A 57,671-nucleotide genomic window follows, 5' to 3' on the forward strand; every position below is an offset into this window, starting at 1 on the left:
CATCAGTGGGACGCGATACATCGCGAACCGTAACGGGAGGCGGCACACTCATGAGCCAGTGGACGGTCAGCGAGCCTGACAGGATCACCATCGACGAACCGGTCACCGCCCTGCACGTGCGGATCATCGACGGCACCGTGAACGTGGTCGCCGCCGAGGGTCCCGCGCGGCTGGAGGTCACCGAGCTGGACGGCGAGCCGCTGCACGTCACCCTTGAGGACGGCGTGCTGACGGTCACCTACAAGGACCTGAGCTGGGGCGAGTTCACCGAGACGGTGAAGTCGGTCCAGTCCGTCAAGCACTTCTTCGCCTCGCTACGGCGCAAGCGCCGGGCCGTGGTCTCGCTGGCCGTCCCGGCCGGCTCCGACGTGCGGATCGGCACCATCGCGGCGCACGCCACCGTCTCCGGCGTCTCGGGCCACGTCGCCGTGCACGGCGCCAGCGGCGGCACCACCCTGGTCGGCCTCTCCGGCCGTACCGAGGCCAACTCCGTCTCGGGGGACGTCGACGTGCAGTCCGTCTCCGGTGACCTCAAGGTCAAGACCGTCTCCGGCGGGATCACCGTGGTGGCCGGCACCGCCGACCGGCTCTCCGCCAACTCGGTGAGCGGCGCCGTCACCCTCGACCTCGACGTGGAGACCCCCTCCGAGATCAAGGTGAACACGGTCAGCGGCGCGGTGGGCGTGCGGCTGCCCTCGCTGGCCGACGCGAAGGTCGAGGCGGGCACCAACAGCGGCGACGTCTCCAGTACCTTCGAGCAGCTCAAGGTGAACGGCACCTGGGGCGCCAGGAAGCTCTCCGGCCAGCTCGGTGACGGCAAGGGCAGCCTCCAGGTCACCACCGTGTCCGGCGCCGTCACGGTGCTGCGCCGCCCCGAGACCGAGGACGACGGCCCGATCGTGGTCAAGGAGCTCCCGGCCGGGCCCGACCTCACCAAGGAGTCCTGAGATGACCCCCGTCTTCGGCCACGGCCGGCTCCGGCTCTACCTGCTCAAGCTGCTGGACGAGTCCCCGCGGCACGGCTACGAGGTGATCCGCCTGCTGGAGGAGCGGTTCGAGGGCCTGTACGCGCCCTCGGCCGGCACCGTCTACCCGCGGCTCGCCAAGCTGGAGAAGGAGGGCCTGGTCAGCCACAGCACCGAGGGCGGACGCAAGGTCTACCGGCTCACCGACGCGGGCCGCGCCGAGCTGGCCTCCCGCCAGGGCGAGATCGCCGAGCTGGAGGTCGAGATCCGGGATTCGGTGGCCCAGCTGGCCGGTGCCATCCGTGAGGACGTCCGGGACAGCGCCAAGGACCTGCGCGAGGAGCTCTGGGGTGCGGCCCGGCAGGCACCCCGGGCGGAGCCCTCGGCCGGCGGGGACCCGTGGGCCGGACCGTGGGGCGACAAGGACGCCTGGCAGCGCGCCAAGGAGGAGTTCGCCCAGTTCAAGACGCATGCCAAGGAGCAGGCCAAGCGCGCCAAGGAGCAGGAGAAGGCCGCCAAGGCCAAGGCGAAGGCCGCCGAGGAGGAGGCCCGCCGGCTGCGCGAGCAGTCCCGGGCCGCGCGCACCGCCGCCCAGCAGGAGGCGCTGCGGATCAAGCGGCGGGTCGAGCAGCAGGTCCGCGAGCACGCCGCGCGCGGCGACTGGCCGACCGGGCTGGCCGAGGGTCTCTCCGAACTGACGAAGGGCCTGGCCGGGCTGGCGGACGCCGCCAGGTGGGGCCACCCGACCACGTCCGCGCCGGCCGACGACGAGGAGATCCGGGTCACCCGGATCGACCTCGACAAGGACGGCCCCGCGGCGGACGGGCGACCGGCCGCCGACCTCCCCGCCTGGACGGCGACCGACCCCGCGGGCGAGCCCGCCCGGGAGCTGGAGCGCCTGCTCGACCGCTTCCGCGACCAGGTCAGGGACGCCGCCCGGGACGGCGGTGTGACGGCCGAACAGCTGGCCGGCTCCCGCTCCGCCCTCGCGGCGGCGGCCGAGCGGCTGCGCCGGCTGCTGGGCTGACCATGCCCACGGCGGTGGGCCCGGTACCCCACCAGGGGTACCGGGCCCGCCGCCGTGGGGGCGCCGCGCCGCCTAGGGCGTCAGCACGATCTTGCCGAACACCTCACCCCTGGCCAGCCGCTCGAACCCGTCCCGGGCCCCGGCCAGCGGCAGCACCGAGTCGATCACCGGGCGGACGCCGCCGTTGGCGCAGAGCGCCAGCAGCCCGGCCAGCTCCTCCTTGGTGCCCATGGTCGAACCGACCACCTTGAGCTCCAGGAAGAAGATCCGGTTGAGTTCGGCTGCCTTCGGGCTGGCGCCCGAGGTGGCGCCGGAGATGACGATCGTCCCGCCCGGGCGCAGGGACTTGACGGAGTGGGACCAGGTGGCCGCGCCGACCGTCTCCATCACCGCGTCCACCCGCTCGGGCAGCCGGGCACCGCTCTCGAACGCGGCGTCGGCCCCGAGGCCGAGCGCCCGCTCGCGCTTGGCCCCGTCCCGGCCGGTGACCCAGACCCGCAGGCCGGCGGCCTTGCCGAGCACCACCAGCGCCGTCGAGACGCCGCCGCCGGCGCCCTGCACCAGGACGGTGTCGCCGGGCTTCACCCCGGCGTTGGTGAACAGCATCCGGTAGGCCGTCAGCCAGGCGGTGGGCAGGCAGGCCGCCTCGGCGAAGGAGAGCTCCGCGGGCTTGGGCAGCAGGTTCCAGGTCGGCACGGCCACCTTCTGGGCGAACGTGCCCTGGTAGCGCTCCGTCAGGATGGAGCGCGGCTCGGCCGGACCCACGCCGTGGCCGCTCTGGCCGATCACGGAGTGCAGGACCACCTCGTTGCCGTCCTCGTCGACGCCGGCCGCGTCGCAGCCGAGGATCATCGGCAGCCGCTCGGCGGGCAGGCCGACCCCGCGCAGGGACCAGAGGTCGTGGTGGTTGAGCGTGGCGGCCCGGACGGTCACCACGCTCCAGCCGGGTCGGGCCACCGGCTCGGCCAGCTCGCCGACCTCCAGCCCGCTCAGGGGGTCGTCGGCGTCGATACGTGCAGCGTAGGCAGCGAACATGTCACGGACCCTAGCGGCGGCGGCCGGGGCCCGGAACCACGCGACGGTGTGACCCTTGCCGCGTGTTCCGGGCCCGCGAGTACTGCTAGGCCGTGTCCGGCACGGCCCGGGGCTAGCGCCGCGCGACACCCTCGCGGCGGGCCGCCTCGGCCACGGCCTTGGTGACGGCCGGGGCCACCCGCTCGTCGAACGGCGAGGGGATGACCCTCTGCGGCGTCAGCTCCTCGGCCACGACTCCCGCCAGGGCCTCGGCGGCGGCCAGCTTCATGCCCTCGGTGATCCGGGTGGCGCGGACCTGCAGCGCTCCCGCGAAGATGCCGGGGAAGGCCAGCACGTTGTTGATCTGGTTCGGGAAGTCGCTGCGGCCGGTGGCCACCACGGCCGCGTACCGGTGCGCGACCTCGGGGTGGATCTCCGGGTTCGGGTTGGCCATCGCGAAGATGAAGCAGCCCTTCGCCATGGTGGCGACGGCCTCCTCCGGCACGGTGCCGCCGGAGACGCCGATGAAGACGTCCGCGCCGTTCAGCGCGTCGGCCAGCGAGCCCTTGAGCCCGGCCCGGTTGGTGACCGCGGCGATCTCGGCCTTGACGTCGGTGAGGTCCTCCCGGCCCTGGTGCACCACGCCGCGACGGTCGCAGACCGACACGTCGCCGATGCCGGCCGCCACCAGCATCTTGGCGATCGCGATGCCGGCCGCGCCGGCGCCGGAGATGACGGCCCGCAGGTCGCCGATCTCACGACCGGTCACCTTGGCGGCGTTCCACAGGGCCGCGGTGGAGACGATCGCGGTGCCGTGCTGGTCGTCGTGGAAGATCGGGATGTCCAGGGCGTCCTGCAGCCTGCGCTCGATCTCGAAGCAGCGGGGCGCCGAGATGTCCTCCAGGTTGACGCCGCCGAAGGAGGGGGCGAGCCGGACGACCGTCTCGACGATCTCGTCGACGTCCGTGCAGGCCAGCGCGATCGGGACGGCGTCCACGCCGCCGAACTGCTTGAACAGGATGGCCTTGCCCTCCATCACGGGGAGCGAGGCCTCCGGGCCGATGTCGCCGAGCCCGAGCACCGCGGTGCCGTCGGTGACGACCGCGACCACGTTGGACTTCCAGGTGTAGTCGTTCACCAGCTCGGGCTGCTCGGCGATGGCGGTGCAGACCCGGGCGACGCCCGGGGTGTAGGCGAGGGACAGATCGTCCGCGTCGCGCACCGGCACCGTGGCCCTGACCTCCATCTTGCCGCCGCGGTGGAGCGCGAAGACGGCGTCGACGGGGTCGATGGTGTCCTGGGTGTTGGGGTGGATGATCTCCGCTGCCACGATGACCTCTTCGTCATTGATCAGCGAGAGCGCGGTCCGACGGGCCGGCGGCCCCGTCCAGGGAAGCTGGAAACCGGGTACGCCGAAGCGGACCCGGAACGGGGTCGGGGCGCTGCCGTCGGGCGGCGCCCTCGGGGTGAGGGTTTTGGGTCTTATGTCTGCGCTGTGCTTCCGGGCCTGAGCGTAGGTCGGACGAAGGCATCGCACCTGTGCCTTTTCGTCCTCGTCACGTGCTCTTCATCCCATTGACGGCCACTTGACGGGTCGGGTATCGGAAGGACCCGGCCCGGCGACGACAACGGGGGAACAGCACACACACCCGCAGGAGTGAACGCAGACACGGAGGGGAGCCGGTGCCTCGGATACGGAGCCGGTGTCTCGGGCTTCCGGTCCTGCGCACCCCGAGTCTGTCGCGACTCGGCGGTCTGTGTTCGGGCTTCGGGGGTCACCCGATACCAGATTCTGACACACCCGCCGCCCGTCCCATCGGAGCGGGATGCGAGGATCCCCTTTTTGGCCACCCGCCCGCACACCCCTGTGGACCCGAAGTGGCATCACCTCTCCTACCGGAGGAGTACCGCCTTGCACCACCACCCTCACGCACGACAGCACCACCGCCGGTCCGTGCAGACCGGCGCCGCCCTCACCGTCGCCGCCGCCCTGCTGCTGGCCGGCTGCGCCGGCCAGGGCGCCGCCAGGACCCCCCAGGACGAGGCCAGGGCAGCCGTTCCGCAGGCCCTGCGCAGCGCCGGCGTCCTGCGGGTCGGCACGGACCTGAACTACCCGCCGGTCGAGTTCCGCGGCCCGGACGGGAAGCCGGCCGGCCTCGACCCCGATCTCGCGAACGCGCTCGGCGACCTGCTCGGCCTGCGGGTCGAGATCGTCGACACCCCGTTCGACAAGCTGATACCGGGGCTCAACGACAAGCAGTTCGACATCGCGATGTCCGCGCTCAGCGACGTCCCGCAGCGCCGGGACGGCACCGACGACGCCGGCAAGCCGACCGGACAGGCCGGCGTCGACTTCGTGGACTACTTCATCGCCGGCACCTCGATCCTGGTGCCGAAGGGCAACCCGAAGGGCGTACGGACCCTGGAGGACCTCTGCGGGACCACCATCGCCCTGCAGCGCGGCACCACCCAGGACGAGCTGCTCGGCCGGCAGGCCGCCGCGTGCGCCCGGCTGGGCAAGCCGCTGCAGATCCACCGCTTCGACAGTGACGCCGAGGCGCTCGCCGAGGTCGCCTCCGGCAAGGCGGTGGCCGGCTTCAACGACTACCCGGTGGCGGCCTACGCCGCGAAGACCACCGACGGCGGCAACCGGTTCCAGGTGGCCGGGGCCCAGTCCCAGTCCAGCCCCTACGGAATCGCGACGGCCAAGAGCGAGACGGCCCTGCGGGACGTCCTGGCCACGGCCCTCAACCAGCTGATCCGTAACGGCGAGTACGGCAAGATCCTCGCGAAGTGGGACATCGCCGACGGAGCGGCCCAGACGGCGGTGGTCAACGGCGGCCTGTGATCCGCCGCGCGCGGCGCCCGGGCGGGTCTACCGCTCGGGCGCGACCAGCTCTGCATACTTATACACAGGGTGACAGGGACACGGTATTCGTCCGAATAGCGGACAGCAACCCCCCTCGTTATCCGATTTTGATCTGGATAAGGGCATTCTTGCGGTCATCTGATGACAGGATTCCCAACAACTCGGACTGAACCGGCCACTGGTCGCGACGGTTCGGTCGGCGTCCACCTCGGCGGAGGGTGGCGGAGCAGTACCCGGCACCACCTGCAGACCCCGGCCGGCCCGGACCGGCCCGTACACCCGTACGGAACCCGTACAGCGCCGTACGGCCCGCCGGATCCCCCGGTGCACCGCTTCCCCCGGCGGCGCACTCCGCCCGCCCTCTCCCTCAGGAGGAGATCTCCCCCATGACCGCCCGTACCCTGCGCACCCGCCTTCTGCTGGCCGGTGCCGTCCTCGCCTCCGCCTCGCTGACCCTGACCGCCTGCGGCAGCAGCGGCTCCGGCGGCAGCAGCGCCGGCTCCAGCGGCGCGAGCGCCGGCGCGAGTGTCGCCGCCGTCACGGCCGACCCCAAGCTGGCCGCCCTGGTGCCCGCCGACATCAAGGCCGGCGGCAAGCTGGTCGTCGGCGCCGACGCCTCCTACGCCCCGAACGAGTTCCAGGACGACAAGGGCACCATCGTCGGCATGGACGTCGACCTGGCCAACGCCGTCGCCCAGAAGCTCGGCCTGAAGGCGGACGTCCAGAACGCCGGCTTCACCGCGATCATCCCGGGCATCGGCGCGAACAAGTACCAGCTCGGGATGAGCTCCTTCACCGACACCAAGGAGCGCGAGCAGACCGTCGACATGGTCACCTACTTCACCGCGGGCACCGCCAGCGCGGTCAAGAAGGGCAACCCGGACAAGATCTCCGCCGACGACCTCTGCGGCAAGAAGATCGCCGTCCAGACCGGCACCACCCAGGCGGACGCGATCACCGACGTGATCAACCCGGCCTGCGTCAAGGCCGGCAAGCCGACCGTCCCGAACAACGGTGACAAGTTCGACCTGCAGACCGACGTCACCAACGCCGTGGTCTCCGGCCGCGACCAGGTCATGATGGCCGACTCCCCGGTCATCGACTACGCGCTCAAGCAGACCGAGGGCCAGCTGGAGAAGCTGGGCTCCACCACCGACTCCGCCCCGTACGGCATCGCGCTGGCCAAGGGCTCCGCGCTCACCCCGGCCGTCCAGGGCGCGGTGCAGGCGCTGATCGACGACGGCACGTACAAGCAGATCCTGCAGAAGTGGGGCGTCGAGGCCGGCGCCGTCGACAAGGCCCAGCTCAACGCTGCCGTCAGCTGACCCTCGTCGTCCTCGTTCCACAGCGACCTGTTCTGAGGCCACAAAGTGAACTCTCTCCACAAGGGGCCGGCGGCCCCGGGACGGCCTGATGTCATCAAGGCCGTCCCGGTACGCCACCCCGGACGCTGGGTCGGCGCGGCGGTCATCCTGCTGCTCGCGGCCATGCTGATCCACGCCGTTCTGACCGTTCCCGCCTTCAAGTGGGATCTCGTCGGCCACTACCTGTTCGACAGTCGCATCCTGCACGGCCTGGTGGTCACCCTGGAGCTGACCGCCCTGTCCATGGTGATGGGTGTGGTCGGCGGCATTCTGCTCGCCGTGATGCGGCTCTCGCCGAACCCGCTGCTCTCCGGCACGGCCTGGGTCTACATCTGGGTGTTCCGCGGGACTCCCGTGCTGGTCCAGCTGGTGTTCTGGAACTTCCTCGGCGTGCTCTGGGCCAAGATCTCGATCGGCGTCCCGTTCGGCCCGGCCTTCTGGTCCGAGCAGACCAACGTCCTGATCCCGACCTTCGTCGCGGCCCTGCTGGGCCTCGGGCTCAACGAGGCCGCCTACATGGCGGAGATCGTCCGCGGCGGTATCCAGTCGGTGGACGAGGGTCAGCTGGAGGCCTCCCAGGCGCTCGGCATGAACCGCTTCGACGCCATGCGGCGGATCATCCTGCCACAGGCCATGCGCGTGATCATCCCGCCGACCGGCAACGAGACCATCTCGATGTTGAAGACCACCTCGCTGGTCAGCGTCATCGCGCTGGAGGAGCTGTTCCGGGCCGGGCAGAACATCTACTCGCGCAACTTCCAGAGCATCCCGCTGCTGATCGTGGTCAGCCTCTGGTACCTGTTCCTGACCTCGATCCTCACGATCGGGCAGTACTACATCGAGCGGCACTACGCCCGCGGCTCCAACCGCTCCCTGCCGCCGACGCCGGTGCAGCGGCTGAAGAGGCTGGTGGGCGGCGGCCGGCCGGCACCGGAACCGAAGGCCGCGGACGCGGCCGTCCACGGCGGCGGCGAAGACGGAGGTGCGGCATGACCGATCCGACGGAGATCCCCGGTGGCGTGACCGCCACGGGCCCGATGGTGAAGGCCGAGGGCGTGCACAAGTCCTACGGCCTGGTCGAGGTGCTCAAGGGCATCGACCTGGAGGTCCGGCAGGGCGAGGTGTTCTGCCTGGTCGGCCCGTCCGGCTCGGGCAAGTCGACCTTCCTGCGGTGCATCAATCACCTGGAGAAGGTCAACGCCGGCCGGCTCTGGGTCGACGGCGAGCTGGTCGGCTACCGCCAGAAGGGCGACAAGCTGTACGAGCTCAAGGACCGCGAGGTCGCGATGAAGCGTCGTGACATCGGCATGGTGTTCCAGCGCTTCAACCTCTTCCCGCACATGACCGCCGTCGAGAACGTCATCGAGGCGCCGATCCAGGTCAAGGGCGAGACCAAGGCGGCCGCCCGGGAGCGGGCGATGGCGCTGCTGGAGCGGGTGGGGCTGGCCGAGAAGGCCGGGAACTACCCGTCCCAGCTCTCGGGCGGCCAGCAGCAGCGGGTGGCCATCGCCCGTGCGCTGGCCATGGAGCCCAAGCTGATGCTCTTCGACGAGCCCACCTCGGCGCTCGACCCCGAGCTGGTCGGCGACGTCCTGGACGTCATGCGGGGGCTCGCCGAGGACGGCATGACGATGATCGTCGTCACCCACGAGATGGGCTTCGCCCGCGAGGTCGGCGACGCGCTGGTGTTCATGGACGGCGGCGTGGTGGTCGAGTCGGGCAACCCGCGCGAGGTGCTCACCAATCCGCAGCACGAGCGGACCAGGGCGTTCCTCTCCAAGGTGCTCTGACCCCTCGGTCACCCGGCGCCCGGCAGGCCCGTCCTGCCGGGCGCCGCCGCGTTCGCCCCCGGAGGTAATAGGCTGGAGGCACCTCACCCGTTACCGGCCCCGGAAGGACCACCGTGGAGCTCGCCTCCTACGCCGACTACGCCGTCCGGCTCGTCAACAGCGAGCAGCCGTGGCGCGGTACCGACGAGCTGACCTCGGTGGACGCCGTCCGGGCCCTGTTCGGCAGCCCCTCGCGCGCCGCCTCGCTGGCCGACGAGTCGGACCTGCCCCGGCTGCGGGCCGCCCGCACCCGGCTGCGCGGCGTCTTCGAGGCGGCCGCCGAGGGGGACGAGGTCCGCGGGGTCGACCTGCTCAACAGCCTGATGGTCGAGTACCCGGTCAGCCCGCTGGTCTCCGGCCACGACTACCTGGACGAGAACGGCCGCCCCCGCTGGCACCTGCACCTCGCCGACAACGCCCCGACCGCGGCCGCCAACTACACGGCGGTCGCCTGCATGGGCCTGGCCATCCATCTGACCGGCCTCGGCGCCGACCGGCTCGGCATCTGTCAGGCCGCGCCCTGCCGCAACGCCTATCTCGACACCTCCACCAACCGGTCGCGCCGCTACTGCTCGGACCGCTGCGCGACCCGCGCCAACGTCGCCGCCTACCGGGCCCGCAAACGGCAGGAGGCGCTGGAGGGCGAGGCCGGTACCGGCCGCACCGCCGCCGTGGCCTCGCCCGCGGCTACCGCTCGGGGCTGAGCCAGACCCCGAGCCTCCGCGCCAGCCCGGGAACCCGCGCCAGCGGACCGGCCAGCAGCGTCCGCTCCAGTCCTCGCGAGGGCGCCAGCCAGGCCGGCCGGGGGCGGACCCTGAACAGCACCCGGCCGAGCACCAACTCGTCGGGTACGGCCCCGAACTGACGGCTGTCGCTGTCGACCGGACGATTGTCCGAAAGCAGCCACCAGCCTCCCCGCCGGCGACCGTCGGCCCGTTTCACCAGGGTCAGGTCCTGCTGCAGCGGGTGCCGGAACAGCACCACCGCGCCGGGTCTGATCCGCGCGCCGTACCGGACCACCACCAGGTCGCCGTCGTGCAGCGTCGGCACCATCGACGGCCCGGCCACGTCGGCCACCCCGAACGGCAGCGGCCCGCCGCCGGGCGGACCGCCCACCGGCTCCTCCATGCGCCCCACGCCCAACCTCCTCCGGTTCACGGCGTCCAGTGTCCCGCACCGGGGCCTCGCCACCCCTGTCCGAAATCAACCGGTTCGGTCTCCGTCTTTGGCCCTAGGCCCCAGGGGCTGCCGCGAAACCCGGCGCCGGGCGGGGTAATCTCGGCCCGGGAAGACGATCTAATGGAAGGGCTCCCATGTTCTCTCGTCTGTTTGCACCTCGCGCCACCGCCCACGCCCACTGCGACCTGCCCTGCGGTGTGTACGACCCGGCCCAGGCCCGTATCGAGGCCGAGTCCGTGAAGGCCACCCAGGAGAAGTACCTGGCCAACGAGGACGCGCACTTCCGCGCCCGCGCCATCATCATCAAGGAGCAGCGCGCCGAGGCCGTCAAGCACCACATCTCGGTGCTGTGGAGCGACTACTTCAAGGCCCCGCACTTCGAGAAGTACCCGCAGCTGCACCAGCTCATCAACGACACCCTGAAGGCCGCCTCGGCCACCAAGGCGTCGACGGACCCGGCCACCGGCCAGGCCCTGCTCGACCTCATCGCCGAGGTCGACAAGATCTTCTGGGAGACCAAGCAGGCCTGACGCCCGGTCCGGGCACATCCGCCCGGCCGGCGCCGCGCGCCGCTCGACGAAGCCCCCCGCCCTTACGGGCGGGGGGCTTCGTCACGCCGTCAGCAGGCCGACCGGGCCCCGGACTGACCGTGCGTCGGACGGCCGGGGCGACGGTGCGGGGCGGGCGACCGGAGCCACCGTCCGGAGCGACGGTCCGGCGGCCGGGCGGAGCCACGGAGCCGCCATGAGCGGTCCCCGGCCGTGGGCGCCGGGGCCGCCCGCCCCGCCCCGGCACCGCGCGGTCCGACGCCGCGCGCCCCCTCGACCGCGTCCCCTCGTGCCCGTACCCCGTACCCCGCCCGCCGTCTGCCGTCCGCCGTCCGCCGTCCGGGACGGCTGGAGGAGCCCGGTCCGGGTGTCGTCCGGAGCGGGTCGCCCGGGGCTCCCGGGCGTAGGCTCGTGGGTACGGGGAAAGCCACCGGACGAAGGAGTACGACCATGGCCACCATGGCGGCACCGACCGCCTTCGACACCGCAGCGCTCCGCGAGGGCATCGAGCACCGGGACGCCGAGACGCTGCTCGCGCTCTACGCGGACGACGCCGAGCTCCGCATGGTCGATCACCGGACCCAGCCGAGCCACCCGCTGGTCGTGCACGGCCGGTCGGAGATCGGCGCGATGCTGACCGACGTGTACGGCCGCGAGATGACCCACAAGCTGGAGCAGGTTCTGGTCCAGGGCGACCACGTCGCCTTCATGGAGTCCTGCGCCTACCCGGACGGGGTCAAGGTGCTCTGCACCTCGATCGCCGACCTCAAGGACGGCCGGATCGTCGGCCAGACGTCCATCCAGGCCTGGGACGAGCAGGAGTAGCCCGCGCGCCGGCCCCGCCGGATCGGCACATCCCGCCCGGCCGGCGGTTTGAGTACCCTCGACAACATGATCCGTACAGCCGCCACCACCGATGTCCCGGTCATCCACGCCATGATCCGCGAACTCGCGGACTACGAGAAGGCCCTGCACGAGGCGCAGGCCACGCAGGAACAGCTGAGCGAGGCGCTGTTCGGCGCGAACCCGGCGCTGTTCGGTCTGATCGCAGAGGACGACGACAGCGGCGAGCCGGTCGGTTTCGCGCTCTGGTTCCTCAACTTCTCGACCTGGCGCGGTACCCACGGCATCTATCTGGAGGACCTGTACGTCAGTCCGGCCGCCAGGGGCGGCGGGCACGGCAAGGCGCTCCTGCTGGAGCTGGCGCGGATCGCGGTCGAGCGCGGCTACTCGCGGGTCGAGTGGTCGGTGCTGGACTGGAACGAGCCGTCGATCAACTTCTACAGGTCGCTCGGCGCGGTGCCGATGGACGACTGGACGGTGCACCGGCTCACCGACGAGGCGCTGACCCGGGCCGGCACCCGCTGACCCGGCAGAACGCGCCGGGAGCCGCCGAAAGACATGCCGTCCGCCCCCTGACACCCCGCTTCGCGAGGGCTACCATGAGTGACCCCCGTTACCGGAGTCGCTCGTTCCCGTGGCGACGGTCGGGGATCGCGACATCCGTCCGCCGATAGCGGTAACGTCTCGGGCGGATGCGCGGCGTCCGGCGTCCCCTACCGGGGTATGAACCGGTACGTACCGCACCACCCCTCTGGACAGTTGGGGCGAAGCAGTTGAGCCAAGCAACAGACAGTGCCGCGGCCTCGAGGCCGGAAGCACAGCGCGTCACCCAGGAGGTGAGGGTGTCCCAGATCGACGGCGAGCCCGGAGTGAAGGACTTCGTGGAGGTCCGGCTGCCCGCTGCCGGGGCCTACCTCTCGGTGCTGCGAACAGCGACGGCGGGCCTCGCGGCCCGGCTGGACTTCACGCTGGACGAGATCGAGGATCTCCGGATCGCGGTGGACGAGGCCTGCGCCATCCTGCTCCAGCAGGCGGTGCCGGGTTCGGTCCTGTGCTGCGAGTTCCGGCTGGTCGGCGACTCGCTCCGGGTCACGGTCGCGGCGCCGACCACCGACGGCCGGGCCCCCGAGCGGGACACCTTCGCCTGGACGGTGCTCTCGGCGCTGGCCGGCGAGGTGGAGTCCTCGGTCGCCCCGGACAAGACGGTGTCGATCAGCCTGCACAAGAAGCGCGGCGGTTCGCCGGCCCACCCGTAGGGCCAGAGGCCGATCCGTCGAGAAGCCGTACCCATGGAGAACATAGGGCCGTACGCCCGGCACACCCGGGCCGCGCGTACGGCACCCGGTACCGCCCAACGCGGTACGACCCACAGTGATGACTCCGGGGCCACGCCCGTGGCCCCGGTGCTCCCGGAACGGAACGGGGGAATGGCCGTGAGTGATCTGGACCGTGCGGGTGTCGACCGGCGACCGGCCGGCGCCGCCGACGTGCCCGCCATCGCCGCCGCCGGGGCAGCCGCCCTCGCGCCGGCCGTACCGCCCCAGGCGAGCGTTCCCGGCCTCGCCGCCCACGACGACGCGCACCCGAAGGACGCCCACCGGATGAGCCAGCCGACCGAGCCGACGTCTGACCCGTCGCCCACGCAGTCGTCGGCCGAGCCGTCGGCCGAGGACGACGCCACCGCCGCCGACACCGGCCTCACCGCCGCGGACGCCGCGCCGGCCGCCGGCTCGCCGATCCGACCGGCGGTCCCCGCGCAGCCGACCCCGCACCGGTCCGGGGCGCCGGACCGGGAGGCGGCCCGCGCGCTGTTCGTCCGGCTCTCGGCACTGCCCGAAGGTTCACCCGAACGGGTGGAACTGCGCAACCAGCTGGTCCGGATGCACATCCCCCTGGTGGAGCACCTGGCCCGGCGCTTCCGCAACCGCGGCGAGCCGCTGGACGACCTGACCCAGGTCGCCACCATCGGCCTGATCAAGTCCGTGGACCGCTTCGACCACGAGCGAGGGGTGGAGTTCTCCACCTACGCGACGCCGACCATCGTGGGCGAGATCAAGCGGCACTTCCGGGACAAGGGCTGGGCGGTCCGCGTCCCGCGCCGGCTCCAGGAACTGCGGCTCTCGCTCACCACCGCCACCAGCGAGCTCTCCCAGCGGCACGGGCGCTCCCCCACCGTGCACGAGCTGGCCGAGCACCTCGGCATCTCCGAGGAGGACGTGCTGGAGGGCCTGGAGTCCGCCAACGCGTACAGCACGCTCTCCCTGGACGTCCCGGACAGCGACGACGAGTCGCCGGCCGTGGCGGACACCCTGGGGACGACGGACGAGGCGCTGGAGGGCGTCGAGTACCGCGAGTCGCTCAAGCCCCTGCTGGCCCAACTCCCGCCCCGGGAGCAGAAGATCCTGGTGCTGCGGTTCTTCCGGAACATGACGCAGTCGCAGATCGCGACCGAGGTGGGCATCTCCCAGATGCACGTCTCCCGGCTGCTCGCCCGCACCCTCGCGCAGCTGCGCGAGAAGCTGCTCGTCGAGGAGTAGGCCCGAACGGCCGGAGGCCGGCACCCCCTCGCGGGGTGCCGGCCTCCGGCCGTTCGGCGACGGGGCGCTCAGACCTCGCGCGGCGGGTACAGCACGGCGGTCGCGGTGGGGTTCAGCAGCGCGCCGATACCGACCACCCCGAGCAGCCCCACGGCCACGCCCGCGGCCGCCGTGGCGCCGCCGCTCTGCCACATGTAGTAGGCCACCGGCAGGCAGATCGAGTTGGTCAGCACCGCCGGGCTCCGGCCCCACGCGCGGGCCCTCAGCAGCGCCCTGGCGGCCAGCAGCGGCAGCAGGCCGAGCAGCAGGATCACCAGCCCGCCGAACTCGGTCAGGCCCCGGTTCATCGTCTCGCCGGTCAGGGCGGCGACCATGTCGTAGCCGCCCCAGACGACCAGCGCCGCGCCCTGGAGCGCGGTGATCGCCGCACCCACGCGCAGCGTGGTGGGCCGGGAGGCGGTGGCGGGCGGGGGGCTGTCGGTTTCTGCGGTCACTCCAGCAGGGTAGCCGCCGCCCTCCGGCTACCGCCCCGTAGGCTGGGTGCATGCGCGCTCTCCTGGTCGTTAATCCGAAGGCGACCACCACCAGTGCCCGCACCAGGGATGTCCTCACCCACGCGCTGCGCAGCGACCTCAAGCTGGAGGTCGCCCACACCCAGTACCGGGGACACGCCCGCGACCTGGCCCGGCAGGCGGCCGACGACGGCGCGGTGGACCTCGTGGTGGCCCTGGGGGGCGACGGCACGGTGAACGAGGTCGTGAACGGCCTGCTCGCACACGGCCCGGGTGAGCGGGTGCCGCGGCTCGCGGTGGTCCCCGGCGGCAGTACGAACGTCTTCGCCCGCGCGCTCGGCCTGCCCAACGACCCGGTGGAGGCCACCGGCGTCCTGCTGGACGCCCTGGACGGACGCCGGGAGCGCCCGGTCGGCCTGGGCAAGGCGATGACCGAGGGGCTGCCCGACCGGTGGTTCACCTTCACCGCGGGCCTCGGCTTCGACGCCGGTGTGGTGGGCCGCGTCGAGGAGCAGCGCAAGGCAGGGCGCAGGTCGACGCACGCCCTGTACGTGGGCCAGGCCCTGCGGCACTACGTCACCGAACGTGAGCACCGCCGTTCCGGCCCGGTGACCCTGGAGATTCCGGGCCGGGCACCGACTCCGGGCCTGGTGCTGGCGATAGTCAGCAACACCTCGCCGTGGACGTTCCTCGGGAACCGTCCGGTGTATCCCTCGCCGCTCGCCTCCTTCGACACGGACCTCGACGTCTTCGGCATCACCCGGATGACGGCGTTCGGCACGGCTCGAACGGTCCGTCAGATCCTGCGGTCGTACGCGCCTTCGACGGATGAGACGCCGGCTGCCGGGCCGTCCGGAAAGCACGTCGTCTCCTATCACGACGTCCGGCACTTCACCTTGGTTTCGCAGGAACCGGCCCCGTTTCAGGTCGACGGGGACCACCTTGGAGACAGGAGTCGCGTCAGTTTCACAGGCGTTCGGCGGGCACTGCGTGTGATTGTGTGACTGGAAGGGGGTTCTGCCCTTCTTCTCGAACGCACAAGCCCCCTTCACTCCATAGAAGTACGGGCTGTGAGCTAGGCGACACCGAAGAATCAAAAATTCCTGACCGAAGGGGGTTGTATCCGGGCCCGAGGTTTGCGAACCTCTACATGGCGATCGGGACGCATCGCAGCGGCAACAACGTCAGAGCCTGACGGACGCGGCCGCAACGATTCCCCTGAATCACCCGAACCCCACCCCAGCACAGACCACCCGGGCCCGATGGGCCTTTGGTCCCTTTTGCTGTTGCGGGATTCGTGAAAGCGTTCACATTCACAAGCCATCGATTGTGCCGGCCCGGGCCACCGCCCGCCGGCAGGAGGAGTTGGACGACCATGGACTGGCGCCACCGCGCTGTCTGCCGCGAAGAGGACCCGGAGCTTTTCTTCCCGATCGGGAACACCGGTCCTGCTCTGCTGCAGATCGAGGAAGCCAAGGCCGTGTGCCGCCGCTGTCCCGTTATGGAGCAGTGCCTGCAGTGGGCTCTTGAGACCGGCCAGGATGCCGGCGTCTGGGGCGGTATGAGCGAGGACGAGCGTCGCGCGATGAAGCGCCGCGCAGCCCGCAACCGCGCCCGCACCGCCTGATCTCCCGGCAACAACCGACCGTCGGCCACGCCCGTCGGTCCCGGTACCGCCGAGGCGGTACCCGTTTTCGACCGCAGTACCCGATCAACCCATGATCAAGGGCTTCCCTGCCTCTTCTGGCGAAGCCTTCCGTATGGCGGACCGCACTCCGGTGAGGTTCCGCGACGCCGAGCGGCCCAGGTACTTGATACTGCTCACTGAGAGCAATATCGTGGGCCTAGGCCGCTCACCGTGCGCAACGCGTCGTTGAGCGTCGCACCCAGAGCCCCCGTTCCGGCCGACTCCCCCCGACGGCCGGAACGGGTTGAGAGGCCCTGTCGACCCACCCCCCCGGTCGACAGGGCCTCGTTTTCGTCTCCGCGGCCGGGCGCCGTCGAAGCCCCCCCAGGGGCGCCCGCCCAGCAGCGCGCGCCCCCAACTTCCGTTCAGCGCACCGGAATCTCCAGCACCACCTTGGTGCCGCCGTCCGGTGCGGCCACCATGTCGAAGGTGCCGCCCAGCTCACCCGTGGCGAGCGTCCGGACGATCTGCAGACCGAGATTGCCGGCCTGCTGCGGGTCGAAGCCCTCGGGCATCCCCCGTCCGTCGTCCTGCACGGTGATCAGCAGGTACTCGTCCGGCTTGGCGCCGCCGTTCCAGCTCTCCGACCAGCCCATCCCGGTGGACGGAGCCCGCCCGCGCAGCGCGCTGACCTCCAGGTTGCCCGCGTCCTTGCCGCCGAAGGCGTGCTCCAGCGCGTTCTGCAGCAGCTCGGTCAGCACCATCGCCAGCGGGGTCGCGACCTCGGCGGACAGGATGCCGAAGCTGCCGCTGCGGCGGGTCGCCACCCGGCCGTCCTGCGAGAGCTCCATCACCATCGCCAGCACCCGGTCGGCGATCTCGTCGAAGGCGACCTGCTCGTCCAGGGTCTGCGAGAGGGTCTCGTGCACGATCGCGATCGAGCCGACCCGGCGCACCGCCTCGTCCAGGGCCGCCCGTCCGGCGTCCGAGTCCATCCGCCGCGACTGCAGCCGCAGCAGCGCGGCGACCGTCTGCAGGTTGTTCTTCACCCGGTGGTGGATCTCCCGGATGGTGGCGTCCTTCGTCATCAGCTCGCGGTCGCGCCGGCGCAGCTCGGTGACGTCCCGGGCGAGCACCAGCGAGCCGGTGAGCACCCCCTTGGGCTTGAGCGGGATGGCGCGCAGGGTCACCACTCCGCCCTGTGCCTCCACCTCGGTCTGGCGGGGCGCCCAGCCGCTCGCCAGCTTCACCAGCGCCTCGTGCACCGCGCCTCGTGAGGGCGGGGCCAGCTCGGCCGTGCTGCGGCCCAGGTGGCTGCCCACGAGGTCGGTCGTCAGTCCGAGCCGGTGGTAGGCGGAGAGCGCGTTCGGGCTGGCGTAGGTGACGATGCCGTCCGCGTCGAGCCGGATCAGCCCGTCGCCCACCCGGGGCGCGGCGTCCATGTCGGTCTGCTCGACGCCGGGGTACGGGAAGGAGCCGGCCGCGATCATCTGCGCGAGGTCGGAGGCACTCTGCAGATAGGTGAGCTCCAGCCGGCTCGGCGTGCGCACGGTCAACAGGTTGGTGTTGCGGGCGATCACCCCGAGCACCTTGCCCTCGCGCCGGACGGGGATCGACTCGACCCGGACCGGCACCTCCTCGCGCCACTCCGGGTCGCCCTCGCGGACGATCCGCCCCTCGTCGAAGGCGGCGTCCAGCAGCGGACGGCGGCCGCGCGGGACGAGGTGGCCGACCATGTCGTCCTGGTAGGACGTGGGGCCGGTGTTGGGCCTCATCTGGGCCACCGAGACGTACCGGATGCCGTCCCAGGTGGGGATCCAGAGCACCAGGTCGGCGAAGGAGAGGTCGGAGAGCAGCTGCCACTCCGAGACCAGATTGTGGAGCCAGTCCACGTCGGCACCGGTCAGGGTGGTGTGGCGGCGGACGAGTTCATTCAGCGAGGGCACAGGGTGAGCGTAGCCGCAGGGCCGCCGGCGGGCCCTGTCGGCGGGCCCCCGGAGGTTGTCCAGACCAATCCCGGAGATGCCCTGGACAACCCGGATTGGTCTAGTCCACAATGAAGGAGCACCAAGGAGAGGCCCCCGCGCAAACTGCCCTGACCGCGCGCGGCCACTCCTCGGTCGGACACCGCCGAGCGAGGACCCCGCACAGTTCTCGATCACATCCGGCGTCCGACGACAGCTCCGGGCTACGGTGCCGCATGGGTTGAGGGTCCCGTGTCGGCGCCGTGGCCCGTAGTGCTTTCCGGGCCCGGCCGGCGGCCCGGCGGCCCCTCCCCCGTCGACGCGGCGAGACCCCCGTCCACAGGCTGTGGACGGGGGTCTCGCCGTCGGTGCGCCGGCCTCAGTGGGTCTCGGTGACCTTCGCCAGTGCGCGGGGGGCGTCCGGATCCTGGCCGCGGGCGATGGTCACCTCGTACGCCAGCAGCTGGAGCGGGAGGATCTCCAGGATCGTCTGGACCTCCTCGGGTACGCCGGAGGGGAGCGCGAAGCCCGCCGAGGCGGCGTCGACCTGGGCCTGCTGGCCGATCACCACGAGGTCCGCCCCCCGGCCGCGCAGGCGGTCCAGGACGGGCTGCAGGGCCTCTCCGCCCTTGCCGTCCGGAACGATCGCGATGACCGGGGAGACGTTGTCCACCATGGCCAGCGGCCCGTGCAGCAGGTCCGCCCCCGAGAAGGGCGAGGCGGGGATGTAGGTGGTCTCCATGAGCTTCAGGGCCGCCTCGCGGGCGGTCGGGTAGCCGTAGCCGCGCGAGGTGATCACCAGGCGCTGGGCGAAGCGGTAGCGCTCGGCCAGCGCCCTGACCTCGCCCTGGCGGGCCAGGATGCCGGCGGCCAGCCCCGGCAGATCCTCGGCGGCGGCGCCGTCACCGCCGCGCAGGCCCTCGACCAGCAGGTACAGCGCCAGCAACTCCGCCGTGTAGGTCTTGGTGGCGGGCAGTGCCTTCTCCGGGCCGGCCAGCACGTCGATGTGGAACTCGGACACCTCGGCCAGCGGCGAGGCCGCGTTGTTGGTCACCGCGAGCGTGATCGCGCCGGCCTCGCGGGCCGCCCTGGTGGAGGCGACCAGGTCGGGCGAGCCGCCGGACTGGCTGACGGTGATGACCAGCACGTCGGTGAGATCCGGCTCGGCGCCGTAGGCGGTGGTGGTGGACATCGAGGTCAGGCCGGCCGGCTTGCCGAGCAGGATCTCGATCAGGTACTTCGCGTACAGCGCCGCGTTGTCGGACGTGCCGCGCGCGGTGAGCAGGACGAACCGCGGACCGCGGGAGGCGATCTCGGCCGCGATCTCGCGGATCCTCGGGGCGCCCTCGTCGAGGATGCGCTGCAGGACGGCCGGCTGCTCGGCCATCTCCGCCGCCATGATCCTGCCGGGAACGGTCGGGACGGTCTGAGGGTCGGACATCAGGGGTGCCTCCGATGAGATGGATCAACCCCGCACGGGCGGCTGCCCTGCGGGGGCCTCTACGGCGGCGAGTCCGCACACTCGCTGCGATGGTTCCAGCGGCAATCCTACGGGCGCACCCCGGGGCGGGACAGCCGGGAGCACCGCCCGGGGCCGGGCGGTGCTCTCGGTTCGTGGTGGCGGCCCCGAACGGGTCAGGAGGGCTTGTTGATCAGCTGGTCGATCTGGGCGTCGGCCTCCTTGGTGGCCTGGTCCACCGACTTCCCGCCCATGATCGAGTTCAGCATGTCGACCAGCACGTTCTGCTTCTCGATCGCACCCCAGCCCGGCGCCAGCGGGGTGAACCAGGCATCCGGCACCGCGTTGGCGGCGGCCGCGGTGGCGGGCTTGTTCTTCAGCGGGTCCAGCTGGACCAGGTTGTTCGGCAGGATGTCCTTGTCCGCCAGGACCTGCTCGGACTTGGTGCTGGTGAACATCCGGATCCAGTCCGCGGCCAGCGCCTGCACCGGCGACTTCGAGGTCACCGCGAGGTCGGAGCCCCCGATGAAGGAGGGCAGCGGCTTGCCGTTCGGGCCCGGCATCGTCGCCACCTTGACCGAGTCCTTCAGGGTCGGCTCCCCGGTGACCGGCGCGACGGCGCTGCCGGCCTCCCAGCCGTTTCCGTACATCACGGCGGCGTGCTTGCGGGCCAGCACGGTGGCCTGGCCGCTCTCGTTGACCGTCAGATCCCCGTGGTTGTACTTCTTCACCAGATCGGCGAAGTACTGGATGCCCTTCTGGGACTCCGGGGTGCTCAGCGTGCCGTGCCAGTTGCCGGCGCTGTCGAAGCGGGCGATCGATCCGCCGAACGCGGACACGTAGCTCATCGCGGCGTACCAGTACGGGCCGGGCAGGTACAGCGAGGAGAAGGTCTTGTCGGCCTTGTTCTTGTCCTGCACCTTGTCGAGCGCGGATCTGAGCTCGTCCTCGGTCTGCGGGAGGTCCGCGCCGCCGGTCGCCTGCTGGAGCATCGCCGAGTTGTAGATGGCGACCCGCGCACCCGCGTAGTACGGCACGCAGAACAGCTTGTCCTGGTACGTACAGGTGTTGACGAGGCCCCGGATCCAGCTGTCGGCGTTGTCGAAGGTGGTCTTGTCGACGGGCGCGAGCGAGCCGTTGAGGATGTACTTCATGGTCTCGGTGTTGCCGAGCTCGACCACGTCCGGGGCGTTGCCCTGCTCCAGCGCGCCGTCCAGCTTGGCGACCTTCTGGGTCCACTCCTGGTACGCCAGCTTCAGGGTGACCTTGGGGTACTTGGCCGCGAAGTCGTCGTTGACCTGCTGGACCAGCTCCGGCCAGCTGGTCTGGGCGTCGTTCATCAGCCAGACCGTGACCGTGCCGGTCATCTCCTTCGGGTCCGCCGAGGAGCCGGCCCCGTCGTGGGCGGGCTTGGCGCCGGCGCCACATCCCGCGACCGAGGCGGCCAGGGCCGCGATCCCGAACATCGCCATGAGCTGACGCTTCACGTCATCCTCCCGAGGGTGCAAAAACCTGTGCCCACCGGCAGCGTGATCGAGCCGCCCCGGAGAACGGGGCGGGCAGCGCGGAGCTTGGGAGGGGTCAATACCACATCCGGCCATGAGTGGTTCAGACCAGATTCCTGGAGCTTGGCCTAGACCACTCGCGGTGTCAACGCTCAAATGGCCTACCGGGGAGTGCCGTTGCAGACCTGTTGTCAGCCTGTTGCCCGAAGTGGCCGTACGCGATCGAACCATCACCATCGGTTGGCCTTAAGGCTCCCTTAAGGCCCGCTTGAGGGAGCACGGTCACCGGGAGCCGGCCGGGACCATCCGGAACCCGAAAAGGGGCCAGGGGCCGTCGGAGAGATCCTCCGACGGCCCCTGGCCCGATGTCCGACGTTCGCTCAGCCCATCGCCTGCGGCTGCCCGGTGAGCACCTCGACCGCCGCCAGCCCGCACACCCGTGCGGCGCCGTGGGTGGCGATGTGCAGGGCTCCGACGGGCGCCGCCTGGGGCACGCCCATCTCGACCACCAGTGCGTCCGGACGGGCCGCCACCAGCCGGTGCAGCGCCGCCGACATCCAGTCGTAGCGGTGCACGTCACGGACCATCAGGACCAGCCGACGACCCTGCGCCCCGGCGACCACCCGGGCGACCAGCGCGTCCAGCCGCTCGGGAGAGGCCTCGTCCGGACCGAAGTCCTCGGTACGGGTGCCGGGCAGACGGGCCGCCAGGATGCCCGCCACCCCCCAGGGCGTCTCGTCACCGACGGCGATGTTCGCCTGCGGGGAGAACGAGGCCACGTACGGACGGTCCGTCACCGGCGCCACCGCCAGGCCCGGGGCGCGGACCACGCGCAGGGCCCGGCGGGCGGCCTGCAGGCCGATCGCCAGATCGGGCTCCAGCCGCTCGCCCTGGGCCTCGATCCGGGCCCAGCTGCCGAGGTTGCGGACCCGCTGGGCGGCGTCCGCCAGACGCTCCTCGCCGAGCCGGCCGGAGCGCACCGCCGTCACGATGGCGTCGCGCAGCTGGATCACGGTGTCCTCGTCGGCGAGCCCGCCGCCGACGCAGATCGCGTCGGCCCCGGCCTCGATGGCCAGCAGCGTGCCCTCGGCGATGCCGTAGGTGTCCGCGATGGCGCCCATCTCGATCGCGTCGGTGACGATCAGGCCGTCGTAGCCGAGGCCGCCGTCCTCCGGACGGGCCCGCAGCAGGTCGTTGAGCACGGCCTTGCTGAGCGTGGCCGGCAGCTCGGGGTCGAGCACCGGGATCATGATGTGGGCCGTCATCATGGCCTTCGCCCCGGCCGCGATGGCGGCCTTGAACGGGACGAGGTCACGCGAGCGCAGCAGGTCCACGTCGACGTCGATCAGCGGAAGCCCGTGGTGCGAGTCGATGTTGGTGTCGCCGTGCCCCGGGAAGTGCTTGGCACAGGCCGCGACACCGGCCGACTGGAGGCCCTCGACCCAGGCGGCGGTGTGCCGCGCGCAGAGCTCGGGGTCGGCGCCGAAGGAGCGCACGCCGATGACCGGGTTGCCCGGGTTGGAGTTGACGTCGGCGGACGGCGCCCAGTTGTAGTTGATGCCGCAGGCGGCCAGCGCGCGGCCGAGCTCCCGGGCGACGTCGCGGGTCAGCGCCGGGTCGTCGATCGCGCCGAGGGCGAGGTTGCCGGGCCAGGAGGAGCCGGAGCCGACCTCCAGGCGGGTGACGTCGCCGCCCTCCTCGTCGATGGCGACCAGGATGTCCGGGTTCTCCGCGCGCAGGGCGGCGGTGAGCGCGGTCAGCTGGGCGGCGTCCGTGACGTTGCGTCCGAACAGGGCCACCGAACCGAGGCCGGCCGCCATGTGCCGGCGCAGCCACTCGGGCGGGGTGGAGCCGACGAAGCCGGGCTGGAGCACGGCGAGCGCGTCGCGGTGCAGCTGGTCGCTGGCCTGGGCACTGGGGATCAGGATGCTCACCGGACGTCAGCCCTTCACCGCGCCGGCGGTCATGCCGCCGACGGCCTTGCGCTGCAGGAAGAGGAAGAGGACCAGGATCGGCAGGGAGAACAGCGTGGAGGCCGCCATGGTGGCACCCCAGTCGTCGCCGAAGGTGGTCTGGAACGAGGTCAGCCAGAGCGGCAGGGTCTGCGTGGTGCCGGGCCCGGTGGCCTTGTTGAGGACCAGGACGAGCGGGAACTCGTTCCAGGCGGTGATGAAGCCGAAGAGCGAGGTCGACATCAGACCGGGGGCCAGCAGTGGGAAGACCACCTTGATGAAGGCCTGCGGACGGGTGCAGCCGTCCACCATCGCCGACTCCTCCAGCTCCTTGGGCACCGCGGAGATGAAGCCGCGCAGCGTCCAGATCGTGAAGGGGAGCACCATCATCATGTAGAAGATCGTCAGCGGGATCAGGCTGTTGAGCATGCCGTTGTCACGGACGATCAGGTAGACGGCGATCACCATGACCTCCCAGGGCGCCATCTGGGCCAGCATGATCACCAGGATGAACGTCTTGCGGCCCCGGAACTTCATCCGGGCGATCGCGAAGGACGCCAGGGTGGCGATCACCAGCGAGGCGACGACCGAGGAGACGGTGACGATGACGCTGTTGCTCACCATCTCCCAGAACTGCGGGGCGCCGGTGGCGGTGGTGAAGTGCTCCAGCGTGCCGTTCAGCGGGAGGAAGACCGGCGTCTTGCTGATGATGTCCCCGTTCTGCTTGAAGGCCGTGGTGGCCATCCAGTAGACGGGGAAGGCGAAGAAGACGAAGAGGAGGACCGCGACGACGTTGGCCCAGCTGCGTCCAAGGAAAGAGCGGCTCACAGCTCGTCCTCCTGCTTCATGATGATCCGGAAGTAGTACGTCATCGCCACACCAAGCATCACGATGGTGAGCATGGCGATCGCGCCGCCGATTCCGTAGTGCTGGTTGCCCATGCCCTCGACGAAGGCGTAGACGGGGAGCGTCTCGGTGAGCCGCTCGGGCCCGCCGTTGTTGATGGTGAAGACCTGGGTGAAGCACTTGAAGACCCAGATGATCTCCAGGAAGGTCGTCCCCAGGAAGAACGGCTTCAGGCTCGGGAAGATCACCGCGCTGAAGATCTTGAACGATCCGGCGCCGTCCATCCGGGCCGCCTCGTACAGCTCGGTCGGGATGGTGGTCAGGCCCGCGTACGTGTTGAACGCCACGAACGGGATCGAGCCCCAGACGATCAGTAGCACGATCACGAAGAACGTGGAGAGCTGCGAGCTGTACCAGTTGTAGGTGGCCATGCTGTGCCAGCCGAGCTTGTCCAGGCCCCAGTTCACGACGCCGTAGTGGGAGTCGAAGAGCCAGGTGAAGACGGTGGACTGGGCCACGAACGGCATCGCCCAGGCCATGATCAGGCCGACGGAGAGGAAGAGCCGCATCTTCTTGCCGAGCCGGTTGAGCAGCAGGCCGGTCAGCGTGCCGAAGACCATGATCAGGATCACGTTGACCAGCGTGAAGGCCACCGAGCGGCCGGCGGTGTGCCAGAACTCGGAGCTGGAGAGCTGGGCGGTGTAGTTGTCGAAGCCGTTCCACTCGGTCAGGTGCAGGATCAGCTGACGCTTGTTCATGTTCTGGAACGACAGCAGCAGCGTCTTCACCAGCGGCCAGCCGAGCAGAGCCAGAGTGGCCACGATGGCGGGCAGCAGCAGCAGGTACGGCGCGCCCTTACTCAGCAGACTCGGGCCGGCCGGTCTGCGGACCGGGTTCCCGCCGTCCACGACGGGGCCGGCGGTCATATCAGCGGTCACCGTGTCACCCTTCCCCGGTTCCGGGGACCGAGTCTGCACCCGCTCCGAATGCAAAGCCATCGTTCTCTCTTCCTCGCACGCCTGGCCGACAAGTGGCCACAACAGGGCGGCGGCGCCGCTCACCTCTCCCGTCGGAGGGGAGCCGGTGAGCGACGCCGCTCGGGTACTACTGCTTCTGGCCGAGACGCTTGGTGATCTCCGCGTCGTACTTCTTGGCGGCCGTGTCGTAGTCCGTACCCGTGAGGACCGCGGTCATGAAGTCCTTGATCGGGTTCGGGTTGTTCTCGACGTTCGCCCAGGAGGCGATGTTCGGCGTGGTCGCACCGTTGGCGCTGGCCGGGATGGCCGCCTGCGCGAACGGGGTGGTGGCCAGGTTGTTCAGCGAGGCCTTGTTCGGGATCAGGCCGGTGGTGGCCATCTGGCCCTCGTACTTGTCCGAGAGCGCGATCTTGAGCAGGCCCTTGGCCAGGTCCTGGTTCTTGCCCGCGGCCGGGATGGCCAGGTTCGAGCCACCGAGGAAGACGCCGGACGGCTTGTCGGCGGTCACACCCGGGAGCGGGAAGTAGCCCACGTTCTCGGCCGGCATGTCCTTGGCCGCGGGGGCCTCCCAGCCGAGGCCGATCATCGCGCCGACGTCGCCCTTGGGGAAGAGCGTCATCTGCTGCGGGGTGGCCTCGTCCTTGTCCTTCGGCGCGCTGGAGTAGCTCTGCAGCTTCTGGTAGGTCGCGAAGGCGGCCTTGGCCTCCGGGGACTCCAGGTTGCCGACCCAGTTCGAGCCGTCCTGCTTCGCGATCTTGCCGCCGCTGCCGGCGATCAGGCCGAAGTAGGTGTACCACTCCTGGCCGGGCAGGTAGATCGGGTTGGTGACACCCTCGGTGGTCTTCAGCTTGTCGAGGTCGGCGTAGAACTCGTCCAGCGTCTTCGGGGTGCCGGTGATGCCGGCCTTGGTCCAGAGCGCCTTGTTGTAGATCACGACGCGGTTGGAGAAGTACCACGGGGCGGCGTACTGCTTGCCGTCCATCACCGAGGACTCGTTCAGGTTGGCGGCCCAGTCCTTGCCACCGAGGTCGGCCTTGGCCGAGGTCAGGTCGGCGAGGCCGCCGGTCGCGGCGTAGCCCGCGGTCTGGGTGTTGCCGATCTCCAGGAGGTCGACCGAACCCTCGGAGAGGGCGGTGGTGACCTTCTGGCCGATGCCGTCCCACTTCTGGACCTGGATGTTGAGCTTGGCACCCGGGTACTGCGCCTCGAAGTCGGCCTTGACGCCGTCCTGCCACGCCTGCGGCGCCGAACCGTCCATGAACCACGCGGTCACGGTCTTGCCGGTGTAGTCCTTGGCCTTGCCGCTGGCGTCGTCGGCCTTCTTGCCGTCCGAACCACAGGCAGCCAGACCGACGACCATTGCTGCGACGCCGACCGCCGCGATGAGCTGACGCTTCACGCCATCCTCCTGAGGGATGCCAGGGTTTCCCCCCATCGGTGGCAGCGGCAGACCCACGCATACTGGTAGGTAAGGTGCCGCGGACCCATGGGACGGGTTGGAATTCATAGGGTCTGGCCTGCAGTGGTGTAGACCAGATGCCTGGAGCTTGGCCTAGACCAATGGGTGTGTCAACGGTCCTCGGACCATTCCGGAGCACCTGTTATCAAGCCGACACCGCTCATCGTTCATCGCGTGATGAGGTGTTCGTTCCCCGGCCATACATGCAACGATGTGTGCCGTTGAACAAAGTGCGGAGCCGCAGGGGTCCCGCAAGGGGCAGGAGAGACGGCCGATGACCAGCGACGGGGGCACCACAGCCCAGGTGAACGACCCCCAGGCGAAGAGCCTCCCGACGCAGCCCGCCCCGGCGGGCGCCCGGGTGCCGAAGTACTACGGTCTCAAGCGCCACCTGCTCCAGCTGACCGAGACCCAGCCGGCCGGCACCCCGGTACCGCCCGAGCGGGCCCTCGCCGCCCAGTTCGACACCTCCCGCACCACCGTCCGGCAGGCCCTGCAGGAGCTGGTGGTCGAGGGGCGCCTGGAGCGCATCCAGGGCAAGGGGACGTTCGTCGCCAAGCCCAAGGTCGCCCAGGCCCTGCAGCTCACCTCCTACACCGAGGACATGCGCGCCCAGGGCCTGGAGCCCACCTCCCGGCTGATCGAGGTCGGCTACATCACCGCGGACGACCGGCTCGCCCCGCTGCTGGACATCAAGGCCGGCGGCCGGGTGCTGCGGATCGAGCGCCTGCGGCTGGCCAACGGCGACCCGATGGCGATCGAGGTGGCCCACCTCTCCGCCAAGCGCTTCCCGGCACTGCGCCGCAACCTGGTCAAGCACAACTCGCTCTACACCGCGCTGCGCGAGGTGTACGGGGTCACCGTGGCCGAGGCCGAGGAGACCATCGAGACCACCCTGGCCAACCCGCGCGAGGCCGGCCTGCTCGGTTCGGACCTCGGCCTGCCGATGCTCCAGCTCGCCCGGCACTCCTTCGACGCCGACGGCGCGCCGGTGGAGTGGGTGCGCTCGATCTACCGCGGCGACCGCTACAAGTTCATCACCCGCCTCCAGCGGCCGAGGTAGCCCCCGCGCACCGCTCCGGCGCATCCAGGCGCACCACCTGCCCGGCGCACCCCGCGTGCGCCGGGCATCGCCGTACGCTGCCGTACTCCTCCGTACTCCTCCGTACGCTGCCGCGCGCCGCCGTACGCTGCCGTGCTCCCGGGTGCACCGGGGCGCGCCGATCCGTGCTCGGCACGGGCCGCCCCTCCTCCCGGGCGAGCGGAGGGGGACGAACCACATGGGTGAGTTCCGTGAAGCCGGGTGACATCGGTCACGTCGTGCTCTACATTCCGCAGCGGTAATGAGCCGATCACCAGCGGTGCTGCTCGGCGGGTTCGGGGAGCTCCGCGCTCCGGGCTGCGGCGCCGACGAGGTGACACCTCTTCAGCGGGAGCCGTGCGTGTCGTCAGATGTCGAAGTGAAAGAGTCCCTGCCCGAACCGCCACCCGTCCCGGTGCCCGTGGTCACGCCGGAGCGCGTACTGGCCGGGCTCAGTCTGCTGGTCCCGATCGTCGCGCTGCTCTGGGTCTCCTCGTACGCCAAGACCGGGCCGAGACTGGGCGGGATCCCGTTCTTCTACTGGTACCAGATGCTCTGGGTCCCGGCGTCGGCCCTCTTCACGGTGGCCGCCTACCTGCTGATCACCCGCGACGAGAGGGCCCGCAAGGCCGCCCGGGCCGGTGAGCTCGGATGAACCACCACGTCAACGTGCTCGCCCTGACCGTGTTCCTGGTCTTCTTCGCGCTGGTCACGGTGATGGGCTTCCTCGCCTCGCGCTGGCGCCGGGCGGACGACGCCCAGCACCTGCACGAGTGGGGCCTGGGCGGCCGCAGCTTCGGCACCTGGGTCACCTGGTTCCTGCTCGGCGGGGACCTCTACACCGCGTACACCTTCGTCGCCGTACCGGCGGTGATCTACGGCGTGGGCGCGGCCGGCTTCTTCGCGGTGCCGTACACGATCATCGCGTACCCGCTGGTCTTCCTCTTCCTGCCGCGGCTCTGGTCGGTCGCCCGGGTGCACGGGTACGTCACCACCGCCGACTTCGTCCGCGGGCGCTACGGCTCCAAGGTCCTCTCGCTGGCGGTCGCGCTGACCGGGATCCTCGCCACCATGCCGTACATCGCGCTCCAGCTGGTCGGCATCCAGGCGGTGCTGGACGTGCTGGGCGTCGGCGGCGGCGAGAACTCCAACTGGTTCGTCAAGGACCTGCCGCTGTTCCTGGCCTTCGCGGTGCTGGCCGCGTACACCTACTCCTCCGGACTGCGGGCGCCGGCCCTGATCGCCTTCGTCAAGGACACCCTGGTCTACATCGTGATCATCGTCGCGGTGATCTACATCCCGATGCGGCTCGGCGGCTACGGCCACATCTTCGACGCCGCCGCCCAGAAGTTCGAGAAGCCCAATCCGGTCACCGGCAAGCCCACCGGCTTCCTGGTCACGCCGGAGAGCGCGCAGTGGACGTACGCCACACTGGCGCTCGGATCAGCGATGGCGCTGTTCATGTACCCGCACTCGGTGACCGGCGTGCTCGCCTCGAAGTCCCGCCGGACGGTACGGCGCAACATGGCGATCATGCCCGCGTACTCGTTCATGCTGGGCCTGCTGGCACTGCTCGGCTTCATGGCCATCGCGGCCGGGGTCGGCAAGGGCGTCAAGGGCTACAACGCGCAGCTGGCGGTGCCGCAGCTGTTCGCCGACATGTTCCCGGACTGGTTCACCGGGGTCGCCTTCGCGGCGATCGGGATCGGCGCGCTGGTGCCGGCCGCGATCATGTCGATCGCGGCCGCCAACCTGTTCACCCGCAACATCTACAAGGACTTCATCAAGCCGACCGCCACCGCGGCCGAGGAGACCAGGGTCGCCAAGATCGCTTCGCTGCTGGTGAAGGTCGGCGCACTGGCCTTCGTCCTGTTGATGGACAAGCAGTTCGCGATCAACCTGCAGCTGCTCGGCGGCCTGTGGATCCTGCAGACCTTCGTCTCGCTGGTCGGCGGCCTGTTCACCCGCTGGTTCCACCGCTGGGCCCTGCTCGCGGGCTGGGCGGTCGGCATGGTCTACGGCACCTGGACGGCCTACGGGATCAAGGCCGCCACCACGAAGCACTTCGGCGGCAGCGCGGCCGAGATCCCCGGCATCGGGGAGATCGGCTACATCGGCGTGACCGCCTTCGTGCTGAACCTGCTGGTCGCCGTGGTGCTGACGCTGGTGCTGCGGGCCTTCAAGGCCCCCGAGGGCGTCGACGAGACCAGCCCGTCCGACTACCGGGCGGAGGCCGGCGAGGAGCAGGTCGAGAACGCGCCGGTGCCGGTGGCGGCGCACTGATACACCCTGCGCGCGCCCTGTGATCGCGCCGTCCCCTCCGTGAACACTGGAGAGGGCGGCGCGATCATATGTATGAGCGGACCGTCCGGGGTACTCGACGACAACCTCGACCACAACGGGGAGCAGCGGCCATGGCAGAGCTCGGCACCACCCTGAACGGACAGCAGCCCGGCGTGCAGCCCGACGTGCAGCCCGGCGGACGGCAACCCGCCGAGCAGCCCGCGGACCGGCAGCCGGGGGGGCAGCCCGCCGCCGTCTACCAGGTGAAGGGCCGGCGGCCGGTGAACGGCCGGCACCGGCCCGCGCCCGCCTCCCGTCAGCCGTCCGTGCTGATCGCCACCCGGCACGGCGAGTCCACCGCCAACGTGGAGTTCCAGCTGGCCGAGGCTGCCGGCGCGCTGAGCGTGCCGATCAGCTGCCGGGACGCCGACATCCCGCTCTCCATGAACGGCCGCCGGCAGGCGCAGGCGCTCGGCCACTGGTGGGCCGGGCTGCCCGCGGCGGACCGTCCGCGCAGCGTCTGGTGCTCCCCCTACGTCAGGACCGCCGAGACGGCCCGGATCGCGCTCGCCCAGGCGGCCGGCCTCGGGGCCGTCCCGATCTCGCTGGCCGTCCGCTACGACGAGCGGCTGCGCGACCGCGAGCTGGGCATCCTGGAGATGCTGCCTCGGGCCGCGATCGAGGCCCAGCACCCGCAGGAGGCCGACCGGCGGCGCAAGATGGGCGAGCTGTACTACCGGCCGCCGGGCGGCGAGTCCTGGTCGGACGTCGCCCTGCGGGTCCGCAGCTGCCTGCGCGACCTGCGGGAGGAGGAGGACGGGAATCCGGTCCTGCTGGTGGCGCACGACTGCACCGTGCTCATGCTGCGCTACGCGCTGGACCGGCTCACCGAGCAGCAGCTGCTGGAGCTGGAACAGGTCCGCAACTGCTCGACCAGCGTGTGGCGGGCCGCGGACGGCCGGCTGCGCAGAGAGCGCTGGAACGCGATCGAGCACCTGTCCGCGGACGGCTGAGCCGGCCGGCCCCGCCGCGGCCGCGGCTCCGGCGGGGTCAGACCCGCAGCTCCGGCGCCCCGGCCCAGGGGCCGCCGGCGAAGGTCCGGCGGTAGGCCAGCGGGCTCGTGCCCAGCCAGCGGCCGAAGTGGTGCCGCAAGGTCGCGCCGTTGCCGAAGCCGCAGCTGGCGGCGATCGCGTCGACGGGCTCGTCGGTGCCCTCCAGCAGGCGCTGGGCGAGCAGCAGGCGCTGGCCGGTGAGCCAGCGGTGCGGGGTGGTGCCGGTCTCCTGCTGGAAGCGCCGGGCGAAGGTCCTCGGGGACATGTGGGCCAGCGCGGCCAGCCGGTCGACCGTCCACTCCTGGTCCAGCTGGTGGCGCATCCGGTCGAGCAGCCCGCCGAGCGGAGCGCCGTCGTCCTGGGGCAGCGGCCGGGCGACGAACTGCGCCTGGCCGCCCTCCCGGTGCGGGGCGACCACCATCCGGCGGGCGATGCCCCGGGCGACCTCGGCCCCCTGCAGCCGGCGGACCAGGTGCAGGCAGGCGTCGATGCCCGCCGCCGTACCGGCCGAGGTGATCACCGGGTCCTCGTCCACGTAGAGGACGTCGGGTTCGACGACGGTGTGCGGGAAGCGCCGGGCGAGCTCGTCGACGTGCCGCCAGTGGGTGGTGGAGCGGCGGCCGTCGAGCAGCCCGGCCTCCCCGAGCAGGAAGGCGCCGCTGCAGATCGACAGCACCCGCGCGCCGCGCTCGGCCGCCTCCCGTACCGCCCGCACCAGGGGGGCCGGGTAGCGCTCGCGTACGCCGGTCGCGGTGACCACCACCAGGTCGGCGGTGGCGAGGCGCTCGGGGCCGTGCGGCACGTCCATGGTGAAGCCTGCGTGGGTGCCGTGCGGGCCCGTGCGCTCGCCGGCCACCGCGAAGTCGTACACCGGCAGGCCCTGCTCGCTGCGGTCGAGGCCGAAGACCTCGCAGGCCACGCCGAGTTCGAAGGGGTGGACCTCTTCCAGGACGACGGCGACGACGTTCGTGAGCATGCCGTCCAGGATGCCGCGCCCGGCGGGCGCGCGCCAGAGGCCCGGTGGCAGTATTTCGACGGGATCGGGCATTCCTGCCACTCGTGGCGGCCGCGCGGCGCCGCGAGAGTGGAGCCATGGACTCCTCGACGCTCGCAAGCGCACTCGCCCTGGTCGGTGCCGTCGGCGGCTTCGGCCTGCTCGGTCTGCTGGTCGGCCGCGACGTGGACCGCAACAGCGGCCACGGGCGGGACAACTGGCACCGTCCGACCGGCTACCCCGCCGACCCCGACGCGCCCGACCGGCTGCACGGCGACCCCGGCCGCGCCGCCCCCGGCAGCGCCTGCGACCGGTCGGCCGGCACCCTCCCGGCCCCCTCCGCGCCGTCCTCGGGCACACTGGCCCGATGGACATCGTCATCCGCCACGCCCGCGAGGAGGACCTCCCGGGTGCGGGCGAGGTCTGCGTCGAGGCCTTCGTCGGGGACGGCCACACCGCGCCCGACAGCGGCTACGTCGGCCTTCTGCGCGACGCCGCCCGCCGGGCCCGGGAGGCCGAACTCCTCGTCGCGGTCGACGCAGACGGACAGGTCCTCGGCTGTGTGACCCTCGCCGTCGGCGGCACCGACTGGGCCGACATCGCCGCCGAGCACGAGAGCGAGATCCGGATGCTGGCCGCGGGCGGCGCCGCCCGCGGCCGCGGCGTCGGCGAGGCCCTGGTGCGCGCGGCGGTCGCCCGCAGCCGCGAACTCGGGCTCACCGGCATGGCGTTCTCCACCCGGCCCGGGATGCTCGCCGCACACCGCGTCTACCGGCGGGTGGGATTCACCCGGGCCCCCGGGCGCGACTGGTCACCGGCGCCGGGAATCGACCTGATGGTCTACTCGATGACCTTCTGAGGGAGCATCCGGCTACTGCTTGTCGTAGTCGGGCGCCACGTAGATGGTGTACCGGCCCCGCTCGCCGCTCTTCACCACGGTGGCCACCCGGTAGCCGGCCTGCTTGAGGGTCGGCTGGATCGCCCGGTCGGTGTCGCCCGTCTGGGTGAAGTCCAGGACCACCACCTTCCACTCGTGCGCCTCGATACCGGCCTGGATGGCGGGCACCCCGGTCTGCTGCGTACCGGTGGCCGGGTCCCGGCGGTAGACACCCACCAGGTCCTTCCACTGCTGCCAGTTGGACGACTCGCGCAGGTAGTAGGCGGGGACGTTGTAGTTCTCGACCAGGTAGCGGTCGGTCCCCTTGCGCACGTACGGGTCCAGCGCGGCCACGAAGTCCTTCGAGTCCGTCCACTCGCCGAACATCGTCCGCCCCTGGCCCGACCCCGCGTACCCGAGCGGTACGACCACCAGGGCCACCGCCACGATCCCGACCGCGACGTGGGCCCTGCTCCTCAGCACCGTGACGATCCGGGCCAGCAGCAGGCCCGCCACGATGCAGGCGAACCAGGCCCCGAAGTCGACGTGCTTCTGCAGGGAGAGCCAGGTGTGGATGCGGATCTGGTTGGCCGGCGCGAGCACTCCGCCCACCAGCAGCACCACCGCGAGCCAGAACTCGGACCAGCCCTCCGGACCGCGCCTGCGCGCGGCCACCAGCTGCACCACCACGCCGACGAGCGCGACCACCAGCAGGGCGCCGACCCACTTGGCTGCCTCCCCCGCCACGTACCCGTACGCGTCGTGGCCCGGGGCGCGCTTGAGGGTGGTGTGGTCGAAGCCGCTGATGTACCGCTCACCGGCGAACCCCGCCGCCGCGGCGAGGGCCAGCAGGAAGGTGAACATCAACAACAGGCCCCGCTTCCAGCGGAACCAGGCCCCGGGCGGGCCCCCGGGCCCGGCCAGGACCGCGATGCCGAGAACGACCGGCACCCAGAGCAGCGCGGCGTACTTGGTGCAGCCGGCCAGCGCCAGCAGCAGGCCGGAGAGGACCAGACTCGGGTACCCGCCGCCGGTGGTCAGCCGGACCGCGAGGTAGCCGGCCCAGGCCAGCACCGCCAGCCCCATCGAGTCGTAGGTGGCCAGTCCGCCGAGGAACTGGGTGGGCCCGAGCGCCGCGAAGCACGCCGCCGCGCAGAAGGCCGCGAGCGAGCCGTAGAGGCGCCGGGTGGCGAGGTGGACGGCCACCGTGGCGGACAGCATGAAGAGCAGGCTCAGCAGCCGGGCACCGGTCAGGCCGCCCGCCATGTCGGCGAGGGCCACGATCACCGGATAGATCAGCGGGGATCCGGAGAAGAAGGTCTCGTAGGTCGCCACCGGCGTGCCGTGCACCAGGTTCGCGATCTCCTGGTAGCCCGCGTAGATGTAGGTGCCCTCGTCCACGAAGGCCGTGTTGCTGACGAGCAGGTGGTACGAGAGCACTCCCTGGACCAGCAGGACCGCGAACAGCGGGAGCAGGTCGGGTCGCAACGCGGGCCGGGGCGGCCGGGGCACCGGCTCCGCGGGCCGGCCCGGGCGCCGGCGGGAGCCGGCGCCCGAGGTCGCTCCGTCGGCGCCGCGGGGCGGCGCCCCCGCGGCGCCCGCCGGCCGGGCGTCCGCCGGGCCGGGGGCGAGCGGCGCCAGGATCGGCCGTCGGGTCGACTCGGGCCGGATCCAACGGCCGTCCGCACTCATCAGGTGTTTCCTCACTCGGGGTCCCGTGCCCCTACGGCACGTGTCGGGGCTCGAACTGCTTGTCGGCGCCGGGGCGGGCCCGCGCCCCGGCGCCGTGGTCCGGCGCCCGGTCGCCGTGTCCCACCACCCGACGGGCCGTCGGCCCGTCGGGCGGGCTCAGCCGGTGAGCCAGGCGTTCGCGGGCGCGGTGGCCGGCGGGGAGCTCGCACCTGCGACGATCTTGACGATGTCGGCCTCCGGCAGCACCTGGCCCCAGGTCTGGATGTCCAGGACCGCCCCGTGCCAGGGATCGGTCCACTGCGAGTTCGAGCTGAGCCGGCCCACCTGGAGTGCGTCGGTACCGCTCTCCTGGATGCCGGAGGCCGGGGCGGACGCCTGGGCCACACCGTTGACGTACAGCGTGATCTGCCGGGTCGCGTCGTCGTAGACGCCGGTCAGCACCGCCCACTGATTGACCGTCGCGTCACCCTTGGAGTAGGCCACCGCGGAACCGCCGCCGGGGAGCTGGACCTTGAAGTACCAGAGGTTGCGGCTGTCCGAGGCGCTGCGCCCGAGCGCGAAGGAGTAGTACTGGCCGTCGCCCTGGCTGACCGCACTGCGGTTGCCCGCCGGGACGTCGACGAGCACCCGGGCGGAGACGGTGAAGCTCTTGCTGGTGTCGATGACCTGCTCGGCGGTCTGGGCGAAGGAGTTCTGTCCGCTGGGGAGCTTGAGGACCTGGCCCTGGACCCCGGGCACCGCGCCCGGCTTGGCATCGGATCCCAGACCGAGGGCGATGCTCCCCTTGGTCGCCGGGAGCGAGCCGACGGTCGGCGGCCCCTGGATGCCGTGCGGAGTGCCGCTCGCCGTCGGGGCCGGGTCCTTGGAGCCGCTCGCGCTCGCGCTCGCGGCAGGGCTCCTGGTGCCGTCGGCCTGCGGGGTGTCCGACTTCTTGCCCGTCACCAGCACGGCGCCGACGACGATGCCGCCGACGACCAGGACGGCGACGGCCGCCCCGCCGAGCCGGAACAGGCGCCGTCGCTTCCGCTGCTGCTGCTCGTGACTGGCCGCCAGCGCCGCCCAGTCCGGCTCGGAAGGGCCCTGCGGCTGGAAGCCGCCCGGCCCCCAGGGTGGCTGCGGCGCGCCGGGGCCGGCGCCGGCCGGGCCGGTCGGCGATTGCTGCGGGGGCCACCCTGGGGTTTGGCCCGGCTCACCAGCCGGTACCGGTCGATCGCTCATGTGTCGGAATGGTAAGGCATCACTCCCCCAAGCCCCGTGGGGTGTGACCAAGATGGAACGCTGCGCGCTACGAGAGGCCGTTGTACGGCAGCGTCCAGTGCTGCGAGTCCCCGCCGCGGCACGGTCTGAGAGCGACCGCCGCACCCACCGCCAGCACGCCGTCGGCGGTGTCCAGGCACAGGCCCGACTCCCGGTGCACCAGGGTCTGGCCGGCCCCGGACCACCACCGCTGTGCGGCGGCCCCCGTGCAGCGGGACAGCGCCGCCGAACCGCCGTCCCCGGTCGGTGCCAGGCATGCCGCGCCCGCGCGCAGCGAACCGTCGTTGCCCACCGTCCAGGCGGTCGCCCCGGCCGGGTCCCCGCAGGCGCCGACCGTCACCGGCGCGCCCGCCGCCCCGCCGCCGCCGTACCGCAGGCAGACGCCGGGCGCACCGGCCGTCAGTTCGCCGACCGGCAGGCCGACCCGGTTGTGGAAGGCGAACGAGGAGCTCCGAAGGCCCACCCCGCCGCTCCAGATCTCGAAGCCCGCCTGCACCCGGCACAGGTAGGAGGCCGGCGGGACGTAGCCGCGTGTCAGGGCGTCCGCGGTGAAGAGCCGGAGGTTCAGACCGTGGGCGCTGTGGGTCGGCGTCGTCCGCACGTAGCTGATCACGCTGTGCGGGCCGGTGACGGGCGCCTGGTAGACGTCGAACGTCGAGTCCCCCACGGTCTGGGCGTCGGTGACCTTCTTGCCGGCCGGCTGGGTGCTGTCGGTGGAGTCCAGCCAGATCATCACCTCCGCGCTCTCGCCCGGGAGGCAGTTGTCGGGGCTGGGGCCGAACCAGAGGTCGTAGGAGAGGTTGTAGGAGCCGGCCACCTTGCCCGCCGAGGCGTCCCAGTCACTGGTCGCGTCGCCCAACGCGCTCACCGGGACGGGCAGCCCGCTCGCGCCGGGGGCGGTGGAGATGTTGGGGTAGGCGCCCGGTGCCAGCGGGGCCTTCGGGACGAACTCACGCACCGCCGACACCACGAAGCCGGTCGCTCCCGGGGTGTCCAGGCAGACCGTGCCGGCCGTGTTCCACGGGTTCGGCTCCAGAACCTTTGTCCCGTTGTCGACCAGCCGCTTGGGGAAGGGGGTCTCCGGGGACGAACAGAGGCTGGCGGCGGCCGTCGCCGTCGGCTCGGCGGACGCCGTCGGCGCCGGCGGCGCGGCAGCCGGCAGGGCCTGGCTGGTGCAGCCGACGAGCAGGGTTGCCACCGTGCCGTACGCGACGGCCGCCGCCCGCCCGCGCCAGGTCGACCGCGGCCAGGCTCCGCGTGTGGCCTTGCCCTTCACGTTTCGCTCCCTCTGCTGCTCATGGGCCATCACCCCGCTGGGCATGACGAGCGCCAAGCGTAGCTGCGAACTCCTGTTCACATCACGATCGGAACTCAATCCCGGCTCCGGTGGGCCTGACAGCCATCCGCCCGGGTTTCGCCGGAGGGCTTCCCGTACGATCCTGACGGTCCGACCACGCCACCGCGGACCGCGTTTTCGGGGAGTTCGTCCAATTCGTACGTATCTGGGGAGGGAGCCCGCGTGACTGTCACCGAGGGTACCCAGCTCGCGGGCAGCAGGAGAGCGGCCACCTCACGCCGGAAGAGCCGTCAGGAGCCGCGCGCCCGCGCGCAGCGCGGCCTGCTCCCACAGCCACCGGACAACGTCGAGAAGTACTCCTACACCAGGAGCCACCTCTGGATCCTGACCTGCTTCTCACTGCTCAGCTTCGTCTGCATGGTGGCCAGCCAGGTCGGCCTGCTCGCCGCCACCAAGTGGTTCTGGTTCTGCCTCCCCTTCCTGGCGTTCACGGTGGTCTACTACGTGATCTCCCGCTGGGTGCACGGCTTCAACGAGAGCTTCGACCTCAAGGCGCACCGCACGCTGGTCCGGGGCTGGCGCCCGGAGCACTACCCGACCGTGGACGTCTTCCTGCCGGTGGCCGGCGAGCCGATCGAGGTGCTGCACAACACCTGGACCCACGTGGCCCGGTTGCGCGACCAGTACCCCGGCGAGGTCACCCCGTACGTGCTGGACGACAGCGACAGTCCCGAACTCGCCCAGATGGCGGTGGACTTCGAGTTCGTCTACGGCACCCGCAACAACCGGGGCTGGTTCAAGAAGGCCGGCAACCTGCAGTTCGGCTTCCGGAACTCCGACAGCGACTTCATCCTCATCCTGGACGCCGACTTCGCCCCTCGGGCCGACCTGTTGGAGGAGCTGCTCCCCTACATGGCGGCGGACCCGTCGGTCGGCATCGTCCAGTCCCCCCAGTTCTTCCGGATCCTCGACTCGCAGAACTGGATCGAGCGCGGCGCGGGCGCCGTGCAGGAGCTGTTCTACCGCACCGTCCAGGTCTCGCGGCAGCGCAACGACGGCGCGATCTGCGTCGGGAGCTGCGCCGTGTACCGCCGGTCCGCCCTGGTGGAGAACGGCGGGACCACCCTGATCGAGCACTCCGAGGACGTGCACACCGGGTTCGACCTGCGTCGGCTCGGATGGGACCTGCGCTACGTGCCGGTCGCCCTGGCCGCCGGGGTGTGCCCGGACAACGTCGGCGGGTTCTTCAACCAGCAGTACCGGTGGTGCTCCGGATCGATGAGCCTGCTGAGCAGCCGCAAGTTCTGGGAGACCAGGCTCCGGCCCCTCACACGGCTGTGCTACCTCTCCGGCTTCTTCTACTACATCCACACCGCGCTGTTCACCCTCATCACGCCGCTCGTCCCGCTCGTGCTGCTGCTGATGCGGCCTGACCTGATCCGCTGGGAGAACACCGCGCTGGTGCTCCCCGGCCTGGTCTACGCCACCCTGATATTCCCGCTCTGGCACAAGAACCCCTACCGGCTGGAGGCCTGGGCCGCCCGCATGATGTACGGCTGGGCCCACGTCTTCGCCATCTACGACATCCTGCGGCGCAACCGGATGGCCTGGCAGGCGACCGGCTCCAGCGGCGCCCGCAAGAACAGGACCCGGCGGTTCTGGATGGGCACGATCCTGTGGAGCGGGGGGACCGCGGTGCTGTGGGTGGGAGCGGGCATCTGGCGCATGCTCACCATGGGGCCGCTCGACTTCACCCTGGTGCTCGCGTCCGGCCTGTTCTACGCCGTCGTGGTGGGCCGCGTACTCGTCCAGCCGCGTCCCACGGAAGCTGTGTGATCACCGTGCCCGCCCGCAGTCCCCGATCCGCCGCCCGTCGTTCGCCCGCGCTGCTCGCGCTCCTGGTGGCCGGTCTGCTCCTGGCGACCGGCTGCGGTCCGGCGGATCCCGGCTTCGCCTCGGCGCAGAGCGGCGAGCTCGCCCCGCCGACACCCGGCGCCACCACCACCGCCGTCGCGCCGAGCGCCGTCGCCGGCCTCCCGTACAACGTCACACCGCTGCTCAAGCCGAGCCACAAGTACCTGGGTGTCGCACTGCCCGGCGTCCCGCTGTCGATGGACGCCCTCCCCGGCTACACCGCCTCGATCGGCAAGCAGCCGAACGTCCTGGAGTACTACGCCCGGTGGGGCGACGGTTTCGACACCCTCGGGGTCCGGAAGATCTACGACACCGGGGCCCTGCCGTACATGGCCTGGGAGCCGCAGTCCGACTCGCTGGCGTCGATCGCGGCCGGCCGGACCGACGACTACGTCAAGGGCGTGGCCAGGGCGACCGCCAAGCTCAACCTGCCGATCGCGATCAGCATCGCGCACGAGATGAACGGCGACTGGTACCCGTGGGGCCGGCAGGCCTCCAGCGCCGCCGACTTCGTCGCGGCCTGGCGTCACGTCCACGACCTCTTCAACGAGGCCGGTGCGACCAACGTGATCTGGGTCTGGAGCCCCAACATCATCATCCCCGCCCCCAACACCCGGCTGGCCCCGTACTACCCGGGCGACACCTACGTGGACTGGGCCGGCATGACGGGCTACTTCACCCTGAGCGGGCCGAAGACCTTCGACACCCTGTACGGCTCGACGATGACGGAGATCCGTACCTTCAGCAAGAAACCCTTCTTCATCAGCGAGACCGCCTCCGAGGGCGAGAAGCGCCGGCGTTCGGACATCGACCAGCTCTTCGGCGGTCTGGCGGCCCACGACGACGTCATCGGTTTCGTCTGGTTCAACATCGTGAAGCGGTCGGACTGGCGCGTCGAGACCTCGGCGCAGTCCCTCGAGGACTACAAGAAACGCGCCTCCGACCCTCGCTACGGCTTCGACATCCGGAACCCATGATGCCCCCAGAGACCGACTCCTGGTTCACCCCGCAGCCGCCGGCCCGGACCCCGCCCGACGAGGCCGGGCAGGCCCGGCACCCCCGTACCGAGGAGCACGGCGCTCAGTGGTTCGAGCCGGCCGGCGACGATCCGTCCGAGGACGCCGGGTACGCGCCCCGACCGGTCGGCCACGGCGGGTACGGTCCGGCCCCTGACGGACCCCGGAGCGCCGACGAGGCCCGGGCCGTCCAGGAGCCCCGGAGCGCCGACGAGGCCCGGGCCGTCGAGCTGGCGCCCTACCGGATCCCGCGCGTCCCCGACACCGGCTGGGATCCGGCCCCGAGCCCCCGGCGGCGCTGGATCGGCCGCGGCCTGCTGTTCGGTGTGCTGGCCATCCAGGCGGCGCTCTCGCTGCGTCTGAACAGCGCCGCGCACCCGGACGAGGCGGTCTCGCTGATCGTCGGCCGCCAGGAGCTGGCCCGGCTGAGCGACGGCACCGCGGTCACCACCGACCTGATCCACCAGGTCACCGGACTGCCCTGGCTGTATCCGCCGCTGGCCGGCTTCGGCGTGAACGCCAGCGGTGTGTTCGGGGCCAGGCTGATCAGCCTGGTCTTCGCCCTGCTCACCACCACCCTGCTCTACTCGCTGACCCGACGGCTCTTCAACGAGCGCGCCGCCATCTGCGGTGCCGGGGCGTACGCCGTCCTGCAGTCCACCGTGGTCGTCGGCTTCTACGCCGCGCCGGACGCCCTCGCCGTCATGCTGGTGGCGCTCGCGGCCTGGCTGATCACGCTCACCGCCCGGGCCCCGGTGGTCACCGTGCTGCTGGCCGCGCCGGCCGCGGCGCTGGCGGCCGCGGTGGAGTACGCCTCGGTGCCGGCGCTGCCCGTCCTGCTCGCGCTGGCCCTGATCACCGCGTGGCCGCACCGGGGCGCCCTCCCCGCCGTGCTGCGCTCCCTCCTGCTCGGGCTGGGAACCGTCGGCGTGCTGCTGCCCTTCGGCATTCCGGCGGCCGTCTGGACGCACGCGACGATCCCGGCCCGAGGGACGCAGTCGGCCGGGTCGATCCTCCTCGCCGCCGTCCAGTGGGGCGGTCTGTTCACCGTGCTCGCCATCGCCGGAGCGGTCGCCTACGTCCGCCGGGAGCGGATGAACGAATCCCCCGACACCGACGCCGTCACCGCGTCGCGCCTGCGCCGGACCGCGCTCGGTGCGACCCTGTGCGCGGCGGCGCTGCTGATCCCCGCGCTGCACGCGTACCAGAACTCCTCGGCGGTGATGTTCCGCCACATCGGCTTCGGGATGCTCTTCGCGGCCCCGCTGGCCGGGGTGGGCATCACCCGGCTGGTCGGCGCGCACTTCCGCCACCCCCAGCTGGGCATCCTGGTCTGGGTCGCACTGCTCGCCCTGGGCCTGGACCAGGCGGCCCTGAGATTCCAGAACGGCCCCGACTCCGGCAGCCTGATGGGTGTCCTGCGCGCGAACGCCACGCCCCAGGGCCACTACCTCACCGAGGTCGACGGCCTGCCGGAGTACTACCTGGGCGGCGTCTCCCGGCCCGAGCAGTGGGTCTCGGCCCGGGCCGGGACGGACTACCAGGATCCGGCCGGGGTGAGGCACCAGGGACAGGACGGCACCGCGGCCGCCATCCGGGACGGCTACTTCACCCTGGTGGTGCTCGACAGCACCGCGCCGGCCGCCGTGACCAAGGTCATCACCGAGGCCGTCGAGAGCAGCGGGCGCTACCGTCTGATCGCGCAGTTCACCTCCACGACGGTCGACTCGGGCACCTACCGTGTGTTCCTCATGCACTGAGTGCAGCGACCGGCTTCCTGTGCGCAACACGCCAGTCGCCACTACATATGGGGCCGCGATAGTCAGCCGCCACTACATGTATGCTTTCCCTCGCTGTCGAAGCAGGGGAACCCGGTGGAAATCCGGGACTGCCCCGCAGCGGTGAGCGGGTGGCTGGGCCAGCATCCGCAAGTCCGATGACCTGCCGACGGTGTGCTCCAGGGCGTCCCCGCAGTCGCCAGCAGCACAGCAGTGACGTCCGGGCCTCGCGGGTGGGCCAGGGGGGTGATGTGCGCGCGCCGTCAGGTGTCCGCGCTGCGCTCCCCTGCGCCCAGACGGTCCGGTCCGCCCCCTCGCCGACCGCCGCCGCCAGGAGAGAAGCGCCTTGACCACCGCTGCCTCAGCCACCCTGCCCGCCCAGGGTTCCAGCACCTCCGCCCCGTCCGACCCGAAGGTCTCCGACCCGGGCGGAGCGCTCCTGCGGCTGCTGACCGACCGCAGCGCCGACCTGCCCGAGGTCGACCCCGGCCACGTCGCCGCCGCCGCCCTGCGCGGCCGCAACGCCGGCTCCGACTTCGCGGAGCTGCGCGGGCTGGCCGTCGAGGCCGCCGCGTCGATGATCGCCGAGGACCCGCAGTACTCGAAGCTCGCCGCCCGCCTGCTGGCGCTGGAGATCCAGGACGAGGCCGTCGGCCAGGGCGCCGTCTCCTTCTCCGCCTCGATCACCGTCGGCCACGCCGAGGGCCTGATCGGCGACGCCGCCGCCGCGTTCGTGGCGAAGCACGCCGACACGCTGGACGCGCTGATCGACCAGCGGGGCGACGACCGCTTCGAGTACTTCGGCCTGCGCACCGTGCAGTCGCGCTACCTGCTGCGCCACCCGATCACCCGCAAGGTGGTCGAGACCCCGCAGCACTTCCTGCTCCGCGTCGCGTCCGGCCTGGCGGTCGGCGACGACGAGCAGGCGGTGCGCGAGGTCGCCGAGCTGTACGCGCTGATGAGCGCGCTCTCGTACCTGCCGTCCTCGCCGACCCTGTTCAACTCGGGCACCCGGCACCCGCAGATGTCCAGCTGCTACCTGTTGGACTCGCCGCTGGACAACCTGGACTCGATCTACTCGCGCTACGCGCAGATCGCCCGGCTCTCCAAGCACGCCGGCGGCATCGGCCTGTCGTACTCCCGGATCCGCTCGCGCGGCTCGCTGATCCGGGGCACCAACGGCAAGTCCAACGGCATCGTGCCGTTCCTGCGCACCCTGGACTCCTCGGTGGCGGCGGTCAACCAGGGCGGCCGGCGCAAGGGCGCGGCCTGCGTCTACCTGGAGACCTGGCACGCGGACATCGAGGAGTTCCTGGAGCTGCGCGACAGCACCGGCGAGGAGGCGCGGCGCACCCACAACCTGAACCTCGCGCACTGGATCCCGGACGAGTTCATGCGCCGGGTCAACGCGGGCACCGACTGGTCGCTGTTCTCCCCGGCCGACGTCCCCGAGCTGGTCGACCTGTGGGGCGCCGAGTTCGACGCCGCCTACCTGGCGGCCGAGGCCGAGGGCAAGGCCCAGCGCACCATCCCCGCGCAGACGCTGTACGCCCGGATGATGCGCACCCTGGCGCAGACCGGCAACGGCTGGATGACCTTCAAGGACGCCTCCAACCGCGCCGCCAACCAGACCGCCGTGCCGGGCCGCACCGTGCACTCCTCGAACCTCTGCACCGAGATCATCGAGGTCACGGACGACTCCGAGACCGCCGTCTGCAACCTCGGCTCGGTCAACCTGGGCGCCCACGTGGCCCCCGGCGCCACCTCCGCCGACCTGCTGAACGCGATGGACTGGGAGCGGCTGGACACCACCGTGCGCACCGCGGTCACCTTCCTCGACCGCGTGGTGGACATCAACTTCTACCCGACCCCCGAGGCCGGCGCCTCCAACTCCCGCTGGCGGCCGGTGGGCCTGGGCGTGATGGGCCTGCAGGACGTCTTCTTCCGGCTGCGCCTGGACTTCGACTCCGCCGAGGCCAAGCGGCTCTCCACGCTGATCTCCGAGCGCATCATGCTGGTCGCCTACGAGCGCTCCAGCGAGCTGGCCGAGCAGCTGGGCCGGCACGAGGCGTACGCGGAGACCCGCGCCGCGCGCGGTCAGCTGCACATCGACCACTTCGAGACGGCCCCGCAGTGGGCGGAGCGCTGGAGCGCACTGCGCGCGCGGATCGCCGCGACCGGCCTGCGCAACTCGCTCCTGCTCGCCGTCGCACCGACCGCCACCATCGCCTCGATCGCGGGCGTCTACGAGTGCATCGAGCCGCAGGTGTCCAACCTGTTCAAGCGCGAGACCCTCTCCGGTGAGTTCCTCCAGGTCAACCCGTACCTGGTCCGCGAGCTGAAGGAGCTCGGCGTCTGGGACGCGCAGACCCGGGACGCGCTGCGCGAGGCCAACGGCTCCGTGCAGGAGCTCAACTGGCTGCCCGTCGAGGTGCGCTCGCTGTACCGCACCGCGTGGGAGCTGCCGCAGCGTGCGCTGATCGACCTGGCCGCCGCCCGGCAGCCGTACATCGACCAGAGCCAGTCGCTGAACCTCTTCATGGCCGCGCCCACCATCGGCAAGCTCAGCTCCATGTACGCGTACGCCTGGAAGGTCGGTCTCAAGACCACCTACTACCTGCGCTCGCGCCCGGCGACCCGGATCGCGCAGGCGGCCTCCGGCGCGGCCCGCGCGGCGGTCCCGGCCCCGGTCTCCGTGCCGACCCCCACCCTCACCCCGGAGGAGGAGGCGGCGCTCGCCTGCTCCCTGGAGAACCCCGAGTCCTGCGAGGCCTGCCAGTGAGCACCCCCACCCCCGAGACGCCCGGCCGCGAGAAGATGCTGCTCGACCCGGGCTTCGAGCTGACGCTGCGTCCGATGCGCTACCCGTCGTTCTACGACCGGTACCGGGACGCGATCAAGAACACCTGGACCGTCGAGGAGGTGGACCTGCACTCCGACGTCGCCGACCTCGCCAAGCTCAGCGAGGGCGAGCGGCACATGATCGGCCGGCTGGTCGCCTTCTTCGCGACCGGTGACTCGATCGTCTCCAACAACGTGGTGCTGAGCCTCTACAAGCACATCAACTCCCCCGAGGCGCGGCTCTACCTGTCCCGGCAGCTGTTCGAGGAGGCCGTGCACGTCCAGTTCTACCTGACGCTGCTCGACACCTACCTGCCCGACCCGGACGACCGCGCGGCGGCCTTCGACGCGGTGGAGAGCATCCCCTCCATCCGCCAGAAGGCGCAGTTCTGCTTCAAGTACATGAACGCGGTCGACCACATCGACTCGCTGCAGACCAAGGAGGACCGCCGCGCGTTCCTCCTCAACCTGATCTGCTTCGCGGCCTGCGTCGAGGGCCTGTTCTTCTACGGCGCCTTCGCGTACGTGTACTGGTTCCGCAGCCGGGGCCTGCTGCACGGCCTGGCCACCGGCACCAACTGGGTGTTCCGGGACGAGTCCATGCACATGGACTTCGCGTTCTCCGTGGTGGACACCGTCCGCCAGGAGGAGCCGGACCTCTTCGACGACGAGATGGCCGAGCAGGTCACCGCGATGCTGGAGGAGGCCGTCGAGGCCGAGCTCCAGTTCGCCCAGGACCTCTGCGGCGAGGGCCTGCCGGGCATGAACACCGCGTCGATGCGGGAGTACCTGCAGACCGTCGCCGACCAGCGGCTCGCCCGCCTCGGCATGCCGGTGCGCTACGGCTCCAGCAACCCGTTCGGGTTCATGGAGCTGCAGAACGTCCAGGAGCTGACCAACTTCTTCGAGCGCCGGGTCTCCGCGTACCAGGTGGCGGTCGAGGGTACGGTCGCCTTCGACGACGACTTCTAGCCGGACGCCGAGGGGCCCCGCCCGCGCGGTCGCGCGGGCGGGGCCCCTCGGTCCGTCGTGACGTCAGTCGTTGGGCACGGTGGCGTACTTGGGCGTTCCCTCGGCCATCTGCTGGAGCGCGTCCTTGCGGTCCCGCTTGGAGAGACGGTCGATGTACAGCTGGCCGTACAGGTGGTCCGTCTCGTGCTGGAGGCAGCGGGCGAAGAAGCCGGTGCCCTCCACCCGGATCGCGTTGCCGTCCTTGTCCTGACCGGTCACCGCCGCGAAGTCGGGGCGGGCCAGCTCGGCGTAGGCGGTGGGGACGGACAGGCAGCCCTCGTTGCTGTCGTCCAGCACCCGGCGCCCGGCGGGGAGCTCCTCCAGCACCGGGTTGATCACGTGCCCGATGTGGCGCACGCCGTCGTCGTCCGGGCAGTCGTAGACGAAGACCTTGGCGTCGACGCCGATCTGGTTGGCCGCCAGGCCGACGCCCTCCGCGGCGTACATCGAGACGAACATGTCGTCGATCAGCGCGGAGAGCTCCGCGTCGAAGGCGACGACGTCCTTGCACGCGTGGTGCAGGACGGGGTTGCCGACCACGGTGATCGGGCGGGCGGTGCCGCGGGAGAGGTCCGGCTCCTCGCCGACCACCTTCAGCGGGGCGGCCTGCGCCTCGCCGTGCTCGTGGTCGTGCTCGTGGGTGTGGTCGTGCTGCTCCGCCATCGATTCTTCCGCTTCCCATGGGTCTGCCGGGGTGACCGCTCAAGGGTACGGCCCCCGGAGGGCCGCCGTCCCTTACTCCGGTCCGCGGCCGTACCGGGGGTCAGCAGACCTCCTCCAGGTCGCGGTAGGCGCGGCTGCCGGGGGCGGCCGCCACCCAGCGGTCGAGGAGCGTGCGCACCAGCGTGGCCGGCGCCGCGATGCCGCACTCGCGCTCGGCGAGCCAGGCCAGCCCGCCGGCGCCCTGGCTGAGGTGGCTCAGGTGCCCGGGGTGGGCGGCGTCGCCGTCGTCGTGCGGGTCGTGGTGGGCGGTGCGGCCGTCGTCGGTGGGCATCCGGCTCTCCGAACACGCCCGGCAGAGCAGCCGGACGGAGGACGTCCAGTCCTCGGCCGCGTACCCGGCGTCCGCCACCAGCCGCTCCAGGGCGTCCCGGTCCCCGGCCGTGGCCGCGTGCAGCAGCACCACGTAGGTGGGGACGGGGGACGGCGCCCACAGCTCGATCTCGTCGAAGACGGGGTAGGCCGCGCCGTCCGCGACCCGCTCGCCGTGCGGGGCGCCGTCGTGCAGCACCACCTCGCCCCAGCGGCGGCCGGAGGACGGCAGCGGGATGGACAGCACCTCGATCCGGGCCGGGTCGAGCCGCCGGCCCCAGACCACCTCGGACTCGCCCTCCGGGGAGAGCCGCACCGGCGTGGTGCCGAGATCCAGGCTGACCGGGCCGGAGGTCGGCGCACCCGCGCGGCCGGGAAGCCTGAGCCCGTACGCCTGCCAGGCGCGGTGGGCCAGCGGCCAGTCCTGCAGGGCCGTGGCGGTGATGCCGAGGTTCCACCAGTCGGCGGCGCCGTGCTCGCGGTCGAGCAGGGCCACCGCGCGCAGGCCGGCGGCCCTGGCCTGCTCCCAGTCCCGGCGGAACTTGTGCAGGAGCGCCAGGTTGAACCAGGAGTCGGAGAGCCAGGGCTCCAGATCGGCGGCCATCACGAGCAGCGCGCCGGCGTCCTCGTAGCGGCCGTCACCGATCAGCGTGAAGGCCCGGTCGGTCGTCTGCCGCCAGGTGGCGGACGGCCGGTGCCGTGTCCGGTGGAAGATCCTCACGTTCGTCCCTGCCGTCGTCGTCCGCTGAGTACCGCCGTGTTCCCGCTGGTTGCCGCACGGACCGGCCCGGCCGCGGGGATTCCTGATCCCGCGCACCGTCCGTCCCGCACCACAGGCCCGCACCGCAAGTCCCGCACCGCGGGGCCCGGACCGCAAGCCCGGGCCCCGGACTCCACGTCCTGAACCCCGTGCCCCGGATCCGGTGTTCCACGCTACGACCGCATCCAACCACGGCCACCGCCGGCGGCGCTCCCCGCAGCCGGGCTTCGGGCGGGCTCGCGGGCCCTGCTGCCCATCCGGGCCAGTGCCTCGACCACCCGGGGGTCGTACGCCCGGCCGCGCTCCAGCCGGAGCAGTTCCAGGGCCTCCAGCCGGCCCGCCGGGTCGGGTACGCCCCGGCCCCGCGCCGCCGTCAGCAGGTCGTCGTGCGCGTTGGCGACCCGGATGATCCGCGCGGCCAGCGGCAGCGAGCGGTCCCAGCCGCCGTCCGGGCCCCGGCAGGGGTCGGCCAGCCGGGCGACCTGTTCGGCGACCCGGCGCGGCACCCCGGTGCGGCTGATCACCTCGCTGCCCAGGCGTGCGATCCGCTGCTGCTCAGCCGTGGGGAGCAGCGCGGTGGCGCCGTCCGCAACGGGTTCGACCAGCGACAGCTGGCCGATGTCGTGCATCAGCGCGGCATACTCCAGCAGGGCGAGTTCGCGGGTGCCCAGGCCCAGCTCGCGGCCGAGCGCGCAGGCGGTGTCGGCCACCCGGCGGGCGTGCCCGGGCGGGGTGTAGCCGGCCAGTTCGGTGGCGCGGGAGAGGGTCGCGATGGTCTGCCCGGTGGTGGCCCGGACGGCCGCCGCCCGGCGGAAGGAGACCTGTGCGAGCAGCAGCGGCGCGCAGAACAGCGGCAGCGCCCAGAGGCCGATCTCGCCGGCCGCCAGGCTCACCAGCATGCCGGTGGCGACGATCGCCGAGCCGATGCCCGGCAGCGCCCGCAGCTCGTCCTCCAGCGCGGCGGGCAGCCGCAGGCCGGTGCGGGCGCCGTGCAGGGCGGCTGCCAGCGTCGCGTCGCAGAGTGCGGCGAGGGCCGCCAGTACGGCCAGGAAGACCCCGTAGGCGGGGCCGGACAGCGGGAGCCGGTCGAGCAGGCCGTCGTTGTAGAGCGGCTGGAAGACGGCGCCCGCGAAGCCGACGGTGAGCAGCCGCCGGGCGGCGGTGTCCCGTCGGACGGGGTCGCCCCAGGGGCGCCCGACCCGGCGCCGCGGCGGCCGGGTCAGGACGGGGGCCAGCGCCTGCGGGAGGACGGCCAGCAGGCCGCCGGCCCCGGCGACCGCGACCACCTGCAGCACCCCGTGCGTGGTCGGCACCCCGCGCAGCGGGCCGAGCAGCGCGTACGCGAGGGCGGCGGCCGCTCCGATCGGCGCCTGCTCGCGATCCCCCGGCAGGGTGACCCGCACGCACTCGCCGACGGCGATCAGGACGGCGAAGGCGAGCGCGACCCGGGGCTGGGCCACACCGTGTGCCACGACCGAGGCGCAGGCAGCCGCCAGCAGGGCCGCGGCCAGCGCGTGCGCCAGCGGCGGCACGACGGCGGGCACCGCGCCGGTGCGGCGCGGCGCCCGGGCGCTCCGGCGCGAGCGGCGGTGCGCGGCGGGGTGGGAGCGGGGTGGGAGCGGGCGGGCGCCGCGCCGGGACGTCCGGGCGCCGGAACCGCGCGGTGGCCGGTGCGCGGGGCTCATGCCGGCCCGGCCGACGGCACGCCGTCGCCCTGCGCGGGGATCCCGGCGGACCGGGCGCGGGCCGGCTCGGGGAGGCCGAGCGGGATGTCGGGCACCTCGCCGGCCCAGCCTCCGGGGGGCGGCAGCGCGGGCCGCCAGCCGTGCTCGCCGACCGCCGCGACCAGCGCCCGGACCATCACCGGGTCGAACTGGTCCCCCGCGCACCGCTCCAGCTCCGCGACCGCCTCGGCCACCGGACGACCGCGCCGGTACGAGCGGGTGGAGGTCATCGAGTCGAAGGCGTCCGCGACCGAGATGATCCGGGCGAACTCCGGGATCCGCTCCCCCGCCAGCCCGCTCGGGTAGCCGCGGCCGTCCATCCGCTCGTGGTGGTGCAGGATCGCGGCGTGCGCCTCGCCGAGGAAGGCGATGCCGCGGACCAGGTCGTGGCCGTACACCGGGTGGATCTCGACGGCCTGCCGCTCCTGGGCGGTGAGGGGGCCGTTGCGGCGCAGCAGCTCGGTGGCGACGCCGAGTTTGCCGACGTCGTGCAGGATCCCCGCGAAGCGCAGCGTCCGCAGCCGCTCGGGCTCCATCCCCAGCTGGCGGGCGATCAGCACCGAGGCCCGGCCGACCCGTTCGCTGTGGCCCCGGGTGTACGCGTCCTTGATCTCGACGGCCTGCACCAGCGCCTGGACGGTCGCCTGGTGGGCCTCCCGCTCACGGTGCCCCTGGGCCAGCACCCAGGCCGAGATGGAGAGCGGCAGCAGGGCGAGCAGCGCCGCGAACGCCCCGTACGGGCCCTGCCAGAGCACCGCGACCATCAGCCCACCCGCCGCGTGCACCAGGACGGGCAGGCCGAGGGCGGCCGTCGCGTCGCGCAGCAGCACGGCCGGCGGGCGGCGCTCGGCCAGTGCCAGCATCAGGCCCACCAGTACGCCGTTGAGCAGGCAGAACACCGCGACGGCGGCGAACGCGGGCGGCAGGGCGCCGGGGAAGCTGACGCCGAGCAGCAGGCGCGGGCCGCCCAGCAGGTGGAAGGCGCAGGCGGCGGCGAAGGCGGAGAGCGCGAGCTGGGCGGCGTTCCAGACCCGGCGGGGGGTGCTCGGCGCCGCCGCCGGCCAGGAGAGTGCGGCGGGGACGGCCACCAGGGCGGCGGCGGCGGGCGGCAGCATCAGGAGCCCGGCGAAGAGCACCGGGAAGAAGGCGCCCGCGCCCGCCCCGGCCGGGGGCGGCGGGGAGAGCGGCCGCCGGCCGGGCCTCCCGGCCCACAGTCGGCCCAGCAGGCGGGCGCAGGGCGTGGGCACACCCTGGGCGAGCGACTCCCAGCAGGAGTGCAGGAAGGCGAGCAGTCCGAGCTTGGGCCAGTCGACCGGGCCGCCGAGCCAGTGCGCCAGGCCGGCCGCGACGGAGCCCGGCAGCAGGGGGAGGGCGAGGCAGCAGGCGATCAGCGGCAGGGTGAGGGCGGGCAGGGCCACGAGGTAGCACAGCGCGGCGGGCCTCAGCCCGCACCGTCCGCGGCCGGCCCGGTCGTCGGCGGGGACGGTGCCGGCCCGGACGTCGGCGGGGACGGTGCCGGCCCGGACGTCGGCGGGGACGGTGCCGGCCCGGACGTCGGCGGGGACGGACCCGTCGGCGGGGCCGGCGGGCGCGGGTGCGTGGGCGGCGGGGGGTGCGTGGGCGGCGCCGGCGCGGCCGTCGCTGCCGCCGATGTCGGTGGCGATCTCGACCTCCCCCTGCAGCCCGCGCCGCCCTCGATGCGTCGGGTGGCGCTGCGGCGGTGTCCGTCAGGAGAATAGGCCGCCGCTCCGGCGTGGCGACGCACGATCGCGCATTGCCCCGGCCGACACGGGGCCAACTCACCCGAACGAGTGAAGCTCGCCCCGGGAGTGCGGGAGCACGGGAACGGCGCGGGCCCCGGGAGTGCTCCCGGGGCCCGCGCCGTTCCCGCTGCTTCTAGCGCTGCTCCGCCGTGCCGGCGGTCTCGGCGGCCGCGTACGGCGCCTGCGGACGGTGTTCGCCGGCGTCCGCCTCGATCACCGGCGCGGCCTGGACGACCGCCCCGACCTCGACCGTGGTCTCGACCGACACCACAAGGGCCTCGCCCGGGTGCTCTCCCGCGCGGATCGAGTCGATCCTGGCCAGCACCTTGCCACGGAGGTCGGACGGGGTGTCGTCGCAGCCGCAGGAGCGCTTGATCAGCGCCTTGATCGCCTGTTCGAGCCCGTACTTCTCCAGGCAGGGCGAGCACTCCTCGAAGTGCACGCGCAGCTTGGCGCAGTCGCCCTCGGCCATCTCGTTGTCGAGGAATTCGTACAGGTGGTCGAGAACCTCGCCACACTCCGTGTCGTGCGGATCGCCGCAGCTCATGACCCCGCGCCCTTCGCTTCCTGCCCTGCCCCGGTGCCGGCCGGGACGAGCCCGCGCTCACGGGCGTAGTCCTCCAGCATGCCGCGCAGCTGACGGCGGCCACGGTGCAGTCGGGACATCACCGTACCGATGGGTGTGCCCATGATGTCCGCGATCTCCTTGTAGGCGAACCCCTCGACGTCCGCGAGATAGACGGCGATCCGGAACTCCTCCGGGATGGCCTGGAGGGCGTCCTTCACGTCGCTGTCGGGCAGGTGGTCCAGCGCCTGGGTCTCCGCGGAGCGCAGACCGGTCGACATGTGCGACTCGGCGCGGGCCAGCTGCCAGTCCTCGATCTCCTCGGCGGCCGTCCGCTGGGGCTCGCGCTGCTTCTTGCGGTACGAGTTGATGAAGGTGTTGGTGAGGATGCGGTACAGCCAGGCCTTGAGGTTGGTGCCCTCGCGGAACTGGTGGAACGACGCGTACGCCTTCGCGAACGCCTCCTGGAGGAGGTCCTCGGCGTCGGCCGGGTTGCGGGTCATCCGCAGGGCCGCCGAGTACATCGGATCCAGGAAGCCCAGGGCGTCGCGCTCGAAGCGCTCCCGCCGGGTCGCTTCGCTCTCCTGCGCGGACACCCGGAAGGTGTCCTCGCCGATCGCCTCGGCCAGCTCCTCGCCGGTGAGCGCCTCACCCGTGGGCACGCCCTCGCTCGGGTCGGTACCCGGATCGGCCTCGTGCTCGGTCCCGACGACCGGACCCACCTCCTCGGCAGTGCGGGCTCGGCCCACGGCGGGCCGCCCCGAAATGGAGGATATCGGGCTGACGGGCTTCTCGCCCGCGACAAGCCAATCGGACCAGGTCGGCGAGAAGCCGTTCCCGACCGCGCGCTCGTCAGGCCGCTCGGGGCACACGATCGAACCCATCTGCACTGCCTTTCCACCGGGTGCGAAGCTGACGAGGGTGTTAACCACACCGTCCCCGCCCGCATTCCCGGGCCCCGGGCGACCGGTCAGCCGGGCCGCCGGACCAGCTCCAGCACCCAGTCGGCGACCGCGTCCGTGATCATCGCCAGCACCTCGGCCTGCCCGACCGGGGCCCGTTTGGGCACGTCGAAACCGTGACTGCCGTACGGGACGGCCACCAGCCGCCGGTCCGCCGGGAGCGCGGGGAACTCGGCCGGCCCGCCGAAGGGATCGGCGACGCTCTGCACGACCAGGGCGGGCAGGGCGCAGTCCAGCAGTTCGTCCGCCCGGCTCTTCTCCGGCCGGCCCGGCGGGTGCAGCGGGAAGGCCAGGGCGACCACGCCGATCGCACCGCTCGCCGCCCCGGTGCGGCAGGCCACCCGGGCGCCAGCGCTGCGCCCGCCGACCACCAGGGGCACTCCCTGGGCCAGCAGGTGGGCGGCGACCGGCGTCCAGCCCGCGTCCAGGGTCCTCGGCGCCGGCGCGAGCCGCTTGCCGGCCACCCGCCAGGGCTGCTCGACCAGGGCGACGGTGATCCCGAGCGGCGGCAGGGCGGCGGCCAGCGCCTGCAGGTCGCGGGCCTCGATGCCGCCGCCCGCGCCGTGGCCCAGGGCCAGCAGCGCCTCGGGGGGCGCCTCGGCCGGGGCCCAGGTGATCCGGGCGTCCCCGGCGGGCGTGGGGACCAGGGTGGGGGCGGGTGGGCGCATACGGCGGGCTCCGTGGCGGGTGGCGGAAGGTGTGGAGACGGGTGGTCGGGTGGTCGGGAGGCGGGAGGTCGGGACCACGAGGTCCGGAGGGGACGTCGCGGGGGCGGGATCGGACCAGGACTGGATCAGAAGAGCGTGGTCACGAGTTCGTCCGGGCCGAGCGGCCGGGTCAGCTCCGGTCCGTTGTTGCGGATGCTGCCGACCGCGGCCGCGACCGGCTCGGCCCGCAGCGCACCGGCCGCGGGCGGCACGAGCAGCGCCCGCAGCTCCTCCGGGTCGGTCAGGCGCGGGTCGAGCCAGTCGTCGTACGCCGTCCGGTCCAGGAAGAGCGGCATCCGCTCGTGGATCGGGGCGAGCGACTCCTCGGCCGCGGTGGTGACGATGCTGCAGGTCACCAGCCAGGCGTCGGGGTGGCCCGCCGGGTGGGCCCGGTCGCGCCAGAACTCGTAGAGGCCGGCCAGGGCGAGCACCCCGCCGTCCGCCCGGCTGACGAAGTACGGCTGCTTCGGGGGCCTGCTGCCGCCGCCGGGCAGGGTCTGCCACTCGTAGTAGCCGTCGACCGGGAGGATGCAGCGCCGCGCGGCGAAGGCCTGCCGGTAGGACGGCTTCTCGTGGACGGTCTCGGCCCGGGCGTTGATCATCTTGACCGCCGCCTCCGGGGATTTCGACCAGGCCGGCACCAGACCCCAGCGCAGCGCCCGCAGCTGGCGCACCGGCCGAGGCCCGCCCGCGGGCAGGCGCTCCAGCACCGCGAGGACCGGGCAGGTCGGCGCGACGTTCCAGCTCGGGGCGAGGGTCTCGGTGGGATCCCACAGCTCGACGCCGAAGATCTCGGCCAGGTCCTCGGGCCTCCTGGTGGAGGCGAAACGACCGCACATACCGTCAGCTTGCCACGACCGCCGTGCCGGCGGCCCGTCCGTCCGGGACCTCGCCGTCGGACCGGGAGAACCGACCACTGTCCCGGAGCCGTCCTGGCATGGGAGGCTGCCACCCCGGCGCGGCGCCACCCGGCACCGCCGGTGCGGTGCGCGGCGCGGCAGAGCGGCGGCGCTCCACGGCCGCGGCACGCCGGAGCGGCAGGACGGGCAGCGGCCCGCAGGCAGCAGGCAGCAGGCAGCACCAGGACAACGGGGCACGACCGGAGGCAGGGCCAGCGACATGGACGGACACAGCATCGCCGAGGTGTGGGACCGGGTCACCGGCACCCAGCCCGCCCCACCGGCCTGGATCGTCCTGGGCAGCGCCGGCGTCGCCCTGCTCGCGGTGCTGCCGCACCCGGTCTGGCGGCTCACCCGCAACGTGGTGACGATCGCGCACGAGGGCGGCCACGGCCTGGCCGCGCTGCTCACCGGGCGCCGGCTCTCCGGCATCCGACTGCACTCGGACACCTCGGGCCTGACCGTCTCCTCCGGCCGGCCCACCGGCCCCGGCATGATCCTCACGGCCGCGGCGGGATACACCGCGCCCTCGCTGCTGGGCCTCGGCGGGGCCGCGCTGCTGGCGGCCGGGCGCATCACGGCACTGCTGTGGATCTCGATCATCCTGCTGGCAGCCCTGCTGATCATGATCCGCAACGCCTTCGGGCTGCTCTCGGTGGTGGTCACCGGCGCCGCCTTCTTCCTGGTCTCCTGGTACGGCGGCAGCGAACTGCAGGCGGCCTTCGCATACCTCGGGATCTGGTTCCTGCTGCTCGGCGGGGTCCGTCCGGTGGCCGAGCTGCAGCGCAAGCGCCGGCACGGCGGGGCGCGCGACTCGGACGCGGACCAGCTGGCCAGGTTGACCGGGGTCGCCGCGATCGTGTGGGTGACGGTGTTCCTCGTGGTGGCCCTCGCTTCGCTGGCACTGGGCGGCAGTTGGCTGACCGGCCACGTCCCACCATTCGGGTAGGCGCTGGGGCCGTTCCCGTACGGCCCCTAAACTGACCTCCATGACCGACACTCTGTGGCCCGCCCCCGTCGCCACCGCCGCCGTCGACGCGACCGTCACCATCCCCGGCTCCAAGTCGGTCACCAACAGAGCGCTGGTGCTGGCCGCGCTGGCCGGTGAGCCCGGCTGGGTGCGCCGCCCGCTGCGCAGCCGCGACTCCCAGCTGATGGCCGACGGCCTGCGCGCGCTCGGCGTCGGCATCGAGGAGACGGTCAACAACACCACCGGCGGCAGCGGCGGCGGCGAGGCCTGGCGGGTCATCCCGGCCCCCGCGCTGCGCGGCCCGGCCCGGGTGGACGTGGGCAACGCCGGTACGGTGATGCGCTTCCTGCCGCCGCTCGCGGTACTGGCCGACGGACCGGTCCACTTCGACGGCGACCCGCGCTCCTACGAGCGCCCCCAGCACGGTGTGATCAACGCCCTGCGCGCGCTGGGCGCCCGGATCGACGACGGCGGCCGCGGGTCCTTCCCCCTGACCGTGCACGGCTCCGGCGCGCTGGACGGCGGCCCGGTGGAGCTGGACGCCTCCTCCTCCTCGCAGTTCGTCTCGGCCCTGCTGCTCTCCGGCGCCCGCTACAACCAGGGCGTGGAGGTGCGACACGTCGGCGGCCCGGTGCCCTCGCTCCCGCACATCCGGATGACCGTGGAGATGCTGCGCCTGGCGGGTGTGCAGGTCGACGCGCCGGAGGACGGCGGCGAGAAGGACGTCTGGCGGGTCACCCCCGGCGCACTGCTCGGCCGCGACATGGTGGTCGAGCCCGACCTCTCCAACGCCGCGCCGTTCTTCGCCGCCGCGCTGGTCACCGGCGGCCGGGTGGCCGTCCGGGACTGGCCCCGGCACACCACCCAGCCCGGCGACCAGCTGCGCGAGATCTACACCCGGATGGGTGGCAGCTGCCGGTTCTCCGACCTGGGCCTGGAGTTCACCGGCACCGGTCGGATCCACGGCATCGAGGCCGACCTGCACGACGTCGGCGAGCTCACCCCGGTGATCGCCGCGGTGGCGGCGCTGGCCGACTCCGAGTCCCACCTGTACGGCATCGCCCACCTGCGGCTGCACGAGACGGACCGGCTCGCCGCGCTCGCCAAGGAGATCAACGACCTGGGCGGCGACGTCACCGAGACCGAGGACGGCCTGCGGATCCGTCCCCGTCCGCTGCGCGGAGGCGTCTTCCACACCTACGAGGACCACCGGCTGGCCACCGCCGCCGCCGTGCTGGGCCTGGCCGTGCCCGGCGTCGAGGTGGAGAACGTCGCCACCACCGCCAAGACCCTGCCGGACTTCCCGAAGATGTGGCACGACCTGCTCGCGGGGGTGGACGCCGACGCCGGCGAAGGGGCGGCGGCGAGGGCCTGAGCGGAGACTGGGCACATGCGCCGCTACGGCAAGGACGCCGACGAGGACGACATCCGCAACCGGCCGGGCCGAAAGGGCTCCCGGCCCCGGACCCGGATCCGTCCCACCCACGACGACGCCGCCGAGGGGATGATCCTCACCGTCGACCGGGGCCGACTGACCTGTCTGGTCGGGGCGGGGACGAAGCAGGAGCGCGAGGTCGTCGCCATGAAGGCCCGCGAGCTGGGCCGCAAGGGCGTGGTGGTCGGCGACGTGGTCAACATCGTCGGCGACCTCTCCGGTGAGCCGGACACCCTGGCCAGGATCGTCCGGGTCGAGGAACGCACCTCCGTCCTGCGGCGCACGGCCGACGACGACGACCCGTACGAGCGGATCGTGGTCGCCAACGCCCAGCAGCTGGCCATCGTCACCGCGCTGGCCGATCCCGAGCCCAGGCCCCGGCTGATCGACCGCTGTCTGGTGGCGGCCTACGACGCGGGCATGGAGCCGATCCTGGTGCTCACCAAGGCCGACCTGGCCTCGGCCGAACCGCTGCTGGAGGCGTACGCGCCGCTCGGCATCGCCTATGTGGTGACCCGGCGGGACGAGCTCGCCACCGAGGGGGCGGAGGCCGTCCGGGCGCACCTGCGCGGGCGCTCCACGGTCTTCATCGGCCACTCCGGGGTGGGCAAGACCACGCTGGTCAACGCCCTGGTGCCGGAGCACCAGCGGTCCACCGGGGTGGTCAACGCGGTGACCGGGCGGGGCCGGCACACCACCGTCTCGGCGCTGGCCCTTCGGCTGCCGCCGCCGCCCGGCGCCAAGCCTGGCTCGAAGAAGGCGCTCGACCCGGGCTGGGTGATCGACACTCCCGGCTTCCGCTCCTTCGGACTGTCGCACATCGACCCGTCCCGGGTGATCCACGCCTTCCCCGACCTGGAGCCGGGGACGGTCGAGTGCCCGCGTGCGTGCAGCCACGACGAGCAGGACTGCGCGCTGGACGCCTGGGTCGCGGACGGCCACGCCGAACAGGCCCGGCTGTACTCGCTGCGGCGGCTGCTCTCCTCGAAGGACCTCCGCGAGGGCGACTGACCGGTGCCGGGCGCCCGAATTGCGCCGCGCCCCGAGGTGTCGGACGGCGGCGCCCTGGTGATCATAGGAAAGTGGTCAGCACAGGAAAGTCGGCCCGTCCGGCCCGACCCGTCGACCGACAGGGAGTCAGCGCGATGGCATGGGCCTTGGTGATACTCGCCGGCCTGCTGGAGACAGGTTTCGCGATCAACCTGAAACTCAGTGAGGGATTCACCAAACTCTGGCCCACCATCGGCTTCTGCGCGTTCGCGCTCGGCAGCTTCGGCCTGCTCAC

The 57,671-nt window shown here is 72.1% G+C and carries 51 protein-coding genes and 1 riboswitch (1 of these 52 running past the window's edge); of the genes, 28 read left to right on the forward strand and 23 right to left on the reverse strand.

What is annotated here, in order from left to right:
* The first annotated feature begins 50 nt into the window (after positions 1-50).
* Positions 51-947 (forward strand): DUF4097 domain-containing protein, encoded by an 897-nt coding sequence (locus OG823_RS12585; protein ID WP_371479578.1) that lies wholly within the window; start codon positions 51-53, stop codon positions 945-947.
* A 1-nt stretch (position 948) separates the two neighbouring features.
* Positions 949-1,992: a helix-turn-helix transcriptional regulator gene (locus OG823_RS12590; RefSeq protein ID WP_371479579.1), complete on the forward strand. Its 1,044-nt coding sequence runs from the start codon at positions 949-951 to the stop codon at positions 1,990-1,992.
* 72 nt (positions 1,993-2,064) lie between these two features.
* Here the strand turns inward: OG823_RS12590 and OG823_RS12595 are convergent, their stop codons facing one another.
* Positions 2,065-3,027, reverse strand: a complete 963-nt coding sequence (locus tag OG823_RS12595) for a zinc-binding dehydrogenase (RefSeq protein ID WP_371479580.1) — start codon at positions 3,025-3,027, stop codon at positions 2,065-2,067.
* 112 nt (positions 3,028-3,139) lie between these two features.
* Positions 3,140-4,336 (reverse strand): NADP-dependent malic enzyme, encoded by a 1,197-nt coding sequence (locus OG823_RS12600; RefSeq protein ID WP_371479581.1) that lies wholly within the window; start codon positions 4,334-4,336, stop codon positions 3,140-3,142.
* Between the two features lie 582 nt (positions 4,337-4,918).
* Here OG823_RS12600 and OG823_RS12605 point away from each other — a divergent pair.
* The 5 genes from OG823_RS12605 to OG823_RS12625 all read left to right on the forward strand — a co-directional run bounded on the left by OG823_RS12605 (position 4,919) and on the right by OG823_RS12625 (position 9,772).
* Complete coding sequence (locus OG823_RS12605; protein ID WP_371479582.1) at positions 4,919-5,854, forward strand: ABC transporter substrate-binding protein; 936 nt, start codon at positions 4,919-4,921, stop codon at positions 5,852-5,854.
* A 407-nt stretch (positions 5,855-6,261) separates the two neighbouring features.
* Positions 6,262-7,200 (forward strand): ABC transporter substrate-binding protein, encoded by a 939-nt coding sequence (locus OG823_RS12610; RefSeq protein WP_371479583.1) that lies wholly within the window; start codon positions 6,262-6,264, stop codon positions 7,198-7,200.
* A 45-nt stretch (positions 7,201-7,245) separates the two neighbouring features.
* Complete coding sequence (locus OG823_RS12615; RefSeq protein WP_371479584.1) at positions 7,246-8,232, forward strand: amino acid ABC transporter permease; 987 nt, start codon at positions 7,246-7,248, stop codon at positions 8,230-8,232.
* Between the two features lie 44 nt (positions 8,233-8,276).
* Entirely contained in the window at positions 8,277-9,029 is a 753-nt protein-coding gene (locus tag OG823_RS12620) for an amino acid ABC transporter ATP-binding protein (protein WP_371484446.1), read from the forward strand.
* 113 nt (positions 9,030-9,142) lie between these two features.
* Positions 9,143-9,772: a CGNR zinc finger domain-containing protein gene (locus OG823_RS12625; RefSeq protein WP_371479585.1), complete on the forward strand. Its 630-nt coding sequence runs from the start codon at positions 9,143-9,145 to the stop codon at positions 9,770-9,772.
* Here OG823_RS12625 and sodX read toward each other — a convergent pair.
* Positions 9,756-10,196 (reverse strand): nickel-type superoxide dismutase maturation protease, encoded by a 441-nt coding sequence (gene sodX, locus OG823_RS12630; protein ID WP_371484448.1) that lies wholly within the window; start codon positions 10,194-10,196, stop codon positions 9,756-9,758. The two genes, OG823_RS12625 and sodX, sit on opposite strands and share 17 nt — an antisense overlap.
* A 185-nt stretch (positions 10,197-10,381) precedes the next feature.
* Here sodX and sodN point away from each other — a divergent pair, with 185 nt between their 5' ends.
* The 5 genes from sodN to OG823_RS12655 all read left to right on the forward strand — a co-directional run bounded on the left by sodN (position 10,382) and on the right by OG823_RS12655 (position 14,175).
* Complete coding sequence (gene sodN, locus OG823_RS12635) at positions 10,382-10,777, forward strand: superoxide dismutase, Ni (RefSeq protein WP_371479586.1); 396 nt, start codon at positions 10,382-10,384, stop codon at positions 10,775-10,777.
* A gap of 468 nt (positions 10,778-11,245) precedes the next feature.
* Entirely contained in the window at positions 11,246-11,620 is a 375-nt protein-coding gene (locus OG823_RS12640) for a nuclear transport factor 2 family protein (RefSeq protein WP_371479587.1), read from the forward strand.
* Positions 11,621-11,686: 66 nt separating this feature from the next.
* The gene (locus tag OG823_RS12645; protein ID WP_371479588.1) at positions 11,687-12,163 is read left to right on the forward strand and encodes an N-acetyltransferase family protein; all 477 of its coding nucleotides are present in this window, start codon (positions 11,687-11,689) and stop codon (positions 12,161-12,163) included.
* Positions 12,164-12,480: 317 nt separating this feature from the next.
* Entirely contained in the window at positions 12,481-12,894 is a 414-nt protein-coding gene (locus OG823_RS12650) for an anti-sigma regulatory factor (RefSeq protein ID WP_371479589.1), read from the forward strand.
* A gap of 177 nt (positions 12,895-13,071) precedes the next feature.
* A complete protein-coding gene (locus OG823_RS12655; RefSeq protein ID WP_371479590.1) occupies positions 13,072-14,175 on the forward strand; it encodes an RNA polymerase sigma factor SigF in 1,104 nt (367 codons plus the stop codon).
* Between the two features lie 68 nt (positions 14,176-14,243).
* Here OG823_RS12655 and OG823_RS12660 read toward each other — a convergent pair whose 3' ends face one another.
* Positions 14,244-14,669 (reverse strand): hypothetical protein, encoded by a 426-nt coding sequence (locus OG823_RS12660; protein WP_371479591.1) that lies wholly within the window; start codon positions 14,667-14,669, stop codon positions 14,244-14,246.
* Positions 14,670-14,719: 50 nt separating this feature from the next.
* Here OG823_RS12660 and OG823_RS12665 point away from each other — a divergent pair, with 50 nt between their 5' ends.
* Complete coding sequence (locus tag OG823_RS12665) at positions 14,720-15,691, forward strand: diacylglycerol kinase family protein (RefSeq protein ID WP_371479592.1); 972 nt, start codon at positions 14,720-14,722, stop codon at positions 15,689-15,691.
* 371 nt (positions 15,692-16,062) lie between these two features.
* Complete coding sequence (locus OG823_RS12670) at positions 16,063-16,314, forward strand: WhiB family transcriptional regulator (RefSeq protein WP_014138019.1); 252 nt, start codon at positions 16,063-16,065, stop codon at positions 16,312-16,314.
* A 425-nt stretch (positions 16,315-16,739) separates the two neighbouring features.
* Here OG823_RS12670 and OG823_RS12675 read toward each other — a convergent pair whose 3' ends face one another.
* The 7 genes from OG823_RS12675 to OG823_RS12705 all read right to left on the reverse strand — a co-directional run bounded on the left by OG823_RS12675 (position 16,740) and on the right by OG823_RS12705 (position 26,416).
* Positions 16,740-18,260, reverse strand: a complete 1,521-nt coding sequence (locus OG823_RS12675; RefSeq protein ID WP_371479593.1) for a sensor histidine kinase — start codon at positions 18,258-18,260, stop codon at positions 16,740-16,742.
* Between the two features lie 397 nt (positions 18,261-18,657).
* On the reverse strand, positions 18,658-19,719 hold the full coding sequence (locus OG823_RS12680) for an SIS domain-containing protein (RefSeq protein WP_371479594.1): 1,062 nt from the start codon (positions 19,717-19,719) through the stop codon (positions 18,658-18,660).
* Positions 19,720-19,913: 194 nt separating this feature from the next.
* Positions 19,914-21,224, reverse strand: coding sequence for an extracellular solute-binding protein (locus tag OG823_RS12685; RefSeq protein ID WP_371479595.1), 1,311 nt, complete (start codon positions 21,222-21,224; stop codon positions 19,914-19,916).
* Positions 21,225-21,622: 398 nt separating this feature from the next.
* Complete coding sequence (locus OG823_RS12690; RefSeq protein WP_371479597.1) at positions 21,623-23,176, reverse strand: glycoside hydrolase family 3 protein; 1,554 nt, start codon at positions 23,174-23,176, stop codon at positions 21,623-21,625.
* A 6-nt stretch (positions 23,177-23,182) separates the two neighbouring features.
* On the reverse strand, positions 23,183-24,022 hold the full coding sequence (locus tag OG823_RS12695; RefSeq protein WP_371479598.1) for a carbohydrate ABC transporter permease: 840 nt from the start codon (positions 24,020-24,022) through the stop codon (positions 23,183-23,185).
* Complete coding sequence (locus OG823_RS12700) at positions 24,019-25,038, reverse strand: carbohydrate ABC transporter permease (protein ID WP_371479599.1); 1,020 nt, start codon at positions 25,036-25,038, stop codon at positions 24,019-24,021. The genes OG823_RS12695 and OG823_RS12700 overlap by 4 nt, the downstream gene beginning before the upstream one ends.
* A 106-nt stretch (positions 25,039-25,144) precedes the next feature.
* Positions 25,145-26,416, reverse strand: a complete 1,272-nt coding sequence (locus OG823_RS12705) for an extracellular solute-binding protein (RefSeq protein WP_371479600.1) — start codon at positions 26,414-26,416, stop codon at positions 25,145-25,147.
* A gap of 334 nt (positions 26,417-26,750) precedes the next feature.
* Here OG823_RS12705 and OG823_RS12710 point away from each other — a divergent pair, with 334 nt between their 5' ends.
* The 4 genes from OG823_RS12710 (at position 26,751) to OG823_RS12725 (ending at position 30,853) form a co-directional block, all read left to right on the forward strand.
* On the forward strand, positions 26,751-27,539 hold the full coding sequence (locus OG823_RS12710; protein ID WP_371479601.1) for a GntR family transcriptional regulator: 789 nt from the start codon (positions 26,751-26,753) through the stop codon (positions 27,537-27,539).
* A 397-nt stretch (positions 27,540-27,936) separates the two neighbouring features.
* Positions 27,937-28,212 carry a DUF3311 domain-containing protein gene (locus tag OG823_RS12715; RefSeq protein ID WP_371479602.1) on the forward strand — a complete coding sequence of 92 codons (276 nt, stop codon included), beginning with the start codon at positions 27,937-27,939 and terminating at the stop codon, positions 28,210-28,212.
* The gene (mctP, locus tag OG823_RS12720; protein ID WP_371479603.1) at positions 28,209-29,840 is read left to right on the forward strand and encodes a monocarboxylate uptake permease MctP; all 1,632 of its coding nucleotides are present in this window, start codon (positions 28,209-28,211) and stop codon (positions 29,838-29,840) included. The genes OG823_RS12715 and mctP overlap by 4 nt, the downstream gene beginning before the upstream one ends.
* A gap of 131 nt (positions 29,841-29,971) precedes the next feature.
* Entirely contained in the window at positions 29,972-30,853 is an 882-nt protein-coding gene (locus OG823_RS12725) for a histidine phosphatase family protein (protein ID WP_371479604.1), read from the forward strand.
* 37 nt (positions 30,854-30,890) lie between these two features.
* Here OG823_RS12725 and OG823_RS12730 read toward each other — a convergent pair whose 3' ends face one another.
* Entirely contained in the window at positions 30,891-31,868 is a 978-nt protein-coding gene (locus OG823_RS12730; RefSeq protein ID WP_371479605.1) for a helix-turn-helix domain-containing protein, read from the reverse strand.
* Between the two features lie 385 nt (positions 31,869-32,253).
* On the opposite strand from OG823_RS12730, the gene OG823_RS12735 reads away from it, so the two are divergent.
* Positions 32,254-32,745 carry a GNAT family N-acetyltransferase gene (locus OG823_RS12735; RefSeq protein ID WP_371479606.1) on the forward strand — a complete coding sequence of 164 codons (492 nt, stop codon included), beginning with the start codon at positions 32,254-32,256 and terminating at the stop codon, positions 32,743-32,745.
* Positions 32,746-32,757: 12 nt separating this feature from the next.
* Here the strand turns inward: OG823_RS12735 and OG823_RS12740 are convergent, their stop codons facing one another.
* From OG823_RS12740 to OG823_RS12750, 3 genes are all read right to left on the reverse strand, one after another.
* Positions 32,758-34,455 carry a hypothetical protein gene (locus tag OG823_RS12740; RefSeq protein ID WP_371479607.1) on the reverse strand — a complete coding sequence of 566 codons (1,698 nt, stop codon included), beginning with the start codon at positions 34,453-34,455 and terminating at the stop codon, positions 32,758-32,760.
* A 156-nt stretch (positions 34,456-34,611) separates the two neighbouring features.
* Positions 34,612-35,673, reverse strand: a complete 1,062-nt coding sequence (locus OG823_RS12745) for a LamG domain-containing protein (RefSeq protein ID WP_371479608.1) — start codon at positions 35,671-35,673, stop codon at positions 34,612-34,614.
* Between the two features lie 67 nt (positions 35,674-35,740).
* Positions 35,741-36,988, reverse strand: coding sequence for a ricin-type beta-trefoil lectin domain protein (locus OG823_RS12750; RefSeq protein ID WP_371479609.1), 1,248 nt, complete (start codon positions 36,986-36,988; stop codon positions 35,741-35,743).
* Positions 36,989-37,426: 438 nt separating this feature from the next.
* On the opposite strand from OG823_RS12750, the gene OG823_RS12755 reads away from it, so the two are divergent.
* The 5 genes from OG823_RS12755 to OG823_RS12775 all read left to right on the forward strand — a co-directional run bounded on the left by OG823_RS12755 (position 37,427) and on the right by OG823_RS12775 (position 45,530).
* Positions 37,427-38,845, forward strand: coding sequence for a glycosyltransferase family 2 protein (locus OG823_RS12755; protein WP_371484449.1), 1,419 nt, complete (start codon positions 37,427-37,429; stop codon positions 38,843-38,845).
* Positions 38,842-39,900, forward strand: coding sequence for a glycoside hydrolase family 26 protein (locus OG823_RS12760; protein WP_371479610.1), 1,059 nt, complete (start codon positions 38,842-38,844; stop codon positions 39,898-39,900). The genes OG823_RS12755 and OG823_RS12760 overlap by 4 nt, the downstream gene beginning before the upstream one ends.
* Positions 39,897-41,699, forward strand: coding sequence for a glycosyltransferase family 39 protein (locus OG823_RS12765; protein ID WP_371479611.1), 1,803 nt, complete (start codon positions 39,897-39,899; stop codon positions 41,697-41,699). The genes OG823_RS12760 and OG823_RS12765 overlap by 4 nt, the downstream gene beginning before the upstream one ends.
* A gap of 63 nt (positions 41,700-41,762) precedes the next feature.
* Positions 41,763-41,903, forward strand: a riboswitch (cobalamin riboswitch).
* 184 nt (positions 41,904-42,087) lie between these two features.
* The gene (locus OG823_RS12770) at positions 42,088-44,499 is read left to right on the forward strand and encodes a ribonucleoside-diphosphate reductase subunit alpha (RefSeq protein WP_371484451.1); all 2,412 of its coding nucleotides are present in this window, start codon (positions 42,088-42,090) and stop codon (positions 44,497-44,499) included.
* A gap of 35 nt (positions 44,500-44,534) precedes the next feature.
* Positions 44,535-45,530, forward strand: a complete 996-nt coding sequence (locus tag OG823_RS12775; RefSeq protein ID WP_371484452.1) for a ribonucleotide-diphosphate reductase subunit beta — start codon at positions 44,535-44,537, stop codon at positions 45,528-45,530.
* Positions 45,531-45,593: 63 nt separating this feature from the next.
* On the opposite strand, the gene def is transcribed toward OG823_RS12775, so the two are convergent.
* The 8 genes from def to OG823_RS12815 form a co-directional block, all read right to left on the reverse strand.
* Positions 45,594-46,232 carry a peptide deformylase gene (gene def / locus OG823_RS12780; protein WP_371479612.1) on the reverse strand — a complete coding sequence of 213 codons (639 nt, stop codon included), beginning with the start codon at positions 46,230-46,232 and terminating at the stop codon, positions 45,594-45,596.
* A 100-nt stretch (positions 46,233-46,332) separates the two neighbouring features.
* The gene (locus tag OG823_RS12785) at positions 46,333-47,322 is read right to left on the reverse strand and encodes a tetratricopeptide repeat protein (RefSeq protein ID WP_371479613.1); all 990 of its coding nucleotides are present in this window, start codon (positions 47,320-47,322) and stop codon (positions 46,333-46,335) included.
* A 212-nt stretch (positions 47,323-47,534) separates the two neighbouring features.
* Positions 47,535-49,046 (reverse strand): HD-GYP domain-containing protein, encoded by a 1,512-nt coding sequence (locus OG823_RS12790; RefSeq protein WP_371479614.1) that lies wholly within the window; start codon positions 49,044-49,046, stop codon positions 47,535-47,537.
* The gene (locus OG823_RS12795) at positions 49,043-50,503 is read right to left on the reverse strand and encodes an HD-GYP domain-containing protein (protein WP_371479615.1); all 1,461 of its coding nucleotides are present in this window, start codon (positions 50,501-50,503) and stop codon (positions 49,043-49,045) included. The genes OG823_RS12790 and OG823_RS12795 overlap by 4 nt, the downstream gene beginning before the upstream one ends.
* 478 nt (positions 50,504-50,981) lie before the next feature.
* Positions 50,982-51,395 (reverse strand): mycothiol system anti-sigma-R factor, encoded by a 414-nt coding sequence (rsrA, locus tag OG823_RS12800; protein WP_371479616.1) that lies wholly within the window; start codon positions 51,393-51,395, stop codon positions 50,982-50,984.
* The gene (locus OG823_RS12805; RefSeq protein WP_371484454.1) at positions 51,392-52,042 is read right to left on the reverse strand and encodes a sigma-70 family RNA polymerase sigma factor; all 651 of its coding nucleotides are present in this window, start codon (positions 52,040-52,042) and stop codon (positions 51,392-51,394) included. Before OG823_RS12805 ends, rsrA begins: the two co-directional genes overlap by 4 nt.
* Before the next feature lie 341 nt (positions 52,043-52,383).
* Positions 52,384-53,043 carry an alpha/beta family hydrolase gene (locus OG823_RS12810; RefSeq protein ID WP_371479617.1) on the reverse strand — a complete coding sequence of 220 codons (660 nt, stop codon included), beginning with the start codon at positions 53,041-53,043 and terminating at the stop codon, positions 52,384-52,386.
* Positions 53,044-53,168: 125 nt separating this feature from the next.
* Positions 53,169-53,921, reverse strand: coding sequence for an SOS response-associated peptidase (locus OG823_RS12815; protein ID WP_371479618.1), 753 nt, complete (start codon positions 53,919-53,921; stop codon positions 53,169-53,171).
* Positions 53,922-54,201: 280 nt separating this feature from the next.
* On the opposite strand from OG823_RS12815, the gene OG823_RS12820 reads away from it, so the two are divergent.
* From OG823_RS12820 to OG823_RS12835, 4 genes are all read left to right on the forward strand, one after another.
* Entirely contained in the window at positions 54,202-54,930 is a 729-nt protein-coding gene (locus OG823_RS12820) for a M50 family metallopeptidase (RefSeq protein WP_371479619.1), read from the forward strand.
* A gap of 40 nt (positions 54,931-54,970) precedes the next feature.
* Positions 54,971-56,326, forward strand: coding sequence for a 3-phosphoshikimate 1-carboxyvinyltransferase (gene aroA / locus OG823_RS12825; RefSeq protein WP_371479620.1), 1,356 nt, complete (start codon positions 54,971-54,973; stop codon positions 56,324-56,326).
* Between the two features lie 15 nt (positions 56,327-56,341).
* Positions 56,342-57,397, forward strand: coding sequence for a ribosome small subunit-dependent GTPase A (gene rsgA, locus OG823_RS12830; RefSeq protein ID WP_371479621.1), 1,056 nt, complete (start codon positions 56,342-56,344; stop codon positions 57,395-57,397).
* 134 nt (positions 57,398-57,531) lie between these two features.
* Positions 57,532-57,671, forward strand: partial view of a multidrug efflux SMR transporter gene (locus OG823_RS12835; protein WP_371479622.1) — the start only. It continues 184 nt past the right edge of the window; the window shows 140 of its 324 coding nt (coding positions 1-140); it begins with the start codon at positions 57,532-57,534; the stop codon falls past the right edge of the window.

This window comes from Kitasatospora sp. NBC_00315, assembly GCF_041435095.1.
Lineage (GTDB): Bacteria > Actinomycetota > Actinomycetes > Streptomycetales > Streptomycetaceae > Kitasatospora.

Coding starts and splice junctions, on each gene's coding strand:
- OG823_RS12745 (WP_371479608.1), bottom strand. CDS start 35,673: ATGAGCGATCGACCGGTACCGGCTGGTGAGCCGGGCCAAACCCCAGGG.
- mctP (WP_371479603.1), top strand. CDS start 28,209: ATGAACCACCACGTCAACGTGCTCGCCCTGACCGTGTTCCTGGTCTTC.
- OG823_RS12735 (WP_371479606.1), top strand. CDS start 32,254: ATGGACATCGTCATCCGCCACGCCCGCGAGGAGGACCTCCCGGGTGCG.
- OG823_RS12740 (WP_371479607.1), bottom strand. CDS start 34,455: ATGAGTGCGGACGGCCGTTGGATCCGGCCCGAGTCGACCCGACGGCCG.
- OG823_RS12790 (WP_371479614.1), bottom strand. CDS start 49,046: ATGAGCCCCGCGCACCGGCCACCGCGCGGTTCCGGCGCCCGGACGTCC.
- OG823_RS12590 (WP_371479579.1), top strand. CDS start 949: ATGACCCCCGTCTTCGGCCACGGCCGGCTCCGGCTCTACCTGCTCAAG.
- OG823_RS12610 (WP_371479583.1), top strand. CDS start 6,262: ATGACCGCCCGTACCCTGCGCACCCGCCTTCTGCTGGCCGGTGCCGTC.
- OG823_RS12820 (WP_371479619.1), top strand. CDS start 54,202: ATGGACGGACACAGCATCGCCGAGGTGTGGGACCGGGTCACCGGCACC.
- rsgA (WP_371479621.1), top strand. CDS start 56,342: ATGCGCCGCTACGGCAAGGACGCCGACGAGGACGACATCCGCAACCGG.
- OG823_RS12815 (WP_371479618.1), bottom strand. CDS start 53,921: ATGTGCGGTCGTTTCGCCTCCACCAGGAGGCCCGAGGACCTGGCCGAG.
- OG823_RS12645 (WP_371479588.1), top strand. CDS start 11,687: ATGATCCGTACAGCCGCCACCACCGATGTCCCGGTCATCCACGCCATG.
- OG823_RS12730 (WP_371479605.1), bottom strand. CDS start 31,868: ATGCTCACGAACGTCGTCGCCGTCGTCCTGGAAGAGGTCCACCCCTTC.
- OG823_RS12665 (WP_371479592.1), top strand. CDS start 14,720: ATGCGCGCTCTCCTGGTCGTTAATCCGAAGGCGACCACCACCAGTGCC.
- OG823_RS12810 (WP_371479617.1), bottom strand. CDS start 53,043: ATGCGCCCACCCGCCCCCACCCTGGTCCCCACGCCCGCCGGGGACGCC.
- OG823_RS12755 (WP_371484449.1), top strand. CDS start 37,427: ATGGTGGCCAGCCAGGTCGGCCTGCTCGCCGCCACCAAGTGGTTCTGG.
- OG823_RS12640 (WP_371479587.1), top strand. CDS start 11,246: ATGGCCACCATGGCGGCACCGACCGCCTTCGACACCGCAGCGCTCCGC.
- OG823_RS12680 (WP_371479594.1), bottom strand. CDS start 19,719: ATGTCCGACCCTCAGACCGTCCCGACCGTTCCCGGCAGGATCATGGCG.
- OG823_RS12710 (WP_371479601.1), top strand. CDS start 26,751: ATGACCAGCGACGGGGGCACCACAGCCCAGGTGAACGACCCCCAGGCG.
- OG823_RS12775 (WP_371484452.1), top strand. CDS start 44,535: ATGCTGCTCGACCCGGGCTTCGAGCTGACGCTGCGTCCGATGCGCTAC.
- OG823_RS12585 (WP_371479578.1), top strand. CDS start 51: ATGAGCCAGTGGACGGTCAGCGAGCCTGACAGGATCACCATCGACGAA.
- OG823_RS12765 (WP_371479611.1), top strand. CDS start 39,897: ATGATGCCCCCAGAGACCGACTCCTGGTTCACCCCGCAGCCGCCGGCC.
- OG823_RS12700 (WP_371479599.1), bottom strand. CDS start 25,038: ATGGCTTTGCATTCGGAGCGGGTGCAGACTCGGTCCCCGGAACCGGGG.
- OG823_RS12595 (WP_371479580.1), bottom strand. CDS start 3,027: ATGTTCGCTGCCTACGCTGCACGTATCGACGCCGACGACCCCCTGAGC.
- OG823_RS12725 (WP_371479604.1), top strand. CDS start 29,972: ATGGCAGAGCTCGGCACCACCCTGAACGGACAGCAGCCCGGCGTGCAG.
- sodN (WP_371479586.1), top strand. CDS start 10,382: ATGTTCTCTCGTCTGTTTGCACCTCGCGCCACCGCCCACGCCCACTGC.
- sodX (WP_371484448.1), bottom strand. CDS start 10,196: ATGGAGGAGCCGGTGGGCGGTCCGCCCGGCGGCGGGCCGCTGCCGTTC.
- OG823_RS12620 (WP_371484446.1), top strand. CDS start 8,277: ATGGTGAAGGCCGAGGGCGTGCACAAGTCCTACGGCCTGGTCGAGGTG.
- OG823_RS12670 (WP_014138019.1), top strand. CDS start 16,063: ATGGACTGGCGCCACCGCGCTGTCTGCCGCGAAGAGGACCCGGAGCTT.
- aroA (WP_371479620.1), top strand. CDS start 54,971: ATGACCGACACTCTGTGGCCCGCCCCCGTCGCCACCGCCGCCGTCGAC.
- def (WP_371479612.1), bottom strand. CDS start 46,232: ATGGCGGAGCAGCACGACCACACCCACGAGCACGACCACGAGCACGGC.
- rsrA (WP_371479616.1), bottom strand. CDS start 51,395: ATGAGCTGCGGCGATCCGCACGACACGGAGTGTGGCGAGGTTCTCGAC.